This window comes from Weissella muntiaci, from assembly GCF_008107635.1.
Classification (GTDB): Bacteria; Bacillota; Bacilli; order Lactobacillales; family Lactobacillaceae; genus Weissella; species Weissella muntiaci.
This window is the reverse complement of record NZ_SDGZ01000015.1, coordinates 1-54,012: the sequence shown is the minus strand read 5'-3', so window position 1 is coordinate 54,012 and position 54,012 is coordinate 1. Positions and strand designations below refer to the sequence as shown.

At 42.9% G+C, this 54,012-nt stretch carries 75 protein-coding genes, 1 other RNA gene and 1 other annotated feature (1 of these 77 only partly in view); of the genes, 67 read left to right on the top strand and 9 right to left on the bottom strand.

The genetic code is table 11. From position 1 onward, the window contains the following. Positions 1–381, bottom strand: the 5' portion of a protein-coding gene (locus ESZ50_RS06570) for an LOG family protein (RefSeq protein ID WP_148622777.1). It extends 174 nt beyond the left edge of the window; 381 of the gene's 555 nt are visible here — the first part of the coding sequence; its start codon is at positions 379–381; its stop codon lies off the left edge, out of view. 97 nt (positions 382–478) lie between these two features. Here ESZ50_RS06570 and ESZ50_RS06565 point away from each other — a divergent pair, with 97 nt between their 5' ends. From ESZ50_RS06565 to rplQ, 46 genes are all read left to right on the top strand, one after another. Then, on the top strand, positions 479–1,093 hold the full coding sequence (locus ESZ50_RS06565; RefSeq protein WP_148622776.1) for a class I SAM-dependent methyltransferase: 615 nt from the start codon (positions 479–481) through the stop codon (positions 1,091–1,093). Then, positions 1,083–1,619, top strand: a complete 537-nt coding sequence (locus ESZ50_RS06560) for a nucleoside deaminase (RefSeq protein ID WP_342781907.1) — start codon at positions 1,083–1,085, stop codon at positions 1,617–1,619. The genes ESZ50_RS06565 and ESZ50_RS06560 overlap by 11 nt, the downstream gene beginning before the upstream one ends. A gap of 138 nt (positions 1,620–1,757) precedes the next feature. Beyond that, an RNA gene (gene ffs, locus ESZ50_RS06555) (signal recognition particle sRNA small type) lies at positions 1,758–1,839 on the top strand. A gap of 137 nt (positions 1,840–1,976) precedes the next feature. Then, positions 1,977–3,734 (top strand): DNA polymerase III subunit gamma/tau, encoded by a 1,758-nt coding sequence (gene dnaX / locus ESZ50_RS06550; protein ID WP_148622775.1) that lies wholly within the window; start codon positions 1,977–1,979, stop codon positions 3,732–3,734. A 13-nt stretch (positions 3,735–3,747) separates the two neighbouring features. Next, entirely contained in the window at positions 3,748–4,056 is a 309-nt protein-coding gene (locus ESZ50_RS06545; protein WP_148622774.1) for a YbaB/EbfC family nucleoid-associated protein, read from the top strand. 18 nt (positions 4,057–4,074) lie between these two features. After that, the gene (gene recR, locus ESZ50_RS06540; protein ID WP_148622773.1) at positions 4,075–4,677 is read left to right on the top strand and encodes a recombination mediator RecR; all 603 of its coding nucleotides are present in this window, start codon (positions 4,075–4,077) and stop codon (positions 4,675–4,677) included. Beyond that, on the top strand, positions 4,677–4,943 hold the full coding sequence (locus ESZ50_RS06535; protein ID WP_148622772.1) for a DUF2508 family protein: 267 nt from the start codon (positions 4,677–4,679) through the stop codon (positions 4,941–4,943). Before recR ends, ESZ50_RS06535 begins: the two co-directional genes overlap by 1 nt. A gap of 6 nt (positions 4,944–4,949) precedes the next feature. Next, positions 4,950–5,612 carry a dTMP kinase gene (gene tmk / locus ESZ50_RS06530; protein ID WP_148622771.1) on the top strand — a complete coding sequence of 221 codons (663 nt, stop codon included), beginning with the start codon at positions 4,950–4,952 and terminating at the stop codon, positions 5,610–5,612. Positions 5,613–5,616: 4 nt separating this feature from the next. Next, positions 5,617–5,940: a cyclic-di-AMP receptor gene (locus ESZ50_RS06525; RefSeq protein WP_148622770.1), complete on the top strand. Its 324-nt coding sequence runs from the start codon at positions 5,617–5,619 to the stop codon at positions 5,938–5,940. Continuing rightward, a complete protein-coding gene (gene holB, locus ESZ50_RS06520; protein WP_246111525.1) occupies positions 5,940–6,965 on the top strand; it encodes a DNA polymerase III subunit delta' in 1,026 nt (341 codons plus the stop codon). The genes ESZ50_RS06525 and holB overlap by 1 nt, the downstream gene beginning before the upstream one ends. Continuing rightward, positions 6,966–7,838 carry a 16S rRNA (cytidine(1402)-2'-O)-methyltransferase gene (rsmI, locus tag ESZ50_RS06515; protein ID WP_148622769.1) on the top strand — a complete coding sequence of 291 codons (873 nt, stop codon included), beginning with the start codon at positions 6,966–6,968 and terminating at the stop codon, positions 7,836–7,838. Between the two features lie 5 nt (positions 7,839–7,843). Further along, on the top strand, positions 7,844–8,581 hold the full coding sequence (locus ESZ50_RS06510; protein WP_148622768.1) for an acyl-[acyl-carrier-protein] thioesterase: 738 nt from the start codon (positions 7,844–7,846) through the stop codon (positions 8,579–8,581). 115 nt (positions 8,582–8,696) lie between these two features. Continuing rightward, complete coding sequence (galE, locus tag ESZ50_RS06505; RefSeq protein WP_148622767.1) at positions 8,697–9,689, top strand: UDP-glucose 4-epimerase GalE; 993 nt, start codon at positions 8,697–8,699, stop codon at positions 9,687–9,689. A gap of 134 nt (positions 9,690–9,823) precedes the next feature. Further along, positions 9,824–10,546, top strand: a complete 723-nt coding sequence (gene tsaB / locus ESZ50_RS06500) for a tRNA (adenosine(37)-N6)-threonylcarbamoyltransferase complex dimerization subunit type 1 TsaB (protein WP_148622766.1) — start codon at positions 9,824–9,826, stop codon at positions 10,544–10,546. Next, positions 10,521–11,135, top strand: a complete 615-nt coding sequence (rimI, locus tag ESZ50_RS06495; RefSeq protein ID WP_246111524.1) for a ribosomal protein S18-alanine N-acetyltransferase — start codon at positions 10,521–10,523, stop codon at positions 11,133–11,135. The genes tsaB and rimI (ESZ50_RS06495) overlap by 26 nt, the downstream gene beginning before the upstream one ends. Further along, a complete protein-coding gene (rimI, locus tag ESZ50_RS06490; protein ID WP_148622765.1) occupies positions 11,098–11,544 on the top strand; it encodes a ribosomal protein S18-alanine N-acetyltransferase in 447 nt (148 codons plus the stop codon). Before rimI (ESZ50_RS06495) ends, rimI (ESZ50_RS06490) begins: the two co-directional genes overlap by 38 nt. Before the next feature lie 16 nt (positions 11,545–11,560). Then, positions 11,561–12,583, top strand: a complete 1,023-nt coding sequence (gene tsaD / locus ESZ50_RS06485) for a tRNA (adenosine(37)-N6)-threonylcarbamoyltransferase complex transferase subunit TsaD (protein ID WP_148622764.1) — start codon at positions 11,561–11,563, stop codon at positions 12,581–12,583. A gap of 151 nt (positions 12,584–12,734) precedes the next feature. Further along, complete coding sequence (locus tag ESZ50_RS06480; protein WP_148622763.1) at positions 12,735–14,663, top strand: DUF2207 domain-containing protein; 1,929 nt, start codon at positions 12,735–12,737, stop codon at positions 14,661–14,663. A gap of 461 nt (positions 14,664–15,124) precedes the next feature. Further along, positions 15,125–15,433 (top strand): 30S ribosomal protein S10, encoded by a 309-nt coding sequence (gene rpsJ, locus ESZ50_RS06475; protein WP_027698131.1) that lies wholly within the window; start codon positions 15,125–15,127, stop codon positions 15,431–15,433. A gap of 91 nt (positions 15,434–15,524) precedes the next feature. Next, positions 15,525–16,151, top strand: a complete 627-nt coding sequence (gene rplC, locus ESZ50_RS06470; RefSeq protein WP_148622762.1) for a 50S ribosomal protein L3 — start codon at positions 15,525–15,527, stop codon at positions 16,149–16,151. Between the two features lie 23 nt (positions 16,152–16,174). Further along, the gene (gene rplD, locus ESZ50_RS06465) at positions 16,175–16,798 is read left to right on the top strand and encodes a 50S ribosomal protein L4 (RefSeq protein ID WP_148622761.1); all 624 of its coding nucleotides are present in this window, start codon (positions 16,175–16,177) and stop codon (positions 16,796–16,798) included. Then, positions 16,798–17,085: a 50S ribosomal protein L23 gene (gene rplW / locus ESZ50_RS06460; protein WP_148622760.1), complete on the top strand. Its 288-nt coding sequence runs from the start codon at positions 16,798–16,800 to the stop codon at positions 17,083–17,085. The genes rplD and rplW overlap by 1 nt, the downstream gene beginning before the upstream one ends. Before the next feature lie 15 nt (positions 17,086–17,100). Further along, positions 17,101–17,934 carry a 50S ribosomal protein L2 gene (gene rplB / locus ESZ50_RS06455; RefSeq protein ID WP_148622759.1) on the top strand — a complete coding sequence of 278 codons (834 nt, stop codon included), beginning with the start codon at positions 17,101–17,103 and terminating at the stop codon, positions 17,932–17,934. A gap of 62 nt (positions 17,935–17,996) precedes the next feature. Next, positions 17,997–18,278 (top strand): 30S ribosomal protein S19, encoded by a 282-nt coding sequence (gene rpsS, locus ESZ50_RS06450; protein ID WP_148622758.1) that lies wholly within the window; start codon positions 17,997–17,999, stop codon positions 18,276–18,278. Positions 18,279–18,295: 17 nt separating this feature from the next. Then, positions 18,296–18,643, top strand: a complete 348-nt coding sequence (rplV, locus tag ESZ50_RS06445; RefSeq protein ID WP_148622757.1) for a 50S ribosomal protein L22 — start codon at positions 18,296–18,298, stop codon at positions 18,641–18,643. 13 nt (positions 18,644–18,656) lie between these two features. Beyond that, entirely contained in the window at positions 18,657–19,313 is a 657-nt protein-coding gene (gene rpsC, locus ESZ50_RS06440; RefSeq protein ID WP_148622756.1) for a 30S ribosomal protein S3, read from the top strand. Positions 19,314–19,315: 2 nt separating this feature from the next. Beyond that, entirely contained in the window at positions 19,316–19,735 is a 420-nt protein-coding gene (gene rplP / locus ESZ50_RS06435; RefSeq protein WP_148622755.1) for a 50S ribosomal protein L16, read from the top strand. Next, positions 19,735–19,941: a 50S ribosomal protein L29 gene (gene rpmC / locus ESZ50_RS06430; protein ID WP_027698122.1), complete on the top strand. Its 207-nt coding sequence runs from the start codon at positions 19,735–19,737 to the stop codon at positions 19,939–19,941. Before rplP ends, rpmC begins: the two co-directional genes overlap by 1 nt. Positions 19,942–19,959: 18 nt before the next feature. Then, a complete protein-coding gene (gene rpsQ, locus ESZ50_RS06425; RefSeq protein WP_148622754.1) occupies positions 19,960–20,226 on the top strand; it encodes a 30S ribosomal protein S17 in 267 nt (88 codons plus the stop codon). A gap of 45 nt (positions 20,227–20,271) precedes the next feature. Beyond that, complete coding sequence (gene rplN / locus ESZ50_RS06420; RefSeq protein ID WP_027698120.1) at positions 20,272–20,640, top strand: 50S ribosomal protein L14; 369 nt, start codon at positions 20,272–20,274, stop codon at positions 20,638–20,640. A 33-nt stretch (positions 20,641–20,673) separates the two neighbouring features. After that, positions 20,674–20,982, top strand: a complete 309-nt coding sequence (rplX, locus tag ESZ50_RS06415) for a 50S ribosomal protein L24 (RefSeq protein ID WP_148622753.1) — start codon at positions 20,674–20,676, stop codon at positions 20,980–20,982. Positions 20,983–21,013: 31 nt separating this feature from the next. Next, positions 21,014–21,556, top strand: coding sequence for a 50S ribosomal protein L5 (rplE, locus tag ESZ50_RS06410; RefSeq protein WP_082816147.1), 543 nt, complete (start codon positions 21,014–21,016; stop codon positions 21,554–21,556). A 45-nt stretch (positions 21,557–21,601) separates the two neighbouring features. Next, on the top strand, positions 21,602–22,000 hold the full coding sequence (gene rpsH / locus ESZ50_RS06405; RefSeq protein ID WP_027698117.1) for a 30S ribosomal protein S8: 399 nt from the start codon (positions 21,602–21,604) through the stop codon (positions 21,998–22,000). Positions 22,001–22,031: 31 nt separating this feature from the next. Beyond that, positions 22,032–22,568 (top strand): 50S ribosomal protein L6, encoded by a 537-nt coding sequence (rplF, locus tag ESZ50_RS06400; protein ID WP_148622752.1) that lies wholly within the window; start codon positions 22,032–22,034, stop codon positions 22,566–22,568. 88 nt (positions 22,569–22,656) lie between these two features. Further along, positions 22,657–23,013, top strand: coding sequence for a 50S ribosomal protein L18 (rplR, locus tag ESZ50_RS06395; protein ID WP_148622751.1), 357 nt, complete (start codon positions 22,657–22,659; stop codon positions 23,011–23,013). Positions 23,014–23,032: 19 nt separating this feature from the next. Then, positions 23,033–23,536: a 30S ribosomal protein S5 gene (rpsE, locus tag ESZ50_RS06390; protein ID WP_148622750.1), complete on the top strand. Its 504-nt coding sequence runs from the start codon at positions 23,033–23,035 to the stop codon at positions 23,534–23,536. An 11-nt stretch (positions 23,537–23,547) separates the two neighbouring features. Continuing rightward, positions 23,548–23,736 carry a 50S ribosomal protein L30 gene (rpmD, locus tag ESZ50_RS06385; RefSeq protein ID WP_148622749.1) on the top strand — a complete coding sequence of 63 codons (189 nt, stop codon included), beginning with the start codon at positions 23,548–23,550 and terminating at the stop codon, positions 23,734–23,736. Between the two features lie 26 nt (positions 23,737–23,762). Further along, entirely contained in the window at positions 23,763–24,197 is a 435-nt protein-coding gene (gene rplO, locus ESZ50_RS06380) for a 50S ribosomal protein L15 (protein WP_148622748.1), read from the top strand. After that, the gene (secY, locus tag ESZ50_RS06375) at positions 24,197–25,504 is read left to right on the top strand and encodes a preprotein translocase subunit SecY (protein WP_148622747.1); all 1,308 of its coding nucleotides are present in this window, start codon (positions 24,197–24,199) and stop codon (positions 25,502–25,504) included. Before rplO ends, secY begins: the two co-directional genes overlap by 1 nt. A 2-nt stretch (positions 25,505–25,506) precedes the next feature. Continuing rightward, positions 25,507–26,070 (top strand): adenylate kinase, encoded by a 564-nt coding sequence (locus tag ESZ50_RS06370; protein ID WP_187387578.1) that lies wholly within the window; start codon positions 25,507–25,509, stop codon positions 26,068–26,070. 92 nt (positions 26,071–26,162) lie between these two features. Further along, positions 26,163–26,378, top strand: coding sequence for a translation initiation factor IF-1 (gene infA / locus ESZ50_RS06365; protein ID WP_027698109.1), 216 nt, complete (start codon positions 26,163–26,165; stop codon positions 26,376–26,378). A 36-nt stretch (positions 26,379–26,414) separates the two neighbouring features. Beyond that, positions 26,415–26,534 (top strand): 50S ribosomal protein L36, encoded by a 120-nt coding sequence (gene rpmJ / locus ESZ50_RS06360; protein ID WP_004560245.1) that lies wholly within the window; start codon positions 26,415–26,417, stop codon positions 26,532–26,534. Between the two features lie 39 nt (positions 26,535–26,573). Continuing rightward, a complete protein-coding gene (rpsM, locus tag ESZ50_RS06355; protein WP_148622745.1) occupies positions 26,574–26,939 on the top strand; it encodes a 30S ribosomal protein S13 in 366 nt (121 codons plus the stop codon). A gap of 30 nt (positions 26,940–26,969) precedes the next feature. Beyond that, the gene (rpsK, locus tag ESZ50_RS06350) at positions 26,970–27,356 is read left to right on the top strand and encodes a 30S ribosomal protein S11 (RefSeq protein ID WP_148622744.1); all 387 of its coding nucleotides are present in this window, start codon (positions 26,970–26,972) and stop codon (positions 27,354–27,356) included. A gap of 51 nt (positions 27,357–27,407) precedes the next feature. Beyond that, entirely contained in the window at positions 27,408–28,352 is a 945-nt protein-coding gene (locus tag ESZ50_RS06345; RefSeq protein ID WP_148622743.1) for a DNA-directed RNA polymerase subunit alpha, read from the top strand. Between the two features lie 38 nt (positions 28,353–28,390). Continuing rightward, a complete protein-coding gene (gene rplQ / locus ESZ50_RS06340; protein WP_148622742.1) occupies positions 28,391–28,777 on the top strand; it encodes a 50S ribosomal protein L17 in 387 nt (128 codons plus the stop codon). A gap of 461 nt (positions 28,778–29,238) precedes the next feature. Here the strand turns inward: rplQ and ESZ50_RS06335 are convergent, their stop codons facing one another. The 4 genes from ESZ50_RS06335 to ESZ50_RS06320 all read right to left on the bottom strand — a co-directional run bounded on the left by ESZ50_RS06335 (position 29,239) and on the right by ESZ50_RS06320 (position 32,944). Continuing rightward, positions 29,239–29,934 carry a methionine ABC transporter permease gene (locus ESZ50_RS06335; protein WP_148622741.1) on the bottom strand — a complete coding sequence of 232 codons (696 nt, stop codon included), beginning with the start codon at positions 29,932–29,934 and terminating at the stop codon, positions 29,239–29,241. 3 nt (positions 29,935–29,937) lie between these two features. After that, positions 29,938–30,981, bottom strand: coding sequence for a methionine ABC transporter ATP-binding protein (locus tag ESZ50_RS06330; RefSeq protein ID WP_148622740.1), 1,044 nt, complete (start codon positions 30,979–30,981; stop codon positions 29,938–29,940). A gap of 60 nt (positions 30,982–31,041) precedes the next feature. Beyond that, positions 31,042–31,866: a MetQ/NlpA family ABC transporter substrate-binding protein gene (locus tag ESZ50_RS06325; RefSeq protein WP_148622739.1), complete on the bottom strand. Its 825-nt coding sequence runs from the start codon at positions 31,864–31,866 to the stop codon at positions 31,042–31,044. A 394-nt stretch (positions 31,867–32,260) separates the two neighbouring features. Further along, positions 32,261–32,944 carry a YoaK family protein gene (locus ESZ50_RS06320; RefSeq protein ID WP_148622738.1) on the bottom strand — a complete coding sequence of 228 codons (684 nt, stop codon included), beginning with the start codon at positions 32,942–32,944 and terminating at the stop codon, positions 32,261–32,263. Between the two features lie 261 nt (positions 32,945–33,205). Between ESZ50_RS06320 and ESZ50_RS06315 the strand changes: the two genes are divergently transcribed. The 19 genes from ESZ50_RS06315 to ESZ50_RS06225 all read left to right on the top strand — a co-directional run bounded on the left by ESZ50_RS06315 (position 33,206) and on the right by ESZ50_RS06225 (position 49,756). Continuing rightward, the gene (locus tag ESZ50_RS06315; RefSeq protein ID WP_148622737.1) at positions 33,206–34,708 is read left to right on the top strand and encodes a nicotinate phosphoribosyltransferase; all 1,503 of its coding nucleotides are present in this window, start codon (positions 33,206–33,208) and stop codon (positions 34,706–34,708) included. Next, entirely contained in the window at positions 34,701–35,525 is an 825-nt protein-coding gene (nadE, locus tag ESZ50_RS06310) for an ammonia-dependent NAD(+) synthetase (RefSeq protein WP_148622736.1), read from the top strand. The genes ESZ50_RS06315 and nadE overlap by 8 nt, the downstream gene beginning before the upstream one ends. A 57-nt stretch (positions 35,526–35,582) precedes the next feature. Next, positions 35,583–36,995: a cysteine--tRNA ligase gene (gene cysS, locus ESZ50_RS06305; RefSeq protein ID WP_148622735.1), complete on the top strand. Its 1,413-nt coding sequence runs from the start codon at positions 35,583–35,585 to the stop codon at positions 36,993–36,995. 112 nt (positions 36,996–37,107) lie between these two features. Continuing rightward, complete coding sequence (locus ESZ50_RS06300; protein ID WP_148622734.1) at positions 37,108–38,439, top strand: glutamate--cysteine ligase; 1,332 nt, start codon at positions 37,108–37,110, stop codon at positions 38,437–38,439. Positions 38,440–38,442: 3 nt separating this feature from the next. After that, complete coding sequence (gene pepV / locus ESZ50_RS06295; RefSeq protein ID WP_148622733.1) at positions 38,443–39,849, top strand: dipeptidase PepV; 1,407 nt, start codon at positions 38,443–38,445, stop codon at positions 39,847–39,849. Between the two features lie 47 nt (positions 39,850–39,896). Beyond that, the gene (locus ESZ50_RS06290) at positions 39,897–40,325 is read left to right on the top strand and encodes a Mini-ribonuclease 3 (RefSeq protein WP_148622732.1); all 429 of its coding nucleotides are present in this window, start codon (positions 39,897–39,899) and stop codon (positions 40,323–40,325) included. A gap of 28 nt (positions 40,326–40,353) precedes the next feature. Next, positions 40,354–41,130 (top strand): 23S rRNA (guanosine(2251)-2'-O)-methyltransferase RlmB, encoded by a 777-nt coding sequence (rlmB, locus tag ESZ50_RS06285; protein WP_148622985.1) that lies wholly within the window; start codon positions 40,354–40,356, stop codon positions 41,128–41,130. Positions 41,131–41,199: 69 nt separating this feature from the next. Continuing rightward, the gene (locus tag ESZ50_RS06280) at positions 41,200–41,640 is read left to right on the top strand and encodes an OsmC family protein (protein WP_148622731.1); all 441 of its coding nucleotides are present in this window, start codon (positions 41,200–41,202) and stop codon (positions 41,638–41,640) included. A 124-nt stretch (positions 41,641–41,764) separates the two neighbouring features. Next, complete coding sequence (locus ESZ50_RS06275) at positions 41,765–42,319, top strand: RNA polymerase sigma factor (protein WP_148622730.1); 555 nt, start codon at positions 41,765–41,767, stop codon at positions 42,317–42,319. An 80-nt stretch (positions 42,320–42,399) separates the two neighbouring features. Continuing rightward, entirely contained in the window at positions 42,400–42,549 is a 150-nt protein-coding gene (rpmG, locus tag ESZ50_RS06270; RefSeq protein WP_148622729.1) for a 50S ribosomal protein L33, read from the top strand. A 24-nt stretch (positions 42,550–42,573) separates the two neighbouring features. Further along, positions 42,574–42,747, top strand: a complete 174-nt coding sequence (gene secE, locus ESZ50_RS06265; RefSeq protein WP_148622728.1) for a preprotein translocase subunit SecE — start codon at positions 42,574–42,576, stop codon at positions 42,745–42,747. A gap of 106 nt (positions 42,748–42,853) precedes the next feature. Further along, positions 42,854–43,405, top strand: a complete 552-nt coding sequence (gene nusG, locus ESZ50_RS06260; protein ID WP_148622727.1) for a transcription termination/antitermination protein NusG — start codon at positions 42,854–42,856, stop codon at positions 43,403–43,405. Positions 43,406–43,617: 212 nt separating this feature from the next. Beyond that, positions 43,618–44,043 (top strand): 50S ribosomal protein L11, encoded by a 426-nt coding sequence (rplK, locus tag ESZ50_RS06255; RefSeq protein WP_027698091.1) that lies wholly within the window; start codon positions 43,618–43,620, stop codon positions 44,041–44,043. 135 nt (positions 44,044–44,178) lie between these two features. After that, positions 44,179–44,871 carry a 50S ribosomal protein L1 gene (rplA, locus tag ESZ50_RS06250; protein WP_148622726.1) on the top strand — a complete coding sequence of 231 codons (693 nt, stop codon included), beginning with the start codon at positions 44,179–44,181 and terminating at the stop codon, positions 44,869–44,871. Positions 44,872–45,029: 158 nt separating this feature from the next. Then, positions 45,030–45,158 (top strand) — a sequence feature (ribosomal protein L10 leader region). Between the two features lie 28 nt (positions 45,159–45,186). Then, the gene (gene rplJ / locus ESZ50_RS06245; protein WP_148622725.1) at positions 45,187–45,681 is read left to right on the top strand and encodes a 50S ribosomal protein L10; all 495 of its coding nucleotides are present in this window, start codon (positions 45,187–45,189) and stop codon (positions 45,679–45,681) included. An 84-nt stretch (positions 45,682–45,765) separates the two neighbouring features. Next, entirely contained in the window at positions 45,766–46,128 is a 363-nt protein-coding gene (gene rplL / locus ESZ50_RS06240; protein ID WP_148622724.1) for a 50S ribosomal protein L7/L12, read from the top strand. A gap of 199 nt (positions 46,129–46,327) precedes the next feature. Beyond that, a complete protein-coding gene (locus ESZ50_RS06235; protein WP_148622723.1) occupies positions 46,328–47,221 on the top strand; it encodes a serine hydrolase in 894 nt (297 codons plus the stop codon). Between the two features lie 100 nt (positions 47,222–47,321). Beyond that, complete coding sequence (locus tag ESZ50_RS06230) at positions 47,322–48,992, top strand: FAD-dependent oxidoreductase (RefSeq protein WP_148622722.1); 1,671 nt, start codon at positions 47,322–47,324, stop codon at positions 48,990–48,992. Between the two features lie 131 nt (positions 48,993–49,123). After that, positions 49,124–49,756 carry a COG4705 family protein gene (locus tag ESZ50_RS06225; RefSeq protein WP_148622721.1) on the top strand — a complete coding sequence of 211 codons (633 nt, stop codon included), beginning with the start codon at positions 49,124–49,126 and terminating at the stop codon, positions 49,754–49,756. A gap of 107 nt (positions 49,757–49,863) precedes the next feature. Here ESZ50_RS06225 and ESZ50_RS06220 read toward each other — a convergent pair whose 3' ends face one another. From ESZ50_RS06220 to ESZ50_RS06205, 4 genes are all read right to left on the bottom strand, one after another. After that, a complete protein-coding gene (locus ESZ50_RS06220) occupies positions 49,864–51,024 on the bottom strand; it encodes a tyrosine-type recombinase/integrase (protein ID WP_246111523.1) in 1,161 nt (386 codons plus the stop codon). A 366-nt stretch (positions 51,025–51,390) separates the two neighbouring features. Continuing rightward, the gene (locus tag ESZ50_RS06215) at positions 51,391–52,215 is read right to left on the bottom strand and encodes an SHOCT domain-containing protein (protein ID WP_187387569.1); all 825 of its coding nucleotides are present in this window, start codon (positions 52,213–52,215) and stop codon (positions 51,391–51,393) included. A gap of 109 nt (positions 52,216–52,324) precedes the next feature. Further along, positions 52,325–52,756 carry a hypothetical protein gene (locus ESZ50_RS06210; RefSeq protein ID WP_148622719.1) on the bottom strand — a complete coding sequence of 144 codons (432 nt, stop codon included), beginning with the start codon at positions 52,754–52,756 and terminating at the stop codon, positions 52,325–52,327. Between the two features lie 9 nt (positions 52,757–52,765). Beyond that, entirely contained in the window at positions 52,766–53,110 is a 345-nt protein-coding gene (locus ESZ50_RS06205) for a helix-turn-helix domain-containing protein (RefSeq protein WP_148622718.1), read from the bottom strand. A gap of 258 nt (positions 53,111–53,368) precedes the next feature. On the opposite strand from ESZ50_RS06205, the gene ESZ50_RS06200 reads away from it, so the two are divergent. Then, positions 53,369–53,626, top strand: coding sequence for a hypothetical protein (locus tag ESZ50_RS06200; RefSeq protein ID WP_148622717.1), 258 nt, complete (start codon positions 53,369–53,371; stop codon positions 53,624–53,626). Positions 53,627–53,715: 89 nt separating this feature from the next. Then, positions 53,716–54,012: antA/AntB antirepressor family protein (locus ESZ50_RS06195; RefSeq protein WP_187387568.1), on the top strand; the 297-nt coding region annotated here is incomplete at its 3' end.

The following is a 54,012-nucleotide window of genomic DNA, read 5'->3' as shown; positions in this document are numbered from 1 at the left end:
AATGCCTAGTTTAGTCCAGGATAATACTTGGCTGAGTTCTTCCAGTGTGCCAAGACCGCCAGGCATGAACAAATAGGCATCGGCGGATTTAAACATCAAATCTTTGCGGACGCTCATATCCGTCACTTGAATGTAATTGTCCGACAATTCAGGTCCCGCCTGCTCAGGAATTAGGTTATCGGGATGAATTCCGGTGACATAAACACCATTTGCTTTTGCACTCCGGGCAACCGTGCCCATTAATCCAGTTGCTGAGCCACCATAAACTAGATTGTAATGATATTGAGCCAGAGCTGCCCCAACTTCTAGGGCAGCTTTTTTAAAATTGGGGTTCTCACCATCATGAGCTCCCATAAATACGCCGATTGTTTTGCTTGCCATTTTTTTGATCCTTAACTTTTCTTTCTTTCTTGCCTAGTTTACAATAAATAGAAAGCAATAACCTAGTATTTTATATATTGTTAGATTGAGGAAACTAATGGCAGAACATTATTACACCAGTACACCAACAACTGCACATGATGAACACACGTGGGAGTTCCCTTTGTTTGACCGGAATTTCAAATTCACAACTGATGCGGGTGTTTTTTCTAAGACAACGGTTGATTTTGGGACGCGGACGATGTTAACCGCCTTTGATTATCATAAGTTGCCAGCGGGGAAGATCTTGGATTTGGGTGCCGGTTATGGACCAGTTGCGATTGCTTTGGCAAGTTGCTTGCCGGAACGTCAATTTGTTGCGGCAGAGATTAATCAGCGGGCTGCTGAATTGGTTAAACGAAATGCAGAACAAAATGGCTTCAGTTCTCAGATTACCGTGGTTCAGTCTGACCGTTATCAGGCGTTAGGGGATGAACGTTTTGCGGCAATTCTGACAAATCCACCAGTTCGAGCTGGTAAAGAGATTGTGACTGATATGATTGCGCAGGCTGCCGAGCACTTGGTTGCAGATGGTACGTTAACAGTCGTCTTACAGAAAAAGCAGGGGGCTCCGTCTGCTAAACAACTAATGGCAGATACTTTTGGTAACGTTACAACGATTGCTAAAAATAAGGGCTACTATATTTTGGAGAGCACATACAGTGGCAAATGATTTAACGGCGGCTCAAATTGATGAGTTCATGGCGGCAGCGCTAGTTGAGGCCCGTAAGGCAGGAGCGTTGGGCGAGGTACCGATTGGTGCAGTGGTTGTATACAACGGTGAAATTGTTGGACGCGGATTTAATATGCGTGAACGACTGCAGGACGCTTCGCAGCATGCTGAGTTCATTGCAATTACAGAGGCTAATCGGCAACTAGGCTCATGGCGTTTGCCAGATGCACAATTATTTGTAACTTTGGAACCCTGCATTATGTGCGCCGGGATTATTCAACAAACACGGATTACGGATGTCTATTATGGAGCGGATGATCCGAAGGCTGGTGCGGTTCGGTCATTATATCGTTTGCTTGAAGATCAACGATTAAATCATCAAGTATATGTGCATGCCGGAGTGCATGCCGAGGTGGCTAGTTCAATGTTAAAGCGTTTTTTTAAGGATATTCGTCAAGCAAAGAAACGTGCAAAACAGCAGCGACGCTTAGCAGTAGAATCACTATCGAAAGTTGATCCACAATAGGTATCTTCTAGACAGTAGATTTACAGGTTGAAAATGAGTGGATATGCGATTTTACTGGTGAAATTTTGATCAGCTTAATGCAATTACACACTTGAAATAAAAACTTGGCAGTTAGCCATGGTTTCTGTTATACTATTTTTCGAGGCAAGTGTGCACTTCGAACCGTGTCAGGGTCGGAAGGCAGCAGCACTAAGGGGATCGTACATTGTGCCTCACCCTATGTAAATAATGGATCGCTGATCAGTATAGGCTGGTTAGCGGTTTTTTTTGTAAAAAAAATTGACAAATCTGTTAAAATTGAAAATAGACAATTAATTTAACAATTCATATAAAAGACGATGAGGAGGCGATAGGGAAATGGCATATCAAGCGTTATATCGAACTTGGCGTCCACAGAAATTTAGCGACATGGTTGGACAAGAAGTGATTACCAAGACTTTGAAAAACGCCATTACAACTGGGCAAACCTCGCATGCTTATCTGTTCAATGGACCCCGGGGAACTGGTAAAACATCAGCCGCTAAGATTTTTGCCAAGGCTGTTAACTGTTTACATCCAGTTGATGGCGAGCCAGATGGCACTTGTGAGATTTGCCTGGCTGCTGACAAAGGTACTTTGGGCGATGTCATGGAACTTGATGCAGCCTCTAATAATAGCGTTGAGCAGATTCGTGATATTCGTGAAGACGTCAACTATGCGCCAACCATGGCAAAGTATAAGGTCTACATTATTGATGAGGTTCATATGCTTTCAACGGGTGCTTTTAATGCCTTGTTAAAAACATTAGAAGAGCCTCCGGCAAATGTGATTTTTATCTTAGCTACTACGGAGCCGCAGAAAATCCCAGCGACAATCATTTCACGAACGCAGCGCTTCGATTTTAAACGAATCAATGCGCAAGCGGCTTATGATCGGATGGTTTATATCCTTAACGATCGTGGGGATGCCTTCGATGAAACAGCTTTACGAGTGATTGCCAATGCCGCCGATGGTGGAATGCGTGATGCCTTAAGCATCCTTGATCAGACACTTTCTTTTGGTGATGGGAATGTTACTTTAGAAAATGCTTTGTTGGTTACGGGATCCGTTACCCAGACCTTATTAGGCGAATATGTACAGGCGGTTGTTGCTGGTGATTCGCCGCATGCTTTGGCGAAATTAACGGAAGTATTAACAGCTGGTAAGGATGCTAATCGGTTTGTTGAGGATTTAATTTCTTATGCTCGTGATTTATTACTGTACACAGAAGCACCAGAGCTAGTTACCTTAGTGCCTGATGAACAATTTAAAGAATTAGCACAAGGTAGTTCACCAACGGTTTGGTATCAAATGATTGATACTTTAAATGACACGCAACAGCAATTGCGCTATACCAATCGGCCAAGTATTTACTTAGAGGTCTTAACAGTTAAGCTTAGTCAGCCAATGCTCAAGCAACCACAACCACAGGTTACTAATTTAGTTGGAAACGTCGACAAAGTTAACGCAACTTCAAACGTTGAGCCCGCGGCTAGTGTTGCTGCATCGCAACCGGTTTTGTCTGAGAAACAAGCTGATATGACGATTAGCACAGCGACGGATGAGGTTCGACCAGAGGCGGTCAGACGGACGACACCAAAGGCCAGTGCTGATGTGGCGGCGGTCTTTGCAGTACTAGACCAGGCTACTAAGGGCGATTTGCAACGTGTGCGGACAAGTTGGGGTGACCTAATTGCCAGTTTGGACGTTCCGCAGCAAGCGATGTTAAATGTGGCTCAGCCGATCGCAGCAAGCTCAACTGGAGTTGTACTTGCTTTTGATTTTGATGTAATTCGGGCAAATGCAATGAAGAATATTGAAATGCAGACCTTGATTATTCAAAAGATGCAGGTCTTGACCCAATCAAATGTTGAACGACAATTAGTGATGATCAATCAAGAAGAGTGGCCTAAGTTGCGGTCAGAATTTATTGATCAACGCAAGCAAGGAGCGCCAGATCAACCAGCGGCCCAAATGGTTGATCGTGATTTAGATCAGTTGGTTGATTCGCCAGAAGAAACAACTGCAGAACCGTCGATTGTTACGACGGCATTAGATATCTTTGGTAGTGATTTAGTTGAAGTTTCAGAGAAATAAAGGGAGAAAAAATATGTTCGGTAACCAAAATATGCAACAGATGATGAAGCAAGTTAAGCAAATGCAGGCAAATGTCGAGAGTGAGCAGGCCCAGATTGCCGACACAGATTACGTTGGTCATGCACCCGCTGACGCAGTTGTAGCAACTTTTACTGGCGATCGAATTTTAAAGGATCTACAGTTTGCTGAAGGGGTTGTTGATGCGGATGATCCAGATACTTTGGCAGATATGATGATTGCAGCAGTGAATGATGCTTTAAAGCAAATTGATGCTGATTCATCAAAGCGTTTAGGACAATATATGCCTAATATGCCATTCTAAAAATGAGAGAGGGGCGCTATGCAACAATATCCAGAACCAATTGCCCGATTAATTGATAGTTATACAAAGTTACCGGGAATTGGAATTAAATCGGCTACTCGTTTAGCAATTCATACCATGGACATGGCAGAACAAGATGTCACTGGTTTTGCTCAATCTTTAATCTCGGTTAAGCGCGATTTACATCTGTGCTCGATTTGTGGAAACTTCACGGAAGGTGATATTTGCTCGGTTTGTGCAGATCCACAACGCGATCAGACTGTTGTAATTGTGGTTGAGGAAGTTAAAGATTTGATGGCGATTGAAAACGCTGGCGAATTTCATGGACTTTATCATGTCTTGCATGGTGTTTTGTCACCTTTAAATGGTAAAGGACCTGACGATATTAATATCGATAGCTTGGTGAAAAGATTGCAAGAGCACGATGAGATTGAAGAAATCATTGTTGCAACTAATGCAAACGCCGAAGGTGAAGCAACTGCGATGTACCTTTCGCGCTTGTTAAAGCCAGCTGGACTTAAAGTCTCACGACTAGCAACTGGACTCTCAGTTGGATCTGATATTGATTATGCTGATCAAATTACATTGATCAAGGCGGTTGAAGGAAGGACAGCTTTATAATGGGATTTTTTTCATCAAAGGTAAAACAACATCCAGAATTAAAAAGTATTCCGAATGACCTCGTTAATTTGATTGAATTGAAGAAGGAAGATTTGGACAAAGCGCGGGTTTCAGAGCGTGCAATGTTAGAAGGTAATATTAATCCACGTTTGATCAAGGCCCAGACCAATACAGCAAAGCAAAAGTATTTCTTTCTTTTGCGGGCGGCACGTGAGCAAAAGATATCAGGTAATTTACAACGAGCGTTTGAGAGTATCAATAGGTAGGGGATTATGCAAGAGCAAGGAATGTTCATTTCATTTGAAGGACCGGAAGGGGCTGGTAAAACGTCGGTTCTTCGAGCAATCTTGGAGCGGTTAGCACCAAAACTGCAGGATCGGTTATTGATTACACGGGAGCCAGGCGGTCACGATAATGCGATTGCCGAACGGATTCGTGATGTTGTGTTAGATCCAGCATACATTGACATGATGGATCCTTGGACGGAGGCATTGTTATATGCCGCGTCAAGGCGTCAACACGTTGAAGGAACGATCAAACCAGCATTAGCGACTGGTAAAGTTGTGATTACGGACCGCTATGTAGACAGTTCAATCGCATATCAGGGAGCCGGGCGTGGTTTAGGTACGGACAAAATTGCAGCAGTCAATGATTTTGCCATTCAAGGACTGTACCCTAACCGAACAATCTATTTAGATTTGGATCCACAGGTTGGGTTAGACCGCATCATGCAGAATCGACAAAATGAAATTAACCGATTGGACCTTGATGGAATTGATTTTCATCGTCGAGTTTCAGCAGCCTACCATGAACTGGCGACAGCGCAATCAGATCGGTTTGTCATGATTGATGCCAGTCAACCCTTAGCAAAAGTAATTGATGATGTATGGTTGGTCTTAGTTGACCTACTTAATCTGGATACAAGCGAGGATTAAAATTATGAAAATGATTACAGCAATTGTACAAGATAAAGATGTAAATCAATTAAGCGATAAATTTGTGAAGGCTAGAATTCAAGCAACACGCCTCCATTCAACGGGTGGTTTCTTGCGGTCTGGAAATACAACTTTTATGATTGGTGTTGAAGATGATCAAGTTGACACAGTTTTGGAAGTAATTAAGACGACTGCGCAAACACGGAAGCAAATTATGACCCCTGCTGTTAATCTTGATATGACTTTTGATGCTAGCATGCCGGTTGAAGTTCAAGTGGGTGGAGCAACAGTCTTCATTCAAGACGTAAGTGCGTTTTATCGTTTCTGATGATGGAGCAAGTTATATCAGCGTTAGATGTAATTGAGCAAGCACATGCAAAGCAGCCACGGCTTGTTGAACAATTGGGGCAGGCTGCGGCACATGATCAACTGGCACATGCGTACTTATTTAATGGACCAAATGGTCGAGGACAATTAGAACTAGTCGATTGGTTGATTATGCGTCTGATGTGTCCGAATATTTCGGAAGATGGGGAACCGGATGGTGTTTGTGATCAATGTCGGCGGATTGTGAATCATGAACATCCCGATGTGATTCATATTGCCGCTGAGGGTAAAACGATCAAGGTTGAACAAGTTCGATATCTGCGGGATGAATTTACTAAGACCCCGACTGAAGGTCGTCATAAAGTTTTTGTGATTCATGATGCTGATCGTTTGACGACGAGTGCCGCAAATGGCCTGCTAAAGTTTATTGAAGAACCAAGCGCTCAGCAAACGGCGATCTTGTTGAGTGAAAATAAGGCGCAAATCTTGCCGACAATTATTTCGCGAACCCAAGTGATTGATTTACCTAAGTTGAGCCCAGCACAAATGCATTTGGCACTAACAGAGTTAGGATATTCAGCGCAAGCGGCTGGGTTGGTACAACACTTAACGGATAACGTTGAATTGGCACGGGAGTGGTTAGTGGATGATTGGTTTGGTCAGGTGAGTGCAAGTGTTGAGCAGTTAGTTACAGCAATCTTGCATAAACAAACGGATGCTTTTGGTTTGGTTCAAGTTGAGATACTACCACTGGTTGGGAACTCTGAACAGCAGGCGACGGTATTAGCATTGATTGCACAGGCATGGCGTGACATTTTATTAACGAAAGCAGAACCGCAGTTGGTTGGTGATTTTGCGGCGACTAAGCAATGGCAGACTCAAGCAAACAAATTACCACTAGCGAGTATTATTAAGGTGTTGGATCGGACTTTACAGGCTCCGCAACGCCTACAAAAGAACATAGCTTTTCAAACGACCCTTGAGGCATTGATATTGGAAAGTCAGTTGGAATTGGCAGGAGTATAGATGAATCAACAAAAGAGCTTTTCAAATCACCAAACTGGGACGTTATATTTAGTTCCGACGCCAATTGGCAATCTAGGTGACATGACAGTACGATCAATTGACACGTTAAAGTCAGTTGCAGTGATTGCCGCTGAGGATACTCGGCATACACAACAATTGCTAAATCAATTTGATATTTTAACCAAGCAGATTTCCTTTCATGAGCACAATAAGGAGAGCCGTATTCCGGAGCTAATTGAGCGCTTGCAGAATGGTGAGGACGTAGCTCAGGTCTCTGATGCGGGAATGCCATCTATTTCTGATCCAGGTCATGAATTGGTAACGGCGGCGATTGCAGTTAATATTCCGGTGGTACCTTTGCCAGGTGCTTCAGCCGGAATTACTGCATTAGTTGCGTCTGGTTTGGCGCCACAGCCATTTATGTTCTACGGTTTTCTGGCACGGAAGCCCAAGGAGCAATTGGCGGAGCTGGAGCTTTTGAATCGTCAGACGCAGACGATGTTGTTTTATGAAGCACCACATCGTTTAGCAAAAACACTGGGGAATATGGTCACGGTCTTCGGGGCTGAACGAGCAGTTGTTTTAGCACGCGAATTGACCAAGCGTTATGAAGAGTTCATTCGTGGAACGCTGGCGGAAGTCTTACAATGGGCTGAAGAAAATGAAATTCGTGGCGAGTTTGTGGTGTTGGTTGCTGGTAATTCGGCACCGACGATGGAGAGTGCGATTGATCCGTTAGCGGATTTGTCGGATCTTGAGGCTGTGCAGGCATTGGTTGATCAAGGCCTAAAGATTACGGCGGCCGTCAAACAAATTGCGAAGGATCGTCAGTTAGACCGGCAAAAATTATATTTAAATTATCGGGGAGAATAGGTTAAATGGCAGAGATGTACAGCACGCCACATGAAATTCTTTATTATGAGGCTGATGTGACTGGTAAATTGAGCTTGCCAATGATTTTTAATTTGGTGGTGTTATCGTCAACAAAGCAATCGGTTGATTTAGGTGTTGGACCAAAGTTTACGCATGAAAATGGGGTTGGTTGGATCATCCTTCAAGAAGACATGAAGATCAACCGACGTCCAGTTGATGGTGAACAGGTCATTCTTCAGACAATGGCCAAGGAATTTAATCCGTTCTTTGCCAAGCGACTATATCGGATCTTGGATCAGGCAGGCAATGTCTTGGTTGATGTAGATGCTTTCTACACAATGGTTGATATGGAGAAACGCAAGGTTGCACGGATTCCGCAAGCAATGGTTGATGCTTATCAAGCAGATCAGGTTAAAAGAATTCCGCGCTTGGCTGAACCAACGAAATTCGAAGAGGGGATGGAGGCCGATCAAGTTCAGGAATATGCAGTTAGATTCTCAGACATTGATTCGAACCAACATGTTAACAATTCGAAGTATCCTGATTGGATGCAGGATGTGTTAGGAGCCGACTTCATAACCAGTCATGAACCAACAGCTGTAAATATCAAGTATGAGCAAGAAGTTCGTTTAGGCGAGTATGTTCGTTCAGAAGTCAAAATCGTTGGCAATACAACGTTGCATCAGATTTGGGCGAATGGTACGCTTTCAGCAGAGGCTGAAATTACCTGGACTGAGCTTTAATAGTTTCGATAAGTGAATGATATAACATCGTTTAATCCACTTTTGGCTGAGAAATGTGTTTTAGAATTATAGAATAACGATTTATTACCTAGTGATGAAGAATTGAGGAGTTTACATGACTACATTAGTATTAGGTGGGGCTGGATACATCGGCTCACATATGGTTGATTTACTTTTACAAGAGCAACGAGATGTTGTGGTTGTTGATAATCTGCTAACGGGGCATCGTAAGGCCGTACCAGCCGGTGTGCCTTTCTATGAGGTCGACATTCGGGATAAAGATGCAATGCGTCAAATTTTCCGTGATGAGAAAATTGATCAGGTAGTTCATTTTGCGGCTTCATCAATTGTGCCGGAATCAATGAAGGATCCGCTAAAGTATTTTGATAATAATACGGCGGGGATGATTGCACTTTTGGAAGTGATGCTTGAGTTTAATGTAAAGCAGATTGTCTTCTCATCGACTGCGGCCACTTACGGTACGCCAGAAGAGAGCCCAATTAGTGAAACGACTCCTCAAAACCCAATCAATCCATATGGTGAATCAAAGCTACAAATGGAACACATTATGAAGTGGGCTGACGAGGCCTACGGATTGAAGTGGGTTGCATTGCGTTATTTCAACGTTGCCGGAGCTAAGGCAGATGGTTCAATTGGTGAAGATCATCCAGTTGAGACACACCTAGTACCGATTATCTTGCAAACTGCCTTGGGTGAGCGCGAGAAGATCATGATGTTTGGTGATGATTACAATACGCCAGATGGCTTCAATGTTCGTGATTACGTGCATGTGATGGATCTGGTTAAAGCGCATATTTTGGCCTTAGACTACCTTGCTGAAGGTAAAGCGTCAAATCAATTTAACCTAGGCTCAGCGAATGGATATTCTGTTAAGCAAATGGTTGAAGCAGCTCGTCAAGCAACTGGTCAAGCGATTCCAGCCGAAATCGGCCCACGCCGTGCTGGAGATCCCGATTCACTTGTTGCGGCTTCTGATAAGGCCCGTTCAATCTTGAACTGGCAGCCAGAGTACGAAAGTGTTGAAGAGATTATCAAAACAGCATGGACTTGGCACCAAAAGCACCCAAAGGGTTATGAAGATCGTTAATTGACAGATTTAAAATAAAGACTGCATAATCTGAGAATGATTGTGTGGCCTTTTTATTGTCTTTGGAAAATGTTTTATCTTTATCCAAAGCCCAAAGCAGTGTAAAATCGAAGTTAGCGAAAAAGGAGTGGAACATGAAAACAATTGCTTTTGACACCTCGAATCAGCCACTATCTGTTGCGATTTTTGAAGATGATAAATTAGTTGATCAACGAGCTACCAATGTTTTGAAAAATCATTCGGTACAACTCTTGCCCTTTATGGATGAGTTGTTAAAGGCAGCTAGTTGGCAACCAAATGACTTGGATCAGGTAATTGTTAGTCAAGGACCAGGTTCGTACACTGGTCTTCGAATTGCGGTTACAACTGCTAAGACTTTGGCATTTACGTTAAATCTTGCATTAGTTGGCGTTTCAAGCTTGGCTTTATTGGCTGCTAATGTCATGGCAACTGATAAATTAATTGTGCCAATTATGGACGCACGAAATGATAATATGTATGTCGGTGGTTACCGTTATTTAGCTGGAAGACTTACTAGTGTCCAAGCAGATCGACATAGTAATTTACAGAAATTAATCGATGATTTAAAAACGACTGCGACGGACGTGATCTTTGTTGGCGAGATTGGTCGTTTTGAAGTAGCTTTACGGGAAGCACTTCCAACAGCGGAGTTCAGCACAACGAACTTACCAAATGCGGCTAATCTGATGATGTTAGCAGAATTGGAAAAGCCAATTACAGACATTGATGCGATTCATCAATTTGTACCGAATTATTTGCGCCTATCACAGGCAGAAGTGGATTGGGCGAAAGCTCATCCAGGGGTTAGTCATGATGGATTTGTGGAGAAAGTTTAGAAACTGGTTCACGTGGATCAGCCGACCATTGCCAGAACAAGTCCGTAATTTTCGGCAAATGATTACCGTACGAGGACGCAGTTTTGAATTGCGTCCAGCTAGTCGTGACGACATTGCTGAGATGGTTTTGGTTGAACGTTGGGCCTATGAAGGAGAGGAACCTTGGGCGGAAGGCGTCTTTTATGATCTGTTGAGCCAACCGCACAATTCGTTATTTGTGCTGATTCGTGAGCCAGAAACGAATTCATTGGCTGGCTATATCATTGCTAGTTTTCGTCCTGGAATTAAGGATGTGCATATTAGTAATATTACGATTGCGCCTGATTGGCAGAAACGTGGTTTAGGGACCTTTTTGTTGACCTACATTATGACAGTGGCACAACAGATTAATTTTAATCGGGTTTCGCTAGAGGTCCGGGTGTCAAATGTAGGCGCAGTGGCGCTTTATGAACGTTTGGGCTTTCAAATTGTACGAACACGGGCAAAATATTATGATGATACAGGTGAAGATGCCTATGATATGGCACAAATGTTAGGAGATGGTACGAAAGATGACGACGGTCAATTATCGTTCAAAGACAACCGCTGATGAATTATATCATCTTGCTAAGTTGGCCTATGGTGGTTCGCCTTGGTCCAAACAAATTTTCACGCATGATTTGTTGAACAAATGGGTGTCCTATTTAATCATTGAAATTGATGGTGAAGCAGTTGGCTTTGTCGGCGGGACACTGATTGTTGATGAGCTATCAATTAGCAATGTGGCAATTATTCCAGCGTTTCAAGGGCAACACTTAGCAGAGCAACTTTTGCTTGAATGGTTTGATCATTTCCCGGCAAAAACACGCGTTATGCTGGAAGTGCGTCATGGCAATAAACGTGCGCATCACCTGTATGAACGAATTGGATTTGAGATTTATAATATTCGTGAAGATTACTATAGTAAGCCGAAAGAGGACGCTTACTTGATGGATCTCTATTTACCATTAAGAAAATGACGGAGGCGTAAAGAAGATGGCAAAAAGATTAATAATGGCTTTTGAGTCGAGCGCCGACGAGACAAGTGTGGCAATCGTACAAGATGGTCATGAAATAGTTAGCCTACAGACAGCTACGCAGATCAAGAGTCATCAACGCTTTGGCGGGATTGTGCCTGAGGTTGCTAGCCGGCATCATATCGAACAGGTGACAATTCTTGCTGACGCTGCATTAGAGGAGGCTCACTTAACTTACACGGATTTAACAGCAATCGCAGTTACTCAAGGTCCAGGCCTGGTGGGGGCGTTGTTGATTGGTGTAACCGCGGCCAAGACAATTGCATGGGCGCATAACTTACCGTTGGTTCCGGTAATTCATTTAGCCGGGCATATTTCAGCTGCTAATTTTGTCGAGCCAATTCAATACCCTGCATTGGCATTGATGGTATCAGGTGGGCACACTGAGTTGGTCTTAATGAAGGCTGAGTATGAGTATTTGGTGATTGGCGATACGCAAGATGACGCGGCTGGTGAGAGTTATGATAAGGTCGGTCGAACAATGGGCTTGCAATATCCCTCTGGCCGGTTGATTGATGAAATGGCCCATCAAGGTCAGGATGTCTACCAGCTACCTCGGCCAATGCTGACGGATGATAATTATGACTTTTCATTTTCAGGTTTGAAAAGTGCTGTGATTAATCTATTACATAATGCTGAACAACGTGATGAAGTGATTGACCACATCAATTTAGCAAGCTCCTTTCAAGCGGCGGTATTGGAGGTGCTGTTAACCAAGACTCGGCATGCGCTTCAAGCTTATCCGGTGAAATCATTCATCGTAGCCGGAGGTGTTGCGGCCAATCAAGGTTTACGAGCTGGATTGGATGAATTGTTGGCCGATTTCCCAGCCGTGCATTATATTCCAGTACCAATCAAGTTAGCCGGAGATAATGCTGCAATGATTGGAGCCGCTGGAGATATTGCCTATCGCCACGGTGCTCGAGCTGGTTGGGATTTAAATGCTAATCCAGCTTTGGAATTTCCGTACTTAGAAGAATAGATTTTAATATCGTTATGAATGGACAAGCTGATTTTATCATTAGCATTGTCCGTTTTTTGTTTGCTGGTGTAAGCATACGCCAGGTCAACACGGAAGGTTTCGGTGTATAATTACCCTAGAGTAGACTTATGAAAGTTGTGGGTATGGCCTTATGAAACGAATTAAAGATTGGCTTAAAGTTAGTTTAGTGGGTTTAATAACTTTGAGCATAGCAATAATTTCATTTGCTGTTGGAACAGGTGTTAACGCCGCCCAAACGGTAGATTATACAATCTCAAAATATCAAGGTACTTTAACCTTGGAACCAGCTAATTCTGATGGAACACAACGAGCGATTTATGAAGAGGCTGTCGACTACGACTTCTCAAGTACATACAATGGGCAGTATTTAACTTTGGGCCAAGCTGGGAATACTCCAGAGGGATTCAAGATTGTCAATGATCCGCAGATTGAGGTAATTAGAAACGGGCAACAGTTGGCGACTGGTGATTATCAAGTAAGTTCAACTGAAAACTCAGATGCCCTAGTGACCAAGGTTTACAATGCGGGAAATGCTGGAGATCAAGTTAGATTGATTGCACGGTATGAGCTTGACCAACCTTTGTTTGCTTATCGAGATAGTTTTGTGTTGAATTGGGTTCCAATTTCGGATTGGGATGAAACAATTAATAACGTTTCATTTAAGGTGGTTGCACCAGTAGCGGATCAAAAAGCCCAGTTGGCGGTACACCAGGGTTATTTCATTAAACCAGTTCAAATTAATAAAGCGGAAAATGTTTTTAGCTTCAATGTACCATCAATCACTGCTGGAAGTGATTTGGCCTTGCATGGAATTTGGCAGGCCAGTACTTTTGGTGGGGCAGTTAGCGATGCGCCCGCTTATTTTGATAAATTCAAAGCAACCGAGGCAGGAATTACTAGGCGTAGTCAATTAATGATTTTCTTATATCGTGAATTATTCCCAGTTATTGCTAGCATCCTCTTTGTGGTTAGTTTGGCTTGGTTAATCTATAAGTTACACCAGTTAAAAATTAAGCAACTCGCACCAAAGAATCTCAGAATTTATGATTTACCTGATGATACAAAGCCGCTCCTAATGGCCAGTCAGGTATATAGCATTGATTTGGATGAATTATCGATTGCTGGTAAAAGCCGTTCGTTAGGTTTTAAGGACCTAGTGATGGCAACAATCACTGATTTAATTGATCGGGGCGCTTTACAATTGGTTGATGATAAAATGCTTGCCCAAGTTGCAGACAAGGCAAATATTTTAAGCCCTGCTGAGAAACGTTTAGTGGCAATGATTTTTAATGACCAACAGCAGGTAACCTTTGAGAACATGTTTGCAGGTTATCAAATTAATCAATCCTTGGATAAGGTCGCAATGCAAGCGGCCGGTGTAAAAGCGGAAGAGAGTTTCAATCATCAAGTTAAGTTGCTTGCTGATGAAATCAGAGCGGAGCTAAAGGCACAAGGGACCACGGTGTTCTTCCGGCCACTGACGAGCGGTGAGAAGTTCCAACTGATTTTCCCAATGATCATGCTAGGATTGGCGGTTGGAATGTTTGCGTTAGTCTTTGCGGTGCTACTGGCTGGTGGTGACCAAACCCCCGTTGCGTTTATAGCAGTCATCTTGGCAGTTCTAGCAACAATTAGTTTATTAGTGGTTGGTTTTAAGTTCAATAAGATGCGCCGAGATGGGCTTGTAACAAAAGCCGGCGTTGAAAAACAGGCTCAATGGCAAGGATTCCGTAATATGCTTAAGGAAATCGCGCACCTTGATGATGATGAGCTTGCCGCAATCGTGTTATGGAATCGCTATCTCGTTTATGCGACGGCTTTTGGGTTGGCGGATGAGGTTCTGAAGTTGATCAAACTCAAGCATATCAACTTAACCGGAAATCTAAGTCAAACGGCCGATGGAAGTTATCTACCGATGTATCTGGCACTGAACTATAGTCTAGCAACAACCGTGACCGGTTTTACAACAGCGGCCAGCATTAACACTGGATCGGGCGGTTTCGGCGGTGGTGGTGGATTCTCTGGCGGCTTTGGCGGAGGAGGAGGAGGTGCATTCTAAATATAGTCTGGTAACGGTCTTGTCTAATAAGAAAAACGGATTGAAGTGCGGTTATACGTGGTTTGATTCGTTTTCTTTTTGTTTAAATAATCTGTTTTCTACTATATAATTAACGAATTCTTCGATACAAAAAGACTAGCTGAATTGGCTCTAAGAAAAAGAGCGGATATTTGAACTAAAATTATGAAACCGGTTTCGATTCTTTATGCGCAAATATATGTAAAATTAATGAAGAAAAGTGTTGCATTTCATTAACTGGCGCGGTAATATAGTCAAGTACGTGTGAGCCAGGCGAGAAATCAAATGACCCACATGATACACATTCAACGAGCGTTGATGTGGGAGGTTGCGACACACCCGGCGGCATTGCCACGAGAACCAGTGCCATGGATTCTTGGGGTGCGTCGGTAGTTTCCACGGAGTTAGTTTCATATTCCAATATGGACGAAGGGAGAACTATCATGGCAAATAAGAAGATTCGTATCCGTTTAAAGGCTTACGAGCACCAAATCTTGGATGCATCTGCAGAAAAGATTGTTGAGACAGCAAAGCGTACGGGCGCTGAAATTTCAGGTCCAATTCCTTTGCCAACTGAGCGCACACTTTACACAGTTTTGCGTTCACCTCACAAGCACAAGGATTCACGTGAGCAATTCGAAATGCGCACTCACAAGCGTTTGATCGATATCGTGAACCCAACTGCTAAGACTGTTGACGCATTGTCAAAGCTTGAATTACCAAGTGGTGTCGACATCGAAATCAAGTTGTAATTTTTACAACGCAACAACAGCAACAACAAACTTGCCTGGTTATGCATTTAACTAACCAAAAAGTAAATTTACCAAACAAAAGGAGATAGTCATGACTACTAAGGGTATCTTAGGCCGCAAAGTCGGCATGACTCAGGTATTCACTGAGAACGGTGAGCTTATCCCAGTTACTGTGATTGAAGCTGCTGCTAACGTTGTTCTACAAGTTAAAACTTTGGAAAACGACGGCTATAGTGCAGTTCAACTTGGTTTCCAAGACAAGCGTGCCGTTTTGAGTAACAAGCCTGAGCAAGGTCACGCCTCAAAGGCAAACACGACCCCTAAGCGCTACATTCGTGAGATTCGCGACGCTGAGGGAGAATACAACGTTGGGGATGAAGTAAAGGTTGATTTGTTCGCCGCAGGTGAAGCAGTCGACGTTACTGGAATCACAAAGGGCCATGGTTTCCAAGGTAACATCAAGAAGGACGGCCAATCACGTGGTCCTATGGCGCACGGTTCTCGTTATCACCGTCGTCCAGGTTCTATGGGTGCCGTTATCAACCGCGTCTTCAAGGGTAAGAAATTGCCTGGACGCATGGGTAACCATAAGCGTACTGTTCAAAACTTACAAGTTGTACGTGTTGACGTTGAAAACAACGTAATTTTGGTTAAGGGAAATGTTCCTGGTGCCAACAAGTCACTTGTTACAGTTAAGAGCTCTATCAAGGCTAAGTAATAAGGACGAAGGGAGGAAATAACATGACTAAGGTTGCTTTGTTTAAGCAAGACGGTTCAAACGCCGGCGAAGTTGAATTGAACGACGCTGTCTTCGGTATCGAGCCAAACAACAATGTCATTACTGATGCAGTTTTGATGCAACGTGCATCATTGCGTCAAGGTACACACGCCGTTAAGAACCGCTCAGCAGTTCGCGGTGGTGGAAAGAAGCCATGGCGTCAAAAGGGTACTGGACGTGCCCGCCAAGGTTCAATCCGTTCACCACAATGGCGTGGAGGTGGTATTGTCTTCGGACCTACACCACGTTCATACGCATACAAGTTGCCAAAGAAGGTTTACCGTTTGGCATTGAAGTCAGTATTGTCACAAAAGGTTTTGGACAATGCTTTGGTAATGGTTGATGCTTTGTCATTCGACGCACCAAAGACAAAAGACTTCAAGGCTGTCTTGAACAACTTGAACGTAAACGAAAAGACGTTGATCGTTTTGGACGACAACAACACTAACGCAGCATTGGCAGCACGTAACTTGCAAAATGTTACTGTGATGACAGCTAAGGGTGTTAACGTTCTTGACGTAATCAACAACGATAAGTTGATTGTTGTACAATCAGCTTTGGCACAAGTTGAGGAGGTTTTGGCATAATGGACGCACGTGATATCATTTTGCGCCCGATCATCACTGAGCAAACTATGAACGTTTTGGATGAAAAGCGTTATACGTTTGAAGTTGATGTTCGTGCCACAAAGCCACAAATTAAGCGCGCTATTGAAGAGATTTTCGAAGTTAAAATCGAAAAGATCAACACAGCAAACGTACGTGGTAAGTTGAAGCGCCAAGGTCGCTTCTCTGGTTACACTAAGAAGCGTAAGAAGGCAATCATTAAGTTGACTTCTGCTTCAAAGGACATTCAATTGTTCAACGAAAACTAATAGGAGGACATTAGCGTGGCTATCAAGAAGTATAAGCCAACCTCTAACGGTCGTCGTAACATGACTGGCTCAGATTTTGCTGAGATCACAAAGACGACGCCCGAGAAGAGTTTGTTGGAATCAAAGTCAAACACTGGTGCCCGTAACTCTTACGGACACATGACTGTTCGTCACCGTGGTGGTGGACATAAGCGTCAATACCGTATCATCGATTTCAAGCGTACTAAGGACGACGTAGTTGCCAAGGTTGCTTCAATCGAATACGATCCAAACCGTTCAGCAAATATTGCTTTGTTGCAATATACTGATGGTGTTAAAGCGTATATCTTGGCGCCTAAGGGACTTGAGGTTGGCATGATTGTTCAATCTGGTCCTGAAGCCGACATCAAGGTCGGAAACGCTTTGCCATTGGCAAACATTCCTGATGGAACTCAAATCCACAATATCGAATTGAAGCCTGGTAAGGGTGGACAATTGGTCCGTTCTGCTGGAACTTCAGCTCAATTGTTGGGTAAGGAAGGAAAGTACGTTCTTGTTCGCTTGGCATCAGGTGAAGTTCGTATGATCCTTGCTACTAACCGCGCCACAGTTGGTGTTGTCGGAAACGAACAACATTCATTGATTAACTGGGGTAAGGCTGGTCGTAAGCGTTGGAAGGGTCAACGTCCACACGTTCGTGGATCAGTAATGAACCCTAACGATCACCCACACGGTGGTGGTGAAGGAAAGGCCCCAGTTGGTCGTCCATCTCCAATGTCACCATGGGGTAAGAAGACTGCTGGTAAGAAGACTCGTAACGTTAAGGCTCGTTCAACGAAGTTTATCGTTCGTGGTCGTAAGAGCAAGTAGTCTTGTTTCTAAACAAGTAATTTAGTGTATAACACACAAGCAAACGAGAGGAGGACTCAATTATGAGTCGCAGCCTGAAGAAGGGACCATTTGCTGATGCTCACTTGTTGAAGAAGGTTGAAGAAGCCAACGCTTCAAGCAAGCAAGAAGTTATCAAGACATGGTCACGTCGTTCAACGATTTTCCCTAGCTTTATTGGATTGACTTTTGCAGTTTACGATGGTCGTAAGCACGTTCCAGTTCTAGTCCAAGAAGACATGGTTGGTCACAAGCTTGGTGAGTTCGTCCCTACGCGTACATTCCATGGTCACGCAGCGGATGACAAAAAGACTAAGCGTAAGTAATTTAGGAGGCACTAAGAATGGCTGAACAAATCACGTCAGCACGCGCCACAGCGAAAATCGTTCGTGTCGCTCCACGTAAGGTCCGCCTTGTGCTTGACCAAGTTCGTGGGAAGAGTGTGGCAGAAGCATTTGCAATCTTGCAATTCTTGCCAAACCACTCTTCATTAGATGTATACAAAGTGTTGAACTCAGCGGTTGCTAATGCTGAGAACAACTATTCACTAGATCGTGAAGATTTGGTAGTTGCCGAAGCCTTTGCTAACGAAGGACCAACGCTAAAGCGTTTCCGTCCACGTGCCAAGGGTTCAGCTTCACCAATCAACAAGCGTACTAGCCACATTACGATTGTGGTAAAAGAAAAGTAAGGAGGATTGAGTCATGGGTCAAAAGATTAACCCAACTGGTATGCGTGTCGGCATTATCCGCGACTGGGATGCTAAGTGGTACGCAAACAAGAAGGACTACGTAACTTCATTGCATGAAGACTTGAAGCTACGTAAGTATATCGAGACTAAATTAGCTGACGCATCAGTATCTCGCATTGAGATCGAGCGTACAGCAAACCGTGTAAACGTCTCAATCCACACTGCTAAGCCAGGTATGGTTATTGGTAAGGGTGGATCTGAAGTTGATGCATTGCGTAACGAATTGTCACGTCTAGTGGCTAAGGGTGAGCGCGTACACATCAACATCATTGAGATTAAGAAGCCTGATTTGGACGCCCACTTGGTCGGTTCACAAATCGCTTCTGATTTGGAACGTCGTGTTGCTTTCCGCCGCGCTATGCGTGGTGCAATGCAACGTGCGATGCGTGCTGGTGCCAAGGGTATCAAGACACAAGTTTCAGGTCGTATTAACGGAGCTGATATTGCTCGTGTTGAGCAATATACTGAGGGTACGGTGCCTTTGCACACTTTGCGTGCAGACATCGACTACTCATGGGATGAGGCAACTACTACTTTCGGTCAACTAGGTGTTAAAACTTGGATTTACCGCGGTGATATTTTGCCAGAGAAGAAGCAAGGAGGCAAGTAATCATGCTAGTACCAAAGCGTGTTAAGTACCGCCGTCCTCACCGCGGTAAGATGCGTGGTGAAGCTAAGGGTGGTAAGACGGTTGCCTTCGGTGAGTTCGGATTACAAGCTACTGAGTCTCACTGGATTTCAAACCGCCAAATCGAGGCTGCTCGTGTTGCCATGACTCGTCACATGAAGCGTGGTGGTCAAGTATGGATTAAGATTTTCCCACACTTGTCATACACTTCTAAGGGTGTCGGTGTTCGTATGGGTAACGGTAAGGGTTCACCTGATGGATGGGTTGCACCTGTTAAGCGTGGTAAGGTAATGTTCGAAGTTGCTGGTGTACCTGAAGAGGTTGCCCGTGAAGCCTTGCGTCTTGCATCTCACAAGTTGCCAGTTAAGACGAAAATCTTGACTCGTCAAGTGGAGGGTGAATAATGAAGATCAAGGATTTACAAAACGAAATCAAGGGCCTCAGCCAAGAAGAGTTGGTTGCTAAAGAGAAGAGCTACAAAGAAGAGCTATTCAATTTACGTTTCCAACTAGCTACTGGTCAACTTGAGAACACGGCCCGTCTTTCAGAAGTACGTAAGCAAATCGCACGTATCAAGACGGTTATCCGTCAACAAGAATTGAACAAGTAAGCTAGAGAGGAGACCGATATGACTGAAGCTCGTAACGCACGTAAGGTTTACCAAGGCCGCGTGGTTTCAGACAAGATGGAGAAGACTATTACGGTTGCCATCGAGACTTACAAAAACCACCCCGTATATGGTAAGCGTGTTAAATACACGAAGAAGTTTAAGGCTCACGATGAAAACAACGAAGCTAAAGAAGGTGACATTGTACGTATCATGGAGACACGTCCAACATCAGCTACAAAGCGCTTCCGTTTGGTAGAAATCGTCGAGAAGGCCGTTATTATCTAATCGTTTAATCTCGAATTTTACCAATAGCGGAAAGGAGACAGAATCGTGATTCAACAAGAGAGTCGTTTGAAAGTTGCTGACAACTCAGGAGCACGTGAAATCTTGACAATCAAGGTTTTGGGTGGTTCAGGTCGTAAGTTCGCCGGAATCGGTGACATGATCGTCGCAACTGTTAAGCAAGCCATTCCTGGTGGAACTGTAAAGAAGGGTGACGTTGTTAAAGCCGTTATCGTTCGTACTGTTTCAGGAATGCACCGTGCAGATGGTTCATACATCAAGTTTGATGAGAACGCTGCCGTTATCGTAAAGGATGATAAGAGCCCAGTTGGGACTCGTATCTTCGGACCTGTTGCGCGTGAATTGCGTGACAATGATTACATGCGTATTGTGTCATTGGCACCTGAAGTATTGTAATCGCCATCATTAAATCAAAGGAGGAAGCCTCGCATGTTTGTGAAGACTGGTGACAAGGTTAAGGTTATCGCCGGCAAGGACAAGGGCAAGGAAGGGACTGTTGTTAAGACATTCGCTGCCAAGGACCGTGTTGTTGTCGAAGGTGTGAATATGATTAAGAAGCACCAAAAGCCAAACAACCAATACCCACAAGGTGGAATTATCGAGCTTGAAGCTCCAATCCACGTCTCAAATGTACAATTGCTTGACCCTTCTACTAACGAGCCAACTCGTGTTGGTTACAAGGTTGAAGATGGCAAGAAGGTACGTTTTGCAAAGAAGTCTGGAACGACTTTGGCATAATTAATCAAAGGAAAGGAAGGAGGAAATCTTTATCATGAATCGCTTAAAAGAAAAGTTTGTTAAGGAAGTTCAACCTTCAATGATCGAAAAGTTTAACTACACTTCATCAATGCAAACACCAAAGATCGAAAAGATCGTTTTGAACATGGGTGTTGGTGATGCTGTATCAAACTCTAAGAACTTGGATGAAGCTGTTGCTGAATTGGAATTGATTGCTGGTCAAAAGCCTGTTATCACGCGTGCAAAGAAGTCAATCGCTGGCTTCCGTTTGCGTGAGGGTATGGCAATCGGAACTAAGGTTACGTTGCGCGGTGAGCGTATGTATGATTTCTTGGATAAGTTAATCAGCGTATCACTACCACGTGTTCGTGACTTCCGTGGTGTTTCTGCAAAGGCCTTCGATGGTCGTGGAAACTACACTTTGGGAATCAAGGAACAATTGATTTTCCCAGAAATCGATTACGATCAAGTTAACCGTGTCCGTGGATTAGATATCGTTATCGTAACGACTGCTAACACTGACGAAGAAGCTCGTGAAATGCTTACTCAAATGGGTATGCCTTTCGCTAAGTAATCAATTAACTGTCAAACAGTAAATTTTGCAAGGAGGCAAAAATCAATGTCTATGACTGACCCAATTGCAGACTTTTTGACTCGTATTCGTAACGCCAACATGGTTCGTCACGATTCAGTCGAAGTACCTGCATCAAAGATCAAGAAGGACATCGCCGAGATTTTGAAGAATGAAGGCTTTGTTCGCGACGTTGAATACATTGAAGATGACAAGCAAGGTGTCATCCGTGTCTTCCTTAAGTACAGTGCCGATAAGCAACGCGTTATCACTGGTTTGAAGCGTATTTCAAAGCCAGGTTTGCGTTCTTATGTTAAGGCTGATGCTGTACCAAAGGTTTTCAACGGTTTGGGTATCGCTATCATCTCAACTTCTGAAGGTGTCATCACCGATAAGGAAGCTCGCGCCAAGAAAATTGGTGGCGAGGTATTGGCTTACGTCTGGTAATAAATAAAATCTAATAAGGAGGTGTCTACCGATGAGTCGTATTGGTAATAAGGTTTTGACTTTGCCTGCTGGTGTTGAAGTATCACGTCAAGGCGATGTCGTAACTGTCAAGGGACCTAAGGGTGAATTGTCACGCACGGTCGCTTCAGAAATTACTCTCTCAGTTGATGGTTCAAATGTTTCATTTAGCCGTTCATCTGACGACGGTCGCACTAAGGCACTTCACGGAACTACTCGCGCCAATGTTGCTAACATGGTTGAGGGTGTCTCAAATGGCTTCAAAAAGACTTTGAAGTTGGTCGGTGTTGGTTACCGTGCCGCAAAGCAAGGCGACAAGCTTGTTTTGTCTGTAGGTTACTCACACCCAGTTGAGTTTGAGGCCCGTGAAGGATTGACTGTTGAAGTTCCTGATTCAGTAACTATTACTGTTGAAGGTATCAGCAAGCAATTGGTCGGTGATTTGGCCGCTGAAATTCGCGCCGTACGCGCCCCAGAACCTTATAAGGGTAAGGGAATTCGTTACGAAGGCGAAATTGTTGCACGTAAGGAAGGTAAGACTGGTAAGTAATCTTAGATTTAGATCTAAGTTGAGGATTGCAACATCCTGACTACTTACTATGTATATCTCCGATTATACGAAAACGAGGTTACGAACAATGATTACGAAGTCAGACAAGAACAAAGTGCGTCAACATCGACACACTCGTGTTCGTGGAAAGATTTCCGGTACTGCTGAGCGCCCACGCTTGAACGTTTACCGTTCTAACAAGAACATCTACGCGCAATTAATTGATGACGTAGCGGGTGTGACGCTTGCTAGTGCCTCAACTTTGGATGCAGCTGTTGAAACTGCACCAAAGACTGAACAAGCCGCTAAAGTTGGTGCTTTAGTTGCTGAACGTGCTGCTTCAAAGGGTATCGTCGACGTTGTCTTCGATCGTGGTGGATACTTGTATCACGGACGTGTACAAGCATTGGCCGAAGCAGCTCGTGAAGCTGGTTTGAAGTTCTAATAGGAAGGAGGAATATATCATGGCTTATATCGATCCAAAGAAGCTCGGCGAACTAGAAGAAAACGTTGTTGCCATCAACCGTGTTACAAAGGTTGTTAAGGGTGGACGTCGTCTACGTTTCGCTGCTTTGGTTGTAGTTGGAGACCGTAATGGTCACGTTGGTTTTGGTACTGGAAAGGCTCAAGAAGTTCCTGAGGCTATCCGTAAGGCTGTTGAAGCTGCCAAGCGCAACATCATCGCTGTCCCAACTGTTGGCACGACCCTTCCTCATTCTTCATTGGGTATCTTCGGTGGCGGACGCATTTTGTTGAAGCCAGCCGTTGAAGGTTCTGGAGTTGCAGCCGGTGGTGCTGCACGTGCCGTTTTGGAATTGGCTGGTATTGCCGACGTGACTGCAAAGTCACTAGGTTCATCAACACCAATTAACGTTGTGCGCGCAACTTTCGAAGCTATCTCTGAATTGAAGAACGCTGAAGAAGTTGCCGAGTTGCGTCAAGTCTCACTTGAGCACTTGGCTGATTAAGGAGGCAGAATATGTCAGAACAAGTTAAGATTACGCTTGTGAAGAGTGCTGCTCACCGCAAGCCAAACCAACGTGCGATTGTTAAAGCTCTAGGGCTTAACAAGGTAAACTCATCAGTAGTTTTGCCTAACAATCCTCAAACACGTGGTGCTGTGTTTAAGATTGCTCACTTGGTTACTGTTGCGTTAGTAGCTGAGTAAGCTGAGATTAATAGGAGGTAAACCTAATGAAGCTTAATGAGCTCCAAGTTGTCGCTGGTTCACGTAAGGTCCGCAATCGTGTGGGTCGTGGTGAGTCATCTGGTAACGGTAAGACCGCTGGACGTGGTCAAAAGGGTCAAAAGGCTCGTGGTAAGGTACGTCTTGGTTTCGAAGGTGGACAAATGCCTTTGTTCCGTCGCATTCCAAAGCGTGGATTTACTAACATCAACCGTAAAGAGTTCGCTGTTGTGAACTTGGACGTGTTGAACCAATTCGATAATGGTACTGAAGTTTCACCAGCCTTGCTGATTGAAGCTGGTATTATTAAAAAAGAATTGAGCGGTGTTAAGATCTTAGCAAATGGTCAACTTGAGAAATCATTGACTGTTAAAGCTAGCAAGTTCTCTGCTGCTGCCGTAACTGCTATTGAAGCTGCTGGTGGTAAGACTGAGGTGATCTAATGCTGACAACCGTGCTCATGTCGCTCAAGGAAAAAGATATTCGTAAGAAATTGATATTTACCTTGATGATTCTAATTGTTTACCGCTTGGGTGCATATATCACAGTGCCGGGAATTAACACGGCCGCACTTCAAGAAGTAGCAAATTCTGGGCTCGGCAGTATTTTGAATATGTTTAGCGGTGGTGGACTTACCAATTACTCATTGTTCGCAATGGGGGTATCACCATACGTTACTGCACAAATCGTGGTACAACTTCTACAAATGGATATTGTGCCACGATTTGTTGAATGGTCGAAACAGGGTGAAGTTGGTCGACGTAAGTTGAATCAAGTCACTCGGTATTTGACGATTATCCTAGCTTTTGTTCAATCAATTGGTATTACAGCTGGGTTCAACCAATTAAGTTCAATTCATTTGGTGCAAACGCCAAATTGGCAAACCTATGTCTTAATTGGTTTCATTCTAACTGCCGGTACAATGTTTGCCGTTTGGTTAGGTGAAATGATCACTGATCGTGGACTCGGTCAAGGTGTCTCAATGCTGATCTTTGCTGGTATCATTGCGCGTGTTCCAGCAGGGTTGTACCAAATGTTTAAAGAGAATGTTCTCCAAAATTCTGATCCAGCGCGTGGTTCAGCCTTTATGGTGGGAATGTTAATGCTCTTTATCTTGGCAATCGCTTTTGTTACCTGGGTTAATCAAGCAATTCGACGGATTCCAATGCAATATACGCGACGTTCGTCAGGTGCAAGTTCGGCTTCGTTCTTGCCTCTACGAGTGAATGTGGCTGGAGTTATTCCAGTTATCTTCGCGTCATCTTTGTTGGTTACACCGCAAACGATTTTGCAAGCCTTCTCAGGTAAATTTGCAGATAGCTCTTGGTACAGTACGGCAATGACATATCTTTCAACGCAAACGTTGCAAGGTGGAATTGTCTATACAGTACTGATTGTCTTGTTTACGTTCTTCTATGCTTTCGTTCAGGTTAACCCTGAAAAGATGTCGGAGAACTTGCAAAAGCAAGGTAGTTATATTGTAGGTGTCTGGCCTGGGGAATCAACACAACGTTGGATTTCTGGTTTGCTAATGCGCCTATCAGTAGTTGGAGCTTTGTTCCTAGGATTGGTGGCTTTGGTCCCAATGTTAGCAGTTCATTTCTTCGGGCTTGATTCTCGATTAGCTATGTCTGGTACGTCATTATTGATTGTTATCGGTGTGGCAATTGACTTGATCAAGCAACTTGAAGGATTGATGATGAAGCGTCAATATGTTGGATTTATTCAAGAAGGAGTCAAAGCAAAATGAGTATGAATCTCATGTTATTGGGCTTACCAGGGGTTGGTAAGGGTACCCAAGCTGCAAAGATTGTTGAACAATACAACTTGCCACACATCTCAACCGGGGATATGTTCCGGGCCGCTATGGCCAACGAAACTGAGCTTGGTTTGAAGGCAAAGTCATTCATGGATGCCGGTAATCTTGTTCCTGACGAGGTTACAAACGGGATCGTTGCTGAACGTTTAGCTCAAGCTGACACGAAGGAAGGTTTCATCTTAGATGGTTTCCCTCGTAACTTGGACCAAGCTAAGGCTTTGGATGAAATGCTTGCTCGAGATGGACGTAAGTTGGACGCAGTCATCTACTTTACAGCTGACCAACAAGTGTTGATTGATCGCATGATGGCGCGTGGTCGTGCAGACGATACGCCAGAAGTAATCAAGAATCGCTTGGATGTCAACGGTGCTTTGACTGAGCCAATCGCCGAGTTCTATGATGCCAAGGGCATCTTGAGCAAAATCGATGGGGCTCGTGAGTTAGATACTGTTTTTGCAGATGTTACGGCATTGCTCGACAATGTGAAGAACGCCTAATTATTTCTAGCATATTCGGTTGTTAAACCGGGCGTGTCTATGTTATAATTTTGTGTTACGTTCTCAATTGTCACAACAAAGGAGGCAGCAACGTGGCCAACGATGTTATTGAAATTCAAGGTGTGGTGAAGGATACTTTGCCTAATGCCATGTTTACCGTTGAATTGGAAAACGGCGCCGCCATTCTTGCGCACGTCTCAGGAAAGATCCGGAAGAATTTCATTCGTATCTTGCCTGGTGACCGTGTGACGGTAGAGATGTCGCCATACGATTTGACTAAGGGACGGATTACATACCGTTTCCGTTAAACAAATCATTTTAATTCTAATTAGGAGGTAAATATCATGAAGGTTCGTCCATCAGTTAAGCCTATGTGTGATAACTGCAAGGTTATCAAGCGTAATGGTCGTGTAATGGTGATTTGCTCAGCAAACCCTAAGCACAAGCAACGTCAAGGTGCCTAAGGCATTTTGATAAAATTATATAAATAGGAGGTAATCGTAATGGCTCGTATTGCAGGAATTGATTTACCACGTGACAAGCGTGTTGTAATCGCATTGACTTATGTATACGGAATCGGTAATACAACGGCAAAGAAGATCTTGGTTGAAGCAAATGTTTCAGAAGATGTTCGTGTTCGTGATTTGACTCCCGACCAAGAAGACGCTATCCGTGCCGTCGTTGACGGTATTAAGGTAGAAGGTGACTTGCGTCGTGAGGTTTCATTGAACATTAAGTCGTTGCAAGAAATTGCATCATACCGCGGTATCCGCCACCGTAAGGGCTTGCCTGTTCGTGGACAAAACACGAAGAACAATGCTCGTACGCGTAAGGGCCCAGCTGTTGCTATTGCAGGTAAGAAGAAGTAATTAATTTTTAAGAAAGGAGATTACTTGATTATGGCAGGTCGTACTAATCGTAAGCGTCGTGTAAAGAAGAATATTGAGTCAGGTGTAGCTCACATCCACGCAACATTCAACAACACGATCGTAATGATCACTGACGTTCAAGGAAATGCTGTTGCTTGGTCATCAGCTGGTGCTCTTGGTTTCAAGGGTAGCCGTAAGTCAACGCCGTTTGCTGCGCAAATGGCTGCTGAGGCTGCTGCTAAGAGCGCAATGGAAAACGGAATGAAGACTGTTGAGGTAACTGTTAAGGGACCTGGTTCTGGTCGTGAAGCCGCAATCCGTGCGTTGGCCGCTGCAGGTTTGGAAGTTGCATCTATTAAGGATGTTACACCAGTACCTCACAACGGTTCACGTCCACCAAAGCGTCGTCGTGTCTAATTGCCAGTTGCAACTAGTTCACACAATGCTTTGAAAGGGGTAACTAACAGTATGCTTGAATTCGAGAACCCAAAGATTAATCTGGTGGAAGAAGATAGTAACTACGGTAAGTTTGTTGTTGAGCCACTTGAGCGTGGTTTTGGTACTACGCTTGGTAACTCACTTCGCCGTGTATTGTTGTCTTCATTGCCGGGAGCGGCAATTGACTCCGTTCAGATTGATGGCGTTTTGCATGAGTTTTCAACGGTCGAAGGAGTTGTTGAAGACGTAACGCAAATTATTTTGAACCTTAAAAAGGTTTCAATGCGCATCGAAACTGACGAAGACAAAACACTAGAAGTAAACGTTACCGGCCCAGCAACCGTTACGGCCGGTGATATTACTGGTGATAGTGATGTGGAGATCCTTAATGGAGATACTTACATCGCGACTGTTGCGGCTGGGGCTACGTTACACATGACTTTGTCTGCTTCACGCGGACGTGGTTATGTATCAGCGGACCAAAATAAGGAATTGCATGATGAAATGCCAATTGGCGTTCTAGCAATTGATTCAATCTTTACCCCAATCGAACGCGTAAATTATCAAGTTGAGAGCACCCGTGTTGGTCAGCGTGATGATTTCGACAAGTTGACTTTGGATGTTTGGACTGATGGTTCTTTGACGCCAACCGAAGCTGTTTCGTTGGCTGCCCGAATCATGGCCGATCACTTGAACTCATTTGTTGAGCTGTCAGAGCGCGCAGCAACGACGCAGGTGATGGTAGACAAGGAAGAAGCACCAACCAGTAAGCATGCCGACACTCCAATTGAAGAGTTGGACTTGTCTGTTCGGTCTTATAATTGTCTCAAACGGGCCGGGATCAACTCTGTACAAGAGTTGACGGAGCGTTCAGAAACACAAATGATGTCTGTTCGTAACCTCGGTCGGAAATCACTTGATGAAATCCAAGAGAAGCTAGCATTGCTAGGTTTGGGATTCCGCAAGGAAGATTAGATTAAACGATAGAATACCAAGTAAAGGAGGAAATACTCATGGGATACCGTAAGTTGGGACGTACTAGCTCACAACGTAAGGCTATGTTGCGCGACTTGACAACTGCATTGTTGATCAATGGTCGTATCGAGACTACTGAGGCTCGCGCCAAGGAAGTTCGTCGCACAGCCGAAAAGATGATTACATTGGGAAAGCGCGGAGATTTGACTTCACGTCGTAAGGCCGCTGCTTTCGTACGTAACGTCGTTGCTGATGTTAAAACAACTGATGATAACAAGGTAAAGGTCGAGACTGCATTGCAACACTTGTTCAACGATGTTGCTCCTCGTTTCGAGGGACGTGCAGGTGGATACACTCGCATCTTGAAGACTGTTCAACGCCGCGGAGACGCAGCACAAATGGTCATCTTGGAATTGGTTGACTAATATTTATATTAGAATTAACTAACATTGGAATCTCTCATATCTTAAGGTATAAACCGTTACGATGATGGCTGTAGCCAAGTCTAGGTTGAATGGCGTCACTGCCGCACCTTTTGATGTGTGAGGTTTTTTTGTGTCCTGAAATTTTTATTCGAATGGAATGCCTGTGATAAGGATTTAGTTTATAACGAGTCATCGTAGGATTGTAGTCTGTTTAGAGCTTACATGGAGCCTTCCCATGGTAATACATGGAGCCTTCCCATGGTAATACATGGTGGGGAGGGAGCGGAATATAAACGGCTTGATTTATGGACACGTGTTGATTCAGAGGGTCATATTCAATAGATGGCGACGGAAAATATTTGGTTGGAGAATATTATTTATCACAGATGTTTCGCTTAGTACAATAAGTTGCCACAGAAAAAGAGCTAAGAATCAATGTTTTGATTCTTAGCTCTTTTGTTTTACTTATGTGAATAATGTTTAGCGAGTAGATCACCGATTAGTTGAATAATAATGATGAAGATCAATAGGATGATTGTAGCAACCCACATAACATCAAACTGAAAGCGATCATAACCAGTTGCAATTGCCGTTGTTCCAAGACCACCACCACCGATTGCACCAGCCATGGCAGTTAAGCCAACCATTGAAATTAAGGTTACGGTTGAGACCCGAATTAGTTCTGACCGTCCCTCGCGGATGTAGACATCGAAGATGATATCGCGATTGGTAGCACCGAAGGCCTGGGCTGCTTCGACTTTACCGGCGTCAACTGAAAGTAGGGCCACTTGTACCTGACGTGCAAAGAAAGCGAAGACACCTAAGGTTAGAGGAACTAGTGCAGCTGTTGGGCCGATGATTGTACCAGTTAATAACTGAGTCAATGGTGCAACGATTGCTAACATGATAATAAAGGGAATCGCGCGACCAATGGAAACCACTTTATCGAAAATTTGATAAACGGTTCGATTAGGCTTGATCCCATTATCAGCACTTAATACAAGTCCAAAGCCAAAAATTAATCCAAGGATCCCGCCAAGAATTCCGGAGGCAAAGGTCATATATAAGGTCTCCCAAATTGCTTGACCCCAAGATAGGTCACCGGTCCAGCCTAACGCGTAGACGTTTGGTAGATAGGTTTGAATGAAATTTCCCATGATTTATTTTCCCTCCTCTAAGACATTCAAGCGAACATCGTGGTCGATTAAGCTCAATTTTGCTGCCGAAATCTGGGCTGGTTCACCAGACATAACGGCGATGATTGTTCCGATTGGTGTTTGACTTAGAATCTCCATGTTTGAGTATAGGATGTTGGTCATCACCTGGAAGTCAGCGTAGATTGTTGCGAGGACTGGTTGAGCAGTCTCGTTACCAACATACTGTAATTCGACTAATTGATCATGTTGCTTGAGCGGGCTCGTTACAAGTAAGCCACGGACGTTTTGGAGAGCTTCGTCTCGATTGGTGGCAGTATTAATAAAGTCACGGGTTAGTTTTTGTGTCGGACGGGTGAAAATCTCAAGTAGTGAACCACGTTCGATAATGGTTCCGTTCTCCATCACAGCAACTTTATTCGCAATTTTCTTAATGGCTTGCATTTCGTGAGTAATCAACACAATCGTTAGATTAAGTTTTTGGTTAAGCTCTTTTAGTAGGTCAAGGATTTGATTGGTCGTCCGTGGGTCAAGCGCAGAGGTTGCCTCATCTGAAATCAAGATCTCAGGATCATTTGCTAGAGCACGGGCAATCGCCACACGCTGCTTTTGACCACCAGAAAGTTGGCTTGGATAGTTTTCAATCCGGTCAGCCAAGCCAACTAGTTCAAGTAGGCTCTTAATCTTGGCGTCTTTTGCTTGCTTGGTAAGGTTTGAATGTTTTAGTGGTAGGGCGACGTTACCATAAACTGTCAATTCGTCCATTAGATTGAAGTGTTGAAAGATCATACCAATCTTTTGCCGTTGAATGCGTAGTTGGGTGGCAGACAATGTTCCTAGCTCGACCCCATTAATTAGGACGGAGCCACTTGTGGGGGTTTGTAGATAATTGATGGTTCGGACAAGCGTTGACTTTCCAGCACCTGAGTAGCCAACGATTCCATAAATATCGCCTTGTTCAATCGTCAAGCTCTCATTCTGAACGGCGACAATTGAACGGCTCTTTTGTTGAAAGGTTACATTAACATTTGATAGTTCAATAACTGACATAAAATACTCCTTGAAATGATAGTTGTTATGTATCCCTCTATATAGGAGGGAATGGTAGTATTACTTTAATTTGATATCCCAAGCGCCAACTTCAGAGTCACCCCAAGTCTTTTTAATATAATCTTTGGTTGCTTGTGTTTGATAAGCCTTCACAACCTCTTGATAGGTCTTGTTATTCTTTTCAGACTTCTTGGCGGCAATAATGTTGATCCATTGACTAGAAGCCTTGTTGACTGGCTCAGTGTAAATAGCATCTTTATCATTAAGCTTGGCATCTTGAGCATAGGTGTTGTTTATGACAGCGCCAGCGCTTGACTTAAGGGCGGAAGGTGTCTGGCTGGCATCAATTGCTGTGATTTTCAAGTTGAGCTTATTACTCGTAATGTCTTTGGTCGTTGGCAACTTGGTTTTTGAATCAAGTTTAATCAATCCGGCCGTCTGTAAGAGTGTAAGGGCGCGTCCTTCATTGGTGGCATCATTTGGAATCACAATTTTATCACCCTTTTTAAAGTCCTTAACTGACTTATGACTAGTTGAATAAAGTTGGATTGGCGCAATTACGGTTTTACCAATCGAGACAACGGAATTCTTATTTGAAGCATTCCAATTGTTTAAGAAATAAACGTGTTGGAAGGCATTTAAATCAATTGACCCAGCGGCAACGGCCTGGTTGGGTTGGGTGTAGTCAGTGAATACTTTTGTCTTAACGGTAATACCGTACTTTTCCTTGGCTGTCTTTGCAACGACCTTCCAGAGGCCTGCATCGCCAGTACCAACGATTCCAACTGTGACAGTTTTGCTATCGGCATGCGCAATTGCAGGGAGGGTTCCGATTGTTAATCCAGCGGCGATTGCGATTAAACCAGTTTTAAAAATTCTTTTCATAATGTACTCCTAAATCCCAAGTGTGAAAAAACAAGTTGAACAAAAAAACTCGTCTCTATGACTAGTAATAACTAGTGATAGAAACGAGTGTTCGTGTTACCATTCTACTTCGTCTTAAAGATTGCTCTTTAAGACCTCAACAACGAGCGGGCAGGGAACGATATGATGATATGCCGATTCGTGTGTCTGTTAACGTAGACCAACCCGTTGTTAGCTTACAGACTTGCTGCTCACCAACACCAATTTACAGGCCATTTTCGTATGCATCATCCATAACAACTTCCAGCGACCGTTGTCTCTCTTTGAAGGCGAATGTACACTACTTTCCTGCTCAACTTGTTTTTGTTTTATTATGTTTGTTATGATACGGTCCTCAGCTGGAAAAGTCAACACCTTATTTTAATTTTTGCATTTCAACTGCGTGATCTTGCCAAACCAAGACGAAGACGCCACCAATGGCAATTGGTGCATAGAGCAGGGCGAAGGGACCAACCCAGCGGCCAAGCAATTCGGCAAAGGCAGCTCCGGTAACGAAGGCGAGAATCACAAGACCGATGTTGCGTGCTTTACCGAAGTCCTCACTGGAGTGCTTGATAATTCCATTAGTGAACGTAGCACCTAGCGTTTTCAAATTCCCGGTGCTCATGATCGTTGCATAAGGCATATTTCTGATTTTTGAAAACGTGTCGGCTTGAATTGCCAAGGTTGTCGCCAAGACTGAGAGCACTAACATACTTGATGTATGCGTGATTTCTAGAATCGCGGCTGTAATTAGGCCAATAATCTCGACGCCGACTGATAGTTCCTCCCACGGAATCCGTTGCCCGACGGCAATGTATTTCAAAATTTGATTGAGGGCACTACCAATCAGGAAAAAGGCGATTGGGACGACAAATAAAATTGCAGCTTGCCAGTGGCCACGCATTAAATTAATTGCAAGTTGGATTAAATTACCGCTTTGAAATGAAGCAAAACGTTCGTTGTGAAAGGCGAAGGTGTATGAATCAACAAAGCCAGCAGTTGAAGCCAACAGGGCACCCGTTTTGAGTGACTGTTTATATGGTAGATTTTCAACCATTGGTATTCCCCTTTTTAATAATTGATAACAGTTATTATAACATCGCCTAGCATTTACCAGGTAGATTGTATTAATAACACCTTGGAACGCCTATATAAGTAGAATGGAAGAATTGATCAATGAATTCGTGAAAGATTTCTAAAACAAAAACTAGCATTTCTTTTTAGTTAGTCTAAAATTTGGTACAATTTATCATATTAATAGTAGAACTTAACGCGAAATAGAAAAAAATATACAAGTGAAAAACGGAGTGATAATACTATGTCTCTTGATTATCAAGATGATAGTTTGGCTTTACATACGGACGCGTATCAACTTTCAATGATGCAGACGTATTTCATGAAAGGTATTCACAATCGCAAAGCAGTTTATGAACTCTTCTTCCGTAAACTACCATTTGCGAATGGATACGCAGTCTTTGCTGGATTAGAGCGGGTTGTAGATTATGTAAAAGATTTGTCGTTTTCGGCAAGCGATATTGCTTACCTGCGTGAAACAGAACAGTTCGACGAACAGTTTTTGGATTATCTCGCAACCTGGCGCTTTAAAGGTACAATTAGGGCACCTAAAGAAGGGGAAATTGTCTTTAACAATGAACCAATTCTACAGGTTGAGGGGACGATCCTTGATGCGCAGTTGATTGAAACGGCAATTTTGAACATTGTTAATTACCAAACCTTAATCGCAACGAAAGCTGCTCGAATGCGATATGTCGTCGGAGATCAAACGCTTTTAGAGTTTGGAACTCGACGAGCTCAAGAGATGGATGCTGCTATTTGGGGTACTCGGGCAGCCTATATTGGTGGCTTTGACGCAACTTCGAATGTTCGTGCAGGAAAAGTTTTCAATATTCCGATTTCTGGCACGCATGCGCATGCGCTGGTCCAGATTTATCGAAATGATTATGATGCTTTTAAAGCTTATGCGGAAACACATCGAGATGTAGTGTTCTTGGTAGATACTTATGATACATTACGTTCAGGGGTACCCGCAGCAATCCGTGTCGCCAAGGAAATGGGCGATCGGATTAATTTCATCGGAGTACGGATCGACTCTGGGGACTTGGCTTATATTTCCAAGGGTGTACGGAAGATGTTAGATAGCGCCGGTTTCCCTGATGCCAAAATTGTGGCGTCTAATGATTTAGATGAAACGACAATTACTAGTTTGAAGATGCAAGATGCCAAGATCGACACTTGGGGGATTGGAACGAAGTTAATTACGGCGTATGATCAACCCGCTCTGGGTGGAGTCTACAAGGTTGTTTCGGTTGAAAACGAACGTGGTGAAATGGTCGATACGATCAAGATTTCCAGTTCGGCGGAAAAGATTTCAAATCCAGGTAAAAAGCAAGTATGGCGGATTACTAGACGTAAGGATGGAAAGTCCGAGGGTGATTACGTTGCAATGTGGGATGAGGATCCTCGCCGAGCAATTGGGGGGCTATTGATGTTCCACCCGGTTAACACATATGTTAGCAAGACCGTAACGGACTATGATGCACGGCCACTATTGAGAGATATTATTGTTGATGGTGAAGTAGTATATACACTACCAAAGCTAGACGAGATTAAAAAATATGCTGCTGAGCGAATTGATGCACTATGGTTAGAGTACCGACGTAACTTAAACCCGCAAGAATATCCAGTTGATTTATCAAGTAAGGCTTGGAATCATAAGATGAACCTAATCCGGAATGTACGAAATTATGTTGATGAGGTCGCTCATGAGATGGCAGGGGAGGACACTGAATACCATGGATAAATTACAGACTCAAATTATTAAAACACTTGGGGTACAACCAGAGATTGACCCTGCGCTGGAAGTTCGTCGTTCAATAGAACTATTGAAGGCATATTTATTGCGAACGGGAATGCAGAGCTTAGTCTTGGGAATTTCGGGTGGTCAAGATTCAACTTTGGCAGGAAAGTTAGCTCAAATGGCAATTACTGAGTTACGTCAAGAAACAGGTGATGTAAAATATCAGTTCATTGCAATGCGTTTACCATATGGTAAACAGGCTGACGAACAAGATGCATTAGATGCAATTGCCTGGCAGAAAGCTGATCAGACGATTCGAATTGATATTGAACCGGCTGTGCTTGGAATGGTGAGCCAGCTAGAATTAGCTGGATTAACAATTACTGATTTCAATAAAGGAAATATCAAAGCGCGTCAGCGAATGATTGCTCAATATGGTGTGGCGGCGGCTAAGCAAGGTGTGGTGATTGGAACAGATCATGCGGCTGAAGCAATCTCTGGCTTCTACACAAAATTTGGTGATGGAGCGGCAGACGTTACGCCATTATATCGGTTGAATAAACGGCAAGGACGAGCAATGTTGGCTTATCTTGAAGCACCAACTCATTTATATGAAAAGATACCAACGGCTGATCTTGAAGAAGATCGTCCCGCACTACCAGACGAGGTCGCTCTGGGAGTGAGTTATGATATGATTGATGATTACCTAGAGGGCAAGTCAATTCCAGCAGAACAAGCTGCTCAGATTGAAAAGCTGTATCTACGTTCTGAGCATAAACGTCGGGGTCCGGTAACAGTCTTTGACGAATGGTGGCAGTAGGCTTACTATTAGTATGTGATACATGTTGAAGCGCGTTAATATTTGGAGGATCATGCAATGATAAAAGTGTTTAACACCTTGACCTTGGACAAAGAAATCTTTGAGCCACTACATGAAAATATCATCAATATGTATGTCTGTGGACCAACTGTCTATAACTATATTCATATTGGTAATGCACGATCAGCCATCGCCTTTGACACAATTCGGCGCTATTTTGAGTATCGTGGTTATGATGTAAACTATGTCTCGAACTTTACCGATGTGGATGACAAGATGATTAAGCAAGCTGCTGCGGACGGAATCACGGTTCCAGAGCTAGCAGATAAGTATATTGCTGCATTTAATGAAGATACACTACCATTAAATATCAAACCAGCAACGGTACGACCAAGGGCAACGGAGCATATCCCCGAAATCATTGATTTCGTACAGGATTTGGTGAAAAAAGGATATGCCTATGAGTCTGAAGGTGATGTTTATTTCCGCGCAAAGAAATTCAAAGGTTATGGGATTCTGGCGCATCAAGATTTGGCCGAAATGGAATCGAATGCGGCTGGCCGCCTAGATGACGACGAATTAGCACGTAAAGAAGATCCAATGGATTTTGCAGTTTGGAAGGGTGCAAATGGTGACGGTGCAATCGCATGGGACTCACCATGGGGTGCTGGTCGACCTGGATGGCACATTGAGTGCTCGGTAATGTCAACCAAGTATCTTGGTAATCATCTGGATATTCATGGCGGTGGAATTGACTTGGCCTTTCCACATCACACAAATGAAATTGCACAAACCGAGGCTCATACAGGCGAAAAGTTTGTTGAAAAGTGGTTGCATAACGGTTTTGTCACAGTTGGTGATGACAATGAGAAGATGTCGAAATCATTGGGGAACTTTACAACCTTGCACGATATGCTGGCTGATATTGATGATCCGATGACATTGCGCTTCTTCCTGTCAACAACCCATTATCGTCGTCCAATTGCATATTCGCAGAAGAATCTCGATTTGGCAGCTCGAAATCTGGAACGGATTAGGACCGGTTATCGTAATTTACAGTTCCGTTTGAAGGATGCTAAAGTAGGCAACGACCTTGACGTTGAGGCATCAATTGACACGATTGTTTCGGCATACAATCTGGCGATGGAAGATGATTTTAATGCTCAGAATGCGGTTGCTGAGATTTACAAATTGGTGGAATTGGCAAATGTTTATAGTCAAGAAACGGCAGTCGCTAAAGCCACTGCTGAGCAGTTATTGCAGACTATTGCTGATCTCATGATGGTTTTTGGGGTTGATGGTCTAGCTCAAGAGGAGTTGTTGGATGCACAGATTGATGCTTTGATTGAGGAACGGAATCTTGCACGAGCAAACAAGGAATTTGCGCGTTCAGATCAGATTCGTGATGAACTAGCTGAGCAAGGAATCTTGCTTGACGATACAGCACAAGGGACTCGTTGGCATCGTTAATCGTATGTGAAATGCGTTGGACCAAGTGTGAAAACTTGGTCCTTTTTCATATCGCCATAGATTAGAAGATTGATCGGGTTGTGAAGAAGAGAGATGAGTGGGGGAGTGTTTGATGCAAAATGTAGAATTTGAAAAGCAGGTAGCATTGTATAAGAATCATCCGGAATGGCGAGATTGGTTGTTGCAGGGGAAATTTGGATTGGAATTAGAGATAAATCGGGTGAAGATTAATGGAAGCTTAAGCCATCAACCTTACCCAGATGTTTTTGGTGATCGACAAACCCATCCTTTTTTGAAGTCAGACTATAGTGAGGGGATGTTTGAGCTAGTTACAAGCGCTCAAGAAACAATGAAAGAATCACGGACAGAATTAGGGTATTTAATAAATCTCTTACGTGATGAGTTGGGTGACGCTGAGATGTTGTGGCCGTTGAGCTTGCCACCGCGTTTGAGAGAAAATGATTTGGATTGGCTTGATCAGACGTTCGAGCGTTTCTGGTTGCAAGAGTATCGAGATCATTTGAAGCAACGTTACGGTTCAGCGCACGCAATTATTAGCGGGCCGCATATCAATTTTTCATTGAGTACAGACTTACTGGAAGCGTTATTTGCTTTAAGTCAGACCGAAGATCAGACCGAACACAACAATCAAATCTATTTCAAGTTTGCACAGGGAATTGACCGATATCGTTGGCTTTTCATTTACCTTTTTGGCAGTAGCCCAATCGCATTAGATAAATCTGATTGGGAGATCCCAAACGACCTTGGACCAGTTCGTTCATTAAGAAACAGTATCTATGGTTACGTGAATAGTGCCGATGTTGAGATTGATCCAAGTCAAAATTTTGAGATTTATACCGAGCAGATTGCAAAGGCGATTAAAGACGGTAGGTTGTTTTCCAATCATGAATATTATGGAACGGTTCGCTTTAAAGGCGCCGATGAATATCAAACGTTGTTGGAACAAGGTATTAATTACTTAGAGTTACGGGTTATTGATACAAATCCATTTGATGAATTTGGATTAAGCTTAATCGACTTGGAGGCAGTTCAGCTAATTTTGTTGTGGATTTTTATTAGTGATCGCGATTATAGTTTTGGTGAAAGTAAGATGGCGCGTCAACAAGCTAACATTGTAGCTTTGCAACACCCGGATGATTTTGTAATGGACCGAATTATTATAAAAGACCTTTTGGACGAGCTGATTATGATCAATGATTTATTTGATGAACAATTCACATCAGGATTAGAAATGATTACTGAACGTTTGCTGGATCCAACTAAGACGCCAGCAGCAAAATTGATGCAGCTTGCGCCAGATGCAGTTCGAATGCAGGATCTTGGTACCAAATTAGGATTAGCTCGGCAACGGGACTATCTGGAAAATGATTTACCGGAGACTGTTCGGACAAAGATGCGCGAACGTCTGCGTGGGACGGAGTAAAGTATGACATGGGCTGAACAGACAAAAGAATATGAGACTGCTTTGTTAGCGGATTTGAGCAGAATTATCAAGATTCCGTCGGTATTAGATGATAAAACAAGTAGCCCTCAAACGCCCTTTGGGGTTGACATGATGCGCGCATTAGCTGAAATGGAGGCGTTGGCCTTTCGAGATGGTTTTCGTTTTGGACGCGTTGATAATATGGTGACTTGGATCGAATATGGTCCAAGCGATGCTGCAGAAACAATTGGTATTTTGACTCACATTGATGTTGTCCCAGCTGGAGATGGCTGGAAAACGAATCCTTTTCAATTGACGCAAATTGATCAATATTTATACGGACGTGGCACAGCCGATATGAAAGCAGACTTGATGGCCGCATACTATGCTTTGAAATTTTTGAAAGATCACCAAGTTAAAGTTCAGAAGAAGATTCGGTTAATCATTGGAACGGATGAGGAAAATGGTTGGCGTGATCTGCCACGCTACTTTGCGCAGGAGGGTGAGCCGTGCATTGGTTTTTCACCGGATGGCGCCTTTCCGGTTGTTAATGGTGAGAAGGCCTTTCAAACAGTTCAGTTACGATTTTCGGGAGATTCGGCTGGCTCAACAGTATTACAACGGTTTATGGCTGGTGACCGGATCAATGTTGTCCCGGGTGAAGCACGAGCCCGCGTTCTTGCAGCTAATGCAGTCGAAATTGGACAAGCCTTTGAACGCTACTTAAAGAAATATCCATTCCTGAAAGGGAAATTCACGGTTAATGACGGGTCAATTCGATTACAATTATTTGGTCAACAAGCCCACAGTGCTTATCCGTTTGATGGTAAAAATGCGGGAACTTATTTGGCGATGTTTTTAAATACATATCCATTTACAGGTGATGCGAAGGCTTTTTTGCAATTGCTAACGGAATATCATAATGATATCGCTGGACAGCATCTGGGATTGGCATATTCAGATGTTGAAATGGGCGATTTGACGGTGAATGTCGCAATCATGCGCTTCAACCATAAGGGACAGGGGAATATTGCACTGAATTTCCGCTACCCACAAGGAATACAATTACCAATCGTATTAGAACATGTTAAACAACATTTAGCCGGGTTACCTGCAACGATTACGGTCAAGGCGGGGAGCATGGAGCCACATTTGGTGCCTTTGACGGATCCACTAGTTGGTGTCTTATCGATGGCGTATGCCAGTGAAGTTGGAATGTATGCAGCGCCCAGAACTTCTAGTGGCGGTTCTTACGCGCGATTGTTAAAACGAGGCGTCGCCTTTGGCGGCCAGTTTCCAGATGTTATGGTAACTAGTCACCAGGCTAATGAACGAGTCCCACTCGCAAATCTTACAAGAACGATGGGCGTATTTGTGGCTGCCTTGATTGGCTTGGAGCAACTTGAGTAGTTTAAGGAAGGTATGAAAGTCGATCGGATGCGTGGTACAATTTTGTTATGAATGAAAAGATGAATTATGAACAGTTAAATGGTTTGGACCTTGCTTATTATGGTGACGCGGTATACGAAGTGTATATTCGGCAGCATTTGTTGGCAAAAGGGATCACAAAGCCATATTTGCTACAACGAACAGCTAAGAACTATGTTTCAGCAAAAGCCCATGCGGCCTTGTATGAATTAATGGTTACCGATGATTTATTGACGGAAACCGAACAACTATATTTTAAACGTGGTCGAAATGCTAATTCGCACACGAAGGCCAAAAATACTGATGTAGTGACGTATCGGATTTCAACTGGATTTGAGGCGTTGATTGGTTATTTGGCTGCCAGTGAGCAACAAACTCGCTTGGATGAAATCGTTGATTGGGTATATCAACAAGTAGAAAGTGGACGGACTAGATTAAATGGCGATGGGAAAAAGTAAGGGCGAGCAAAGTAAGAAACGCCGACCAATGATCAAACAAGCACAAGTGACGGATGAGTCAACTGAAGTTGCGGCAGAATTTATTTTTGGGCATCATGCGACAGTTGAAGCACTAAAGGGAACAACTGAGATCAACAAGGTTTGGTTACAAACTGGGCTGAACGATAAAATCCGTAATGAAGTGATGAGTTTGGCTAAGAAACGTGGCTTAATTATACAGGAGACACCAAAGAGCAAATTAGACGAATTGACGAATAATCAAAATCATCAAGGAGTCGTCTTGTCAGTTGCAGCATATAGTTACGCCTCAATTGATGACCTTTTTGCCAAAGCTGAGACTGCTGGTGAAGCACCTTTCTTTTTGATTTTGGATTCAATTGAGGATCCGCATAACTTAGGTTCAATTTTGCGGACAGCTGATGCAGCTGGAGTCCATGGGATTATCATTCCTAAGCGTCGGGCAGTTCAATTGACCAATGTGGTTGCTAAAACATCAACGGGGGCAATTGAGCACGTACCGGTTGCTCGGGTTACAAATCTAGTTCAAACGGTTGAGAAACTCAAGGAACGTGGTTTGTGGGTTTTCGGAACGGACATGGATGGTAAAGACTATCGCCAGTGGGATGCGGTCTTGCCAACGGCCTTGATCATTGGAAATGAAGGTAAGGGAATCGCACCTTTGTTGAAGAAGACGGTGGATGAAATGTTGACAATTCCAATGGTTGGTCATGTACAAAGTTTGAATGCTTCAGTTGCAGCGTCATTATTAATTTATCAAGGTTTCAATAGTCGACATAAATTGTAGGCGGGTAAGTTGTGGGTTAAAGAGCGGATGTCATTTGGGGAGTCGCTTTCAGAAAAGGACTAAGAAGTTATGACAGATTTAATTGAGCACCCAACAGCAACGTATCACACTACTGCTATTAATGAAGCAGGATTAGTAGGCGAGTCGATCATTACTGGTAAGGACCAGCTGGTCGTAAAAACGGCCGATCCTAAGGATGATGATCAAGGCACTAATCCCGAGCAATTGATTGGCCTAGCGTTGGTCACATGTTTGAATGCAACTTTGGAAGCTATCGAAAAGCGGAATGGTTATGAACACCAATCGAAGGTGCGCGCTGATGTGTATCAAGCACCTGATACACATGGCTTGCAGTTCTTTATTGATGCGACTGTTTATATTCCAGAAGATGTTATTGGCCGTAAAAAAGCACAGGCAATGTTTGAATTAGCTGAGAGCCGTTGCCCTGTAGCTAAATTACTTGGACCAAGTGCGAATGTAACTTTTACATTAGTTAATGAATGGAAATAACTTGCATAGAGCAAGTCAATATAATAGTTAAAAACGCTGATGCACGATATCAGCGTTTTTTTTGCATATTTGCCCCATAAATTTATTCCTTTGGCATAGTGACAAATAAGGAGGTGTGGGGCCGATGACTTATAAACAATGTGATATTGTGTTAGCACAAACGGGTGATGAAGAAGCGTTTGAAAGGTTAGTTACAGCTCATTATGGGGTTATTTGGCAGGCCTATCGAAATTTAAATCGGCGAATTAGTAATGATGAATGGTTACAGGATTGTCGAATAGTGATGTTAAATTGTCTAGTCCGATTACGTGGACAAGAGGTGAAATTCTTCTCGGGATATTTTAAGCGAGCGTGTACGAATCGGGTTGCTAGTTATTTCAGCAGGGATGTACCTAGGATGGCGCGCCAAGGGCAGGAGTTGATTGATAATTTTGGTGATGTAGTTGATCAGCAAGGGCCAAGGATGCAGCAGCATTTAGAAGTTGAACATTCTTTATTGCTAAGGGAGTTCATGAGATGTTTGGTTAAGCGCGATCAAGTAATTATGATCATGAAGATTGAGGGGTATTCTAATAATGAAATTGCAAAGCAACTTGGAGTCTGTCGCGCCACAGTACAAGGGAATTGGCAAAAGATTAAATGTCTATTACGAGTCATCGAAATTAATCGTGATAAATAGTCAATAAGTTGCTAAGCAGTAAATGGTCGTGATAAACTATTGAAGACTAGAATAAAAATCGAGAAAGAGCGGTATGCATAATGGCAGTTAAGAAAGTTGCGTTAGCATGCAGTGTTTGTGGATCAAGAAATTACATGGTGGCTAAAAAGCCAACTAGAGTTGAGCGACTAGAAGTAATGAAGTTTTGCAAGTTCTGTGGCAAGCACACGCTACATAAGGAAACAATGTAGGCACGCTCAGTAAGGGAGATAATGATGCGATTTATTGCAAGCGTATTTGAAGAGATGGGTAAGGTCACGTGGCCAACATTCCGTGAAAATGTTCGTTACACGGGGATTGTGATCATGACTTCTGCCTTTTTTGCGATTGTCTTTGGTGTAGCTGATTGGGTTTTCGAGCAAGGAATTACTTTCTTGTCGACACACTAAAAATAGCTTATAATAAACAGATATAAAGACAAGTTCAAAAACCTCCTCATCTTAGAGGCGGTTTTTTAGTTTCCATATTTTATTGAATTATTTCCTGGAGGAAAACATGGTTGAGTCAATTGACAAGCAATGGTACGTGCTGCACACATACGCCGGTTATGAAAATAAGGTTAAGGCAAATCTACAATCACGAATTGAGACAATGGGGATGACTGATTTCATCTACCGTGTGATTGTACCTGAGCAAGAAGTTACCGTTGAGCAAAACGGTGAGATGAAGATCGTCAAAGAAAATGATTATCCCGGTTATGCTCTGGTTGAGATGACGATGACAGATGAAGCTTGGTATGTGGTACGTAACACGCCAGGTGTGACGGGCTTCGTTGGATCGCACGGTGGTGGATCAAAGCCAACACCTTTATTGCCTGAAGAGGCAGAAGGATTGTTGCACCGGATGGGCATGGTTGAACGTAAAGTTGTTGAGCTAAATGTGGTTGTCGGTGAAACTGTTAAGGTGGTTGCTGGTTCATTTGATGGATTCCAGGGACAAGTTACAGCCATTGATAACGACAAGCAAGAAGTGACGGTCTTGGTTGATTTCATGGGTCGTGAGACACCAACTGAAATTTCATTTAATGATGTTGAGCCAATTATCTAAAGATATTTTCAAATAATCAATCTTCGTTATAAAAGATTGGTTATTTTTTTGTAAAACCACTTTTGAGACTAATTTTAGAAAAAAACGGATAAGCCTTGCAAATATGCTAGGGTTTTAGTATTATATTCAGGTATGTGTGGTGACACATGTATGTGGGAGGCGGAAATCGAAACTCGCCATTAAGTACCACAAGCACGAAGGAGGAAACAATCGTGGCTAAGAAGGTTTCAAGTATTGTTAAGTTGCAGATTCCGGCCGGTAAGGCTACTCCTGCACCTCCAGTTGGTCCTGCCTTGGGACAAGCTGGTGTTAATATCATGGGATTCGCTAAGGAATTCAACGCACGTACTGCTGATCAAGGTGGTTTGTTGATTCCAGTTGTAATCACTGTGTACGAAGATCGTTCATTTGACTTCGTTACAAAGACACCACCTGCTGCCGTTCTTTTGAAGAAGGCTGCTGGTGTGGAGAAGGGTTCTGGAGAACCTAACACCAAGAAGGTAGCAACGGTTTCTGCAGCGCAAGTTCGCGAAATCGCTGAGACTAAGATGCAAGATCTAAACGCAGCTGATGTAGATGCAGCTGTTCGCATGATCGAAGGTACTGCACGTTCAATGGGATTCGTTGTTGAAGGTTAATCTTAGAGCATAGACTTGTTCTATGTGCACAACAATTCCGTGAACCGTGTAAGCACGGATCGCGTAGGAAACTAAGCATGATCAAGTGGGAGGTCGGAGACCGTTTGACCGCATTTGCAAGGAGGAATAGCTACCATGGCTAAGAAGTATGGTAAGAAGTATTTGGCAGCTGCTGAAAAGGTAGACAGTGACAAGTTGTACACTGTTGCCGAAGCTGCTCAATTGGTTAAGGACATCGACTTTGCTAAGTTCGATGCTACTGTTGAAATCGCATTTAACTTGAACGTTGATACTCGTCAAGCTGATCAACAATTGCGTGGGGCTGTTGTTTTGCCTAACGGAACTGGTAAGGATCAAACTGTTGTTGTATTCGCTCAAGGTGATAAGGCTAAGGAAGCTGAAGAAGCTGGTGCTGACGTTGTTGGTGCTGCTGACTTGGTTTCACGGATCGCTGATGGATGGCTTGACTTTGATGTTGCCATTGCTACACCTGATATGATGGCACAAGTTGGTCGTATCGGACGTACATTGGGACCTAAGGGATTGATGCCAAACCCTAAGACTGGAACTGTTACGATGGACGTTGCTAAGGCTGTTAATGACGCTAAGTCAGGTAAGGTTACTTACCGTACAGACCGTGACGGAAACGTTGCTGTACCAGTTGGTAAGGTTTCATTCGATGCTGATAAGTTGGCTGGAAACATCAAGACTTTGTCAGATATCGTTTTGAAGGCTCGCCCTGCAGCCGTAAAGGGAACTTATGTAAAGCACGTATCACTTGCTTCAACATTTGGTCCTGCTTTGAACATCGACGTTACTTCATTGTAAGATCGAAAAAGGTGCAACCTGCCAAGGTGTTTTAGGATTCGTTGGTAGGCCACTAGTTTCAAAGTTTAAAATTAGTGTCGTCATTTGAGGATACTGATTATCACTAAATTATTTTAATTTAGACTTGACACTTCCTTGGCATCTTGCTAAAGTAGTTGAGTAATATCTCGATTCTACCTAAGACGCAGGTGGCACTTGCCTTAATACCCCGCCGAGGAAGTTCAAACACTGAAAAGTGACTTTTGACCCCCGGTGCAGTTATGTACTGGGGGTCTTTAGGTTTGAATCAAAAATCTAAATAGGAGGAACATTACCATGAGTGAAGCATCTATTGCTGTGAAGGCCCAAAAAGTTGAAGAAGTTGCTGCTAAGTTGAAGGACTCAGCATCATCAATCATCGTTGACTTGCGTGGATTGACAGTTGAAGAAGCTACCAGCTTGCGTGCAGACTTGCGTGCCGAAGGCGTTGAGCTAAAGGTTATCAAGAACAAGATCTTGACACGTGCTGCTGAAGCTGCTGATGTTGCTGATTTGAACGAATTGTTCGTCGGACCATCAGCCGTAGCATTCTCATCTGAGGATCCAATTGCACCTTCACGTATCTTGAAGAAGCATGCTGACGCTGTTGAAGCCTTGGAGATCAAGGGTGGCGTTGTGGATGGTACAATTGCTACGATTGATGAAATCAACCGTTATGCAACTTTGCCAGACAAGGATGGTTTGTTGTCAATGTTGTTGTCAACATTGCAAGCACCTGTCCGCAACTTTGCCTATGCAGTTAAGGCTGTGTCAGACGCAAAGGAAGCCTAAGTTAACAGCTTAAGCATTATTCGGGAATGTTCCCATTACTACTAAAAAACGCCCTCGGGCAAATATTAGAGGAGATTAATTATCATGGCTTTTGATAAAGATTCAATCATCGCTTCATTGAAGGAAGCAACGATCATGGACTTGGCTGACTTGGTTTCAGCTATTGAAGAAGAATTTGGTGTTTCAGCTGCTGCTCCTGTTGCCGCTGCTGGTGCTGCTGGTGCCGAAGCTGCTAAGACTGACTTCGACGTTGAGTTGACTTCAGCTGGTTCAGCTAAGGTTCAAGCTATCAAGGCAGTTCGCGAAGCAACTGGTTTGGGCTTGAAGGAAGCTAAGGACCTTGTTGACAACGCACCATCAATCGTTAAGGAAGGTCTTTCAGAAGACGAAGCTAACGAATTGAAGGAAAAGTTGGAAGCTGCTGGTGCTTCAGTAACTTTGAAGTAAGCAATTACTTACAAATTAAGAGATTTACTTATTTTAATAGGCAGATCTCAAAAAAGAGTTCACTTCGGTGGACTCTTTTTTTGTTAAAATTTTAAAAGTGGGAGTGAAAGTTAAGCTTAATCAAACATAAAAGTGTTATCTTAGTTTTTGTGGTTTTCGTATAGAGAACATACATAGATACAATTTCTGGGGGAAGCAAATGCAATCACGAACATATAAATATAAGAAACGTCAGCGTCAAAAACGGCTACGACGTTTGGGAGTGCTTTTGATTGCTTTGGCTTTGGGAGCTGTAGTAGTTGTGGTCGGAATTCACGTCGCTAATAAAACGGTTAAAAGTGAGGCGTTGAGTCAAGTGGATGTCTTAAACGGCATAGATGAACAAACTGAACTAAAGGCTGATTGGGAGAAGGCTTTAAATGGTAATGCGCCAAATGTTGCCATTGCGGCTTATGACCACAAGACAAAGACCACAATTGTTTATAGTACGGGAATGTCTGACAATTACTACATGGCTAGTACGGTTAAGGTTTCGGTCTTGGCAAACTTACTTTATCAACAAAATAATAATGACCAAGAATTATCAACAGAACAAGATGAATTGGCTACCAATATGATTGAAAACAGTGACAACGATGCGACGACAACGCTAGTGAACGATGAAACCCTTAGTTCGCTGGACACATTCTGGTCGACTGTTGGGATGGATGATACGCATACTGACACAGATTCGTGGGGCCTTAGCCAAACGACGGCAGCGGATCAGGTTAAGCTGTTAAACGAAATCTTTTATGATGGAAATGTTTTGCCTAGTACTTCGCGTAATTATATCAAGAAGCTGATGGGAAATGTAAATGAAAGTCAAAGCTGGGGAATATCGAATGGCTTGGGCGATAATGCAACCTATGAATTGAAAAATGGTTGGTTGGAATATGATAAGGGATGGATTGTAAATTCGATTGGTCATGTTAAAGATGGCGATACTAATTATACTTTAGCAATTTACACATACGGTAGTGACAGTGAAGATGAAGGGATTGATGAAGTGAACGATATCGCCGAGGCAACTTATAAGTATTTAACGGCAGAGTAGTCAATCAAGGCAGTGTTATATACAAGTTCAGCTAGATAAGCTAGAATGACTGTGTAGCAAATTGTTGCGGTGTGAGCAAGCCACCGGACGGGAGAAGGGTATGAAGAAGAATATTGTAGTAGTAGGCGCTGGCTATGCGGGTGTTGTGACTGCTCAGAAATTAGCAAAACGATTTAATCGGACAGATTACCAAATTGTCTTGATTGACAACCATTCATTCTTTACCTATATGTCACAATTGCATGAGGTTGCAACAAGTCGCGTTGAGCCTGGACATGTGCAAGTTGATCTAGGAATGTTGTTTCATGATACGGAAAATGTCAAAATCGTCACAGCATTTGTAGAGCAAATTGATAAAGAGCATAAGACGGTTACAACTTCAATTGGCGAGATTGAATATGAAAAATTGGTTATTGCAACAGGAAGTCAAGTTGATGATCACAACCTACCTGGGGTAAAAGAATATACAAAGCAGCTTCGTTCTTTCGAGGACGCAATCGACTTGCGACAGCACATTAAGGGAACGATCCGCCAGGGCGCAATGTCACTAGATAGTGAGGAACGTGAAGCCAAGCTTCGGCTAGTTGTTATCGGCGGTGGTTTCACTGGTGTGCAACTTGTAGGTGATTTAATTGAGCAACGACGGGTATTAGCTGAAGCTAACAACATTAAAGAAGGTGAAATTAGTATTCATCTTTATGAACAGGATTCAGCGATCTTAAAAATGTTGGAGAGTGATGAATTGACGGAACGTGGTGAGAGTTACTTACGTCGTCATGGAGTTTTTCTGTTCAAAGAAGCGCAAATTACTGAAGTTAAAGAAAACGCAATTGTTTTGGCCAGTGGATATGAGGTTAAGACGGCAACAATTGTTTGGACGGCTGGCACGCGAGCTAATATTGACGGTGAGTGGTGGGGATTAAAGACTGGTCCTCAAGGGCGCTTGTTGGTCAATGAGTATATGCAGGCGCTTGACGAACAAGATGTCTATGTTGTCGGTGACGCAGTTGCGTATCGCGATCCGGCCCGTATCATAGAGGAAGACCCAAATTCAGGTTGGATTCCGCAAAATGTTGAGATGGGTGAGGCAGCGGCAGATGCTGCTGTATCAAGTATTATGCTAGATTTGCTCGATAAAGGGCAACGCCGAAGTTTTGTTGGAAATTATCCGGGCTTTGTCGTTTCAGTTGGGGCACATTATGCGCTTGGAACCGCCTACCGTTTAGTGGGAATTCCATTCAAAAAGGGATTGCCACTATCTGGTTTCGTCGGCAGCATGGTTAAGCATGCTAACAATCTCTATTTCTATGCACGGATCACTTCAGGCTATAAGATGTACCATTATTTGTTGGATGAGTTTTTCCGAACACCCGATGGGCGGACACCATTCTTTGGTTGGACGTCACGGATGGGTAATGTCCTGTGGTCATTACCACTACGAATTATCATGGGGATTATTTGGATTCTAACCGGAGCAGTCTGGGGTAGTGGAATCTTTGGCCTACTGGCATCTTTGATTGGCTGGATGTTGTTCTTAGGATTGTTCACGACAATGGCAGGCTTTATTGGTTTCCTACTAGGAATCTTTATGGTGACCGTTGGGCAAGGGATGACGGTTTCGTCATTGTTGATGCCGTTTGCATCCTTAGCCTTGATGAATGGTGCCGGACGATCTGTAGGACTTGATTTCTGGGTAATTCCCTATCTCGAGAAGCGTTGGGGTAAGCGACGTTATGGTGAACATAAATCAAAGTATAATGATTTAGACTAGATGATCCTTTTCTTTAAGGTTTAAGTGGTTTGATAAGCAAGTAAATACAGCGTTGCTAGCGGAAAACATTGTTTTAAGCTTGGCGACGTTTTTTATTTGCAAAATCAAATTGAGAGTTTGAGAAGATTGAGATGCGAGCAGAAGAACAGTTTTTAAATAAAGTCCCTCAGGTTACATTGACCTTTTGGTTGGCAAAATTAGTTACTACTGGGATGGGTGAATCTTGGTCAGATTTATTTGCACACACCTTAGGACCGGTGGCCGATTTGCTGATTGGTTTGTTGATGTTTGGTGGCTTTTTATGGTGGCAATTACGCTTGAAAAGTTATCGAGCCCTTAATTATTGGCTAACACTGGTGGGGCTAGCAGTTTTTGGAACTTTTGTGGCTGATGCAACTCATGGAATTGGTGTGCCTTACTTGGCAGAACTTATAATCTATGGTGGTGCAATGGTGGGGTGCTTTTATTTTTGGCAGCATACTGAGCACACAGTGTCGATTCATCAAATTACTAGCCATCGTAAGGAGTTATTTTATTGGGCAACGGTATTCTGTTCCTTTACCCTAGGAACGGCTGTAGGGGACTTTATGGCGCATGTAATGAATCTTGGGACATTAGACGCTGGATTGTATTTAACGGCAGGCTTCGCGGCGGTGATCATTCTACGCCGATACTTGGTAAGAGCAGAAGTGATTACTTTTTGGTTGGCGTATATTTTAACACATCTTTTATGTACACAAACGCCTTTATATCAACGTTTGTAGCTTGTGGAAAACTCATTTTTATGTGAACGGGACTCTTTCGGGACTCATAGAGTTTCATACAGTTTCATAGAGTTTTATTTTAATGAGTCCCAAGTGAGTCCCGTCTGTTAGAAATTAACTAGGGATGTGAATATGTCAGCTGTCTTTGCCCGCATATCTTTCGTGACGGTAGCATAGACATTAAGAGTTGTATTTATGTCATTGTGTCCGACCTGTGCCTGTAACGTCTTAATATCCATTCCTGCTTGCACCGCTAGAGTGATATATGTGTGTCTCAATCCGTGAACGTTTATCTGCGGAACGTCGGTGCCTCTGATAGCAGCCAAAATCCATTCTCTGGGCTGATTTGATGTTAGATAGTTATTTAGTCGCCTGTTAGTAAAAACAACGTCTGAACGCACACCAGCCTTCATAAATGCTTGTTGTTGGATGTTGTGCCATTGCTTTAGCGTTTGAGCTGTGATCTTATCGACTATGACTGTTCTTTTGCCGGCCTTCGTCTTAGGTTCGTTGATTATGACTTCGGAATCAATGGATCGACTAAGAGTTTTGTTGACACTAATATTTGCCCCGGCATCAGTAAATTCTATATCAGACCATAATAAGGCTCTAGCTTCGCTCATTCTCATTCCTGTAAAGGCAAGTAGGCGAAGATATACATATTTACGATATTTAAGACTGTTCTCTTCATATTTTGATTTGACGGCGTCTATAAAGGCTAGGAGTTCGTCATATTCGTACGAGTCTACTCGATAAGAACGATCCGGTTTATCAATTGGTGTAGGGTAACGAACATTTGAAAATGGATTAACATCAATGAAATCATAAGAAACAGCAAAATCTAAAATTTTTTTCAGAAATCCAGATTCAGACTTATAGGATGAATGTTCTGAAGCTATCCAATCTAACCATGCTTGAATGATTTGTCTACTTATTTTTGAAACTTGGACATTATTAAACCATTCATCAGTTAGCACGCTATTTTCTAGAAATATTTTGCGCCTAACGATTGTAACTTTACGTTTACCTCGGCTATAATCAAGCATGAACTTATCTATTAATTCGTTCATGGTGATTTTTTTATGAACCTTGTTGAATGTGCCAGCATCAACTTCGTTTAAAATTTCCCGCTCTGCTCGTTTGGCCAGAGTTAGGGATGCAACAGTTTTCTTTTTATTACGGCGTCTACCTAGTGAGTCAGTGAATTGCACTCTTACTTGGTAGTTGCCGTTTTTTTGTTTCTTGATACTCATAATCTTGCCTTTCATAATATCGACCCTCATCGAATTATGTATGACTATTTGAGTAAGTCAGAAATCAGTAGAGCCGAATTTTCGGCTGTACTTTATGTGGGGGCCCTGAATCAGGGCGTCCTATTATTTAGTTTAGCGCAAAATTGAGCTAAACTCTTTAGATGACCTAACGGACCACGAGGCCATTTCGAATGTCCCGCTAGGATATCGATTAAACCGACACCCTCTGTTGGCACAGCTCTCACAGCCGAAAATTCGGCCGTGAAATATTTGGGTGCCCACATTTGGACTGCCGATTTGGTTCCCAAAATCTGGGGAATGAATCTCGGAGCTCACATTTGAGCTGTCAAATATTAGGGTGGCGGACTTCTCCGCAGACCCCTAGTTATTTAGTAATTTAGCTTTTTGCTGATTAAATTCATCTTCGGTTAGAATGCCGGCGTCTTTTAAGCCAGATAGTTTGGTGAGTTCATCAGCTAGTGAATTGGCAGAAGTCGATTTAGCAGGCTCGGAAACTTTATTTTCAGTTAAGATGTTCTCTAAGATGGTAGCAACATCGTTCATTTGTTTTTCTGCAGTTTTAGTTGCAAGGCCCACTTTTGTTTCCGTGCTAATAAATTTCATCTCGTAAGTATAGTTATCACTGAACCTTAAAATAATACTCATTTTAGAAATCATTGAGTAGTCTTTGTGCCCTGTGGAAGCACCAACGATAGCACCGACACCACCTAAGGCAACGCCACCAACAACGGCTCTTGTCAAACCATGATGTTTGGTCTTGCTGTTAGTTCGCAAGACCGGCTCATAATCAACGAGATTGGAAAATGGCTCCAGCTTCTCGAATTGTGTTAGAGATACAGGAACAAAGAACCGTTTAGATTTTTGATCTATATAAATACCTTCAATTTTAGGAGCTTTATTCTCTTTAAAACTTTTTAGAAGCTCGATGTAATCGTTTTTGCTTTGTTGCTTTTCTTGCTTACGCTTATTTTTTTCATCATCGTAGTTGAATATATCACCATTGGCTACCATTTCTTTAACTTGATCAACGGTAACGGATGAAAGTATCTTGTCGTTATTCCACGCATTTGGCTTCAATCCAATTTTTATGATGCAATTTTGACAAATTTTCCCATCTTTTATTTTTTCGGAATTAGTAAAGCCCATTTTAGTTTCGTTACAAATAGGGCAGATTTGCTTTGCCATTTCCCATACTCCTAAGCTTTTAACGTGGATCATTATTGCACGTATATTTTTGTAAATGCTAAGTAATTAAACAGATGATTATTTTTGTCTAATAAATCACATGAATACTTTAAAGAAAACTCCCTACGCTGGGAGTAACTAAATCTTTAATTTCATCTTCAGCAATTGCATATAGTCTTAAAGGTAAATGAGCCCATTTGAGAAATACAACTACATCTAACGAATTGGGATAATTACCTTCAAAACCATTTATCCATTCTGACGCTTTTTTATGGATCATAAAACGATTAGCCTTAGATTCATTAATAATATGCAATTGTGGCGCACTTAAACGGGTTAGGATATCGCCATCGATTTTGTGTCCGAGTTCGTGCAAAACAACATTTTCTATTTCGGATTCAGATAGATCAGATTGGACGAATAGCGCACCAACAGGACTAATCATTTTAGCATTAGGCAAGTAAAATCCTTTTGAGGCTATCGGTTCGTCTGACCAGATCAAAGGAATGCCGATACTTTTAACAATATCTAAGTAGTGCATATAAAGTATCTAACCTTCCTTAGTATTTAAGTAGCCTTTTATTAAAGCTTTAATGACCTCTTTATCATGATCAGTAATAGGCTTGCCGTCGTATGCCTCTGCACCAATAAATGCATCTTCCAAATCTTTGTCAGTCGGTTCGTTTTGAGACGACTTTTTTTCGTCAGTATTTCCTAGCAGATAATCAACTGACACGTTTAATACATCGGCTACAGCTTGAAGATTTGATCCTCGGGGAGTGTAATTTTTCCATGAATATATTGATTTAGTACCGAGTCCAGCCTTCTCTTCGAGTTGTCTAAGTGTAAATCCTTTTTCTTTCGCTAGTTCTTTTGTACGCTCAAAAATTGTCATGCGATTAGTCTCCAAATATTAAGAAAAAGTTAAGACGAAGTACTTTTACCTATTCACTCTTGAAAAGTCAAAGTACTTAGAATAAACTAGTTCTTGTAAGTTAAGTTTTACGTTGCGAGTATTTAAACCTAATCAACAAAAACGCCACCAAGTGTTAGAAGCTGATATATAGGTAATTAGTACTCGTTTATATTTAAAATTTTAGTCGAAGTAGTTTTACTTGTCAAGAAAAAACTAACAAAGGGGATGCATAAATAAATGGCTAAGAAACGAGCAATGACGCCGGTTGAGTCCGAACGAGTGAATACTATTAAGACAAACGCTCGTCGACTGAATGTATCGGTTGAAAATTTAGCCGATGAATTAGGCTACACAGATGCACATGTATTTGGGGTTTTTACTGGTCGATACACGTCTGAGAGAACAGAAACGGTTTTGTCTGAAGCGGAGACATATCTCGCAAAAGAATTAGGCGTTCGATATGTTCAACCATATTTCGGAGATTTGCCAAAATAAAAAGCCCATCACTTGACCTGTAAGCAAGTCAAAGTAAAAGGCTTAAATAATCTCATGCGATGGTAGGACATCGCAGAAAGGAATTACACATGTCTAGTTTAACACGTATTGAACCGATGGATGGTTTGGTTAATGACAATAATGATGTTAACGGTAGGAAGTTATGGGAGGCTTTGAAAGTCAAAACAGATTTTGACAAATGGATGCCTCGGATGATCGAATACGGTTTTAGCGAGAATGATGACTATTCGACATTTTTGGCGGTTGGGAAACATGGCGGTAAACCGGCGAAGGAATATCTATTGTCTATGGATATGGCCAAGGAAATTTCAATGTTGCAACGTTCTGAATTAGGTAGTCAATGGCGTAAGTATTTCATTGAAGTT

Coding starts and splice junctions, on each gene's coding strand:
- holB (WP_246111525.1), top strand. CDS start 5,940: ATGATGGAGCAAGTTATATCAGCGTTAGATGTAATTGAGCAAGCACAT.
- secY (WP_148622747.1), top strand. CDS start 24,197: ATGCTGACAACCGTGCTCATGTCGCTCAAGGAAAAAGATATTCGTAAG.
- ESZ50_RS06370 (WP_187387578.1), top strand. CDS start 25,507: ATGAATCTCATGTTATTGGGCTTACCAGGGGTTGGTAAGGGTACCCAA.
- rpmD (WP_148622749.1), top strand. CDS start 23,548: ATGTCAGAACAAGTTAAGATTACGCTTGTGAAGAGTGCTGCTCACCGC.
- ESZ50_RS06330 (WP_148622740.1), bottom strand. CDS start 30,981: ATGTCAGTTATTGAACTATCAAATGTTAATGTAACCTTTCAACAAAAG.
- rsmI (WP_148622769.1), top strand. CDS start 6,966: ATGAATCAACAAAAGAGCTTTTCAAATCACCAAACTGGGACGTTATAT.
- ESZ50_RS06280 (WP_148622731.1), top strand. CDS start 41,200: ATGACAGATTTAATTGAGCACCCAACAGCAACGTATCACACTACTGCT.
- ESZ50_RS06315 (WP_148622737.1), top strand. CDS start 33,206: ATGTCTCTTGATTATCAAGATGATAGTTTGGCTTTACATACGGACGCG.
- rplV (WP_148622757.1), top strand. CDS start 18,296: ATGGCTGAACAAATCACGTCAGCACGCGCCACAGCGAAAATCGTTCGT.
- rpsJ (WP_027698131.1), top strand. CDS start 15,125: ATGGCAAATAAGAAGATTCGTATCCGTTTAAAGGCTTACGAGCACCAA.
- tmk (WP_148622771.1), top strand. CDS start 4,950: ATGCAAGAGCAAGGAATGTTCATTTCATTTGAAGGACCGGAAGGGGCT.
- rplC (WP_148622762.1), top strand. CDS start 15,525: ATGACTACTAAGGGTATCTTAGGCCGCAAAGTCGGCATGACTCAGGTA.
- tsaD (WP_148622764.1), top strand. CDS start 11,561: ATGGCAAAAAGATTAATAATGGCTTTTGAGTCGAGCGCCGACGAGACA.
- rplJ (WP_148622725.1), top strand. CDS start 45,187: ATGAGTGAAGCATCTATTGCTGTGAAGGCCCAAAAAGTTGAAGAAGTT.
- ESZ50_RS06205 (WP_148622718.1), bottom strand. CDS start 53,110: ATGACAATTTTTGAGCGTACAAAAGAACTAGCGAAAGAAAAAGGATTT.
- ESZ50_RS06290 (WP_148622732.1), top strand. CDS start 39,897: ATGAATGAAAAGATGAATTATGAACAGTTAAATGGTTTGGACCTTGCT.
- ESZ50_RS06565 (WP_148622776.1), top strand. CDS start 479: ATGGCAGAACATTATTACACCAGTACACCAACAACTGCACATGATGAA.
- ESZ50_RS06335 (WP_148622741.1), bottom strand. CDS start 29,934: ATGGGAAATTTCATTCAAACCTATCTACCAAACGTCTACGCGTTAGGC.
- ESZ50_RS06535 (WP_148622772.1), top strand. CDS start 4,677: ATGGGATTTTTTTCATCAAAGGTAAAACAACATCCAGAATTAAAAAGT.
- ESZ50_RS06480 (WP_148622763.1), top strand. CDS start 12,735: ATGAAACGAATTAAAGATTGGCTTAAAGTTAGTTTAGTGGGTTTAATA.
- rpmG (WP_148622729.1), top strand. CDS start 42,400: ATGGCAGTTAAGAAAGTTGCGTTAGCATGCAGTGTTTGTGGATCAAGA.
- rplQ (WP_148622742.1), top strand. CDS start 28,391: ATGGGATACCGTAAGTTGGGACGTACTAGCTCACAACGTAAGGCTATG.
- recR (WP_148622773.1), top strand. CDS start 4,075: ATGCAACAATATCCAGAACCAATTGCCCGATTAATTGATAGTTATACA.
- rplX (WP_148622753.1), top strand. CDS start 20,674: ATGTTTGTGAAGACTGGTGACAAGGTTAAGGTTATCGCCGGCAAGGAC.
- dnaX (WP_148622775.1), top strand. CDS start 1,977: ATGGCATATCAAGCGTTATATCGAACTTGGCGTCCACAGAAATTTAGC.
- rplL (WP_148622724.1), top strand. CDS start 45,766: ATGGCTTTTGATAAAGATTCAATCATCGCTTCATTGAAGGAAGCAACG.
- secE (WP_148622728.1), top strand. CDS start 42,574: ATGCGATTTATTGCAAGCGTATTTGAAGAGATGGGTAAGGTCACGTGG.
- rpmJ (WP_004560245.1), top strand. CDS start 26,415: ATGAAGGTTCGTCCATCAGTTAAGCCTATGTGTGATAACTGCAAGGTT.
- ESZ50_RS06235 (WP_148622723.1), top strand. CDS start 46,328: ATGCAATCACGAACATATAAATATAAGAAACGTCAGCGTCAAAAACGG.
- rpsH (WP_027698117.1), top strand. CDS start 21,602: ATGTCTATGACTGACCCAATTGCAGACTTTTTGACTCGTATTCGTAAC.
- ESZ50_RS06510 (WP_148622768.1), top strand. CDS start 7,844: ATGGCAGAGATGTACAGCACGCCACATGAAATTCTTTATTATGAGGCT.
- nusG (WP_148622727.1), top strand. CDS start 42,854: ATGGTTGAGTCAATTGACAAGCAATGGTACGTGCTGCACACATACGCC.
- tsaB (WP_148622766.1), top strand. CDS start 9,824: ATGAAAACAATTGCTTTTGACACCTCGAATCAGCCACTATCTGTTGCG.
- rplW (WP_148622760.1), top strand. CDS start 16,798: ATGGACGCACGTGATATCATTTTGCGCCCGATCATCACTGAGCAAACT.
- ESZ50_RS06275 (WP_148622730.1), top strand. CDS start 41,765: ATGACTTATAAACAATGTGATATTGTGTTAGCACAAACGGGTGATGAA.
- ESZ50_RS06200 (WP_148622717.1), top strand. CDS start 53,369: ATGGCTAAGAAACGAGCAATGACGCCGGTTGAGTCCGAACGAGTGAAT.
- rlmB (WP_148622985.1), top strand. CDS start 40,354: ATGATCAAACAAGCACAAGTGACGGATGAGTCAACTGAAGTTGCGGCA.
- rpsC (WP_148622756.1), top strand. CDS start 18,657: ATGGGTCAAAAGATTAACCCAACTGGTATGCGTGTCGGCATTATCCGC.
- ESZ50_RS06215 (WP_187387569.1), bottom strand. CDS start 52,215: ATGGCAAAGCAAATCTGCCCTATTTGTAACGAAACTAAAATGGGCTTT.
- ESZ50_RS06525 (WP_148622770.1), top strand. CDS start 5,617: ATGAAAATGATTACAGCAATTGTACAAGATAAAGATGTAAATCAATTA.
- ESZ50_RS06225 (WP_148622721.1), top strand. CDS start 49,124: ATGCGAGCAGAAGAACAGTTTTTAAATAAAGTCCCTCAGGTTACATTG.
- ESZ50_RS06345 (WP_148622743.1), top strand. CDS start 27,408: ATGCTTGAATTCGAGAACCCAAAGATTAATCTGGTGGAAGAAGATAGT.
- rpsK (WP_148622744.1), top strand. CDS start 26,970: ATGGCAGGTCGTACTAATCGTAAGCGTCGTGTAAAGAAGAATATTGAG.
- rplR (WP_148622751.1), top strand. CDS start 22,657: ATGATTACGAAGTCAGACAAGAACAAAGTGCGTCAACATCGACACACT.
- rimI (WP_148622765.1), top strand. CDS start 11,098: ATGACGACGGTCAATTATCGTTCAAAGACAACCGCTGATGAATTATAT.
- rimI (WP_246111524.1), top strand. CDS start 10,521: ATGATGGATTTGTGGAGAAAGTTTAGAAACTGGTTCACGTGGATCAGC.
- pepV (WP_148622733.1), top strand. CDS start 38,443: ATGACATGGGCTGAACAGACAAAAGAATATGAGACTGCTTTGTTAGCG.
- ESZ50_RS06210 (WP_148622719.1), bottom strand. CDS start 52,756: ATGCACTACTTAGATATTGTTAAAAGTATCGGCATTCCTTTGATCTGG.
- ESZ50_RS06320 (WP_148622738.1), bottom strand. CDS start 32,944: ATGGTTGAAAATCTACCATATAAACAGTCACTCAAAACGGGTGCCCTG.
- rpsM (WP_148622745.1), top strand. CDS start 26,574: ATGGCTCGTATTGCAGGAATTGATTTACCACGTGACAAGCGTGTTGTA.
- ESZ50_RS06545 (WP_148622774.1), top strand. CDS start 3,748: ATGTTCGGTAACCAAAATATGCAACAGATGATGAAGCAAGTTAAGCAA.
- ESZ50_RS06300 (WP_148622734.1), top strand. CDS start 37,108: ATGCAAAATGTAGAATTTGAAAAGCAGGTAGCATTGTATAAGAATCAT.
- ESZ50_RS06230 (WP_148622722.1), top strand. CDS start 47,322: ATGAAGAAGAATATTGTAGTAGTAGGCGCTGGCTATGCGGGTGTTGTG.
- rpmC (WP_027698122.1), top strand. CDS start 19,735: ATGAAGATCAAGGATTTACAAAACGAAATCAAGGGCCTCAGCCAAGAA.
- galE (WP_148622767.1), top strand. CDS start 8,697: ATGACTACATTAGTATTAGGTGGGGCTGGATACATCGGCTCACATATG.
- ESZ50_RS06325 (WP_148622739.1), bottom strand. CDS start 31,866: ATGAAAAGAATTTTTAAAACTGGTTTAATCGCAATCGCCGCTGGATTA.
- rpsS (WP_148622758.1), top strand. CDS start 17,997: ATGAGTCGCAGCCTGAAGAAGGGACCATTTGCTGATGCTCACTTGTTG.
- rpsQ (WP_148622754.1), top strand. CDS start 19,960: ATGACTGAAGCTCGTAACGCACGTAAGGTTTACCAAGGCCGCGTGGTT.
- ESZ50_RS06220 (WP_246111523.1), bottom strand. CDS start 51,024: ATGAAAGGCAAGATTATGAGTATCAAGAAACAAAAAAACGGCAACTAC.
- cysS (WP_148622735.1), top strand. CDS start 35,583: ATGATAAAAGTGTTTAACACCTTGACCTTGGACAAAGAAATCTTTGAG.
- rplA (WP_148622726.1), top strand. CDS start 44,179: ATGGCTAAGAAGTATGGTAAGAAGTATTTGGCAGCTGCTGAAAAGGTA.
- rplP (WP_148622755.1), top strand. CDS start 19,316: ATGCTAGTACCAAAGCGTGTTAAGTACCGCCGTCCTCACCGCGGTAAG.
- rplF (WP_148622752.1), top strand. CDS start 22,032: ATGAGTCGTATTGGTAATAAGGTTTTGACTTTGCCTGCTGGTGTTGAA.
- nadE (WP_148622736.1), top strand. CDS start 34,701: ATGGATAAATTACAGACTCAAATTATTAAAACACTTGGGGTACAACCA.
- rpsE (WP_148622750.1), top strand. CDS start 23,033: ATGGCTTATATCGATCCAAAGAAGCTCGGCGAACTAGAAGAAAACGTT.
- rplO (WP_148622748.1), top strand. CDS start 23,763: ATGAAGCTTAATGAGCTCCAAGTTGTCGCTGGTTCACGTAAGGTCCGC.
- rplD (WP_148622761.1), top strand. CDS start 16,175: ATGACTAAGGTTGCTTTGTTTAAGCAAGACGGTTCAAACGCCGGCGAA.